Origin of the sequence: Paenibacillus sp. VTT E-133291, assembly GCF_002264395.1 — a bacterium.
Taxonomy (GTDB): domain Bacteria; phylum Bacillota; class Bacilli; order Paenibacillales; family Paenibacillaceae; genus Paenibacillus_AQ; species Paenibacillus_AQ nitricinens.
The window spans coordinates 1-52,606 of record NZ_NFVA01000048.1 but is presented as its reverse complement, the minus strand read 5'-3'; the positions used below and the strand labels follow the sequence as shown (position 1 = coordinate 52,606).

52 protein-coding genes are annotated in these 52,606 nt (G+C 42.6%); 41 read left to right on the top strand and 11 right to left on the bottom strand.

The window, feature by feature from the left end:
• The 6 genes from CA598_RS32730 to CA598_RS18810 form a co-directional block, all read left to right on the top strand.
• Positions 1-188: hypothetical protein (locus tag CA598_RS32730; RefSeq protein ID WP_218832611.1), on the top strand; the 188-nt coding region annotated here is incomplete at its 5' end.
• Between the two features lie 388 nt (positions 189-576).
• The gene (locus CA598_RS18830) at positions 577-1,221 is read left to right on the top strand and encodes a hypothetical protein (RefSeq protein WP_094872982.1); all 645 of its coding nucleotides are present in this window, start codon (positions 577-579) and stop codon (positions 1,219-1,221) included.
• A gap of 208 nt (positions 1,222-1,429) precedes the next feature.
• The gene (locus CA598_RS18825; protein WP_094877462.1) at positions 1,430-1,633 is read left to right on the top strand and encodes a DUF5316 family protein; all 204 of its coding nucleotides are present in this window, start codon (positions 1,430-1,432) and stop codon (positions 1,631-1,633) included.
• Positions 1,634-1,899: 266 nt separating this feature from the next.
• Complete coding sequence (locus CA598_RS18820; protein WP_094877461.1) at positions 1,900-2,523, top strand: DUF4352 domain-containing protein; 624 nt, start codon at positions 1,900-1,902, stop codon at positions 2,521-2,523.
• Positions 2,524-2,653: 130 nt separating this feature from the next.
• Positions 2,654-3,154: a cupin domain-containing protein gene (locus CA598_RS18815; RefSeq protein ID WP_179283707.1), complete on the top strand. Its 501-nt coding sequence runs from the start codon at positions 2,654-2,656 to the stop codon at positions 3,152-3,154.
• On the top strand, positions 3,151-3,933 hold the full coding sequence (locus CA598_RS18810; RefSeq protein WP_373455837.1) for an MBL fold metallo-hydrolase: 783 nt from the start codon (positions 3,151-3,153) through the stop codon (positions 3,931-3,933). Before CA598_RS18815 ends, CA598_RS18810 begins: the two co-directional genes overlap by 4 nt.
• Positions 3,934-4,057: 124 nt before the next feature.
• On the opposite strand, the gene CA598_RS18805 is transcribed toward CA598_RS18810, so the two are convergent.
• The 4 genes from CA598_RS18805 to lexA all read right to left on the bottom strand — a co-directional run bounded on the left by CA598_RS18805 (position 4,058) and on the right by lexA (position 6,534).
• Complete coding sequence (locus CA598_RS18805; protein WP_094872974.1) at positions 4,058-4,636, bottom strand: hypothetical protein; 579 nt, start codon at positions 4,634-4,636, stop codon at positions 4,058-4,060.
• Positions 4,637-4,870: 234 nt separating this feature from the next.
• On the bottom strand, positions 4,871-5,251 hold the full coding sequence (locus CA598_RS18800) for a hypothetical protein (RefSeq protein WP_094872972.1): 381 nt from the start codon (positions 5,249-5,251) through the stop codon (positions 4,871-4,873).
• 147 nt (positions 5,252-5,398) lie between these two features.
• Positions 5,399-5,737, bottom strand: a complete 339-nt coding sequence (locus tag CA598_RS18795; protein ID WP_094872971.1) for a L,D-transpeptidase — start codon at positions 5,735-5,737, stop codon at positions 5,399-5,401.
• Between the two features lie 170 nt (positions 5,738-5,907).
• A complete protein-coding gene (lexA, locus tag CA598_RS18790) occupies positions 5,908-6,534 on the bottom strand; it encodes a transcriptional repressor LexA (RefSeq protein WP_042188849.1) in 627 nt (208 codons plus the stop codon).
• 295 nt (positions 6,535-6,829) lie between these two features.
• Here lexA and CA598_RS18785 point away from each other — a divergent pair, with 295 nt between their 5' ends.
• From CA598_RS18785 to CA598_RS18700, 18 genes are all read left to right on the top strand, one after another.
• Positions 6,830-7,243, top strand: a complete 414-nt coding sequence (locus CA598_RS18785) for a LysM peptidoglycan-binding domain-containing protein (protein ID WP_179281700.1) — start codon at positions 6,830-6,832, stop codon at positions 7,241-7,243.
• A 109-nt stretch (positions 7,244-7,352) separates the two neighbouring features.
• The gene (locus CA598_RS18780) at positions 7,353-7,562 is read left to right on the top strand and encodes a DUF896 domain-containing protein (RefSeq protein ID WP_042128334.1); all 210 of its coding nucleotides are present in this window, start codon (positions 7,353-7,355) and stop codon (positions 7,560-7,562) included.
• A 49-nt stretch (positions 7,563-7,611) separates the two neighbouring features.
• The gene (locus tag CA598_RS18775; RefSeq protein ID WP_094872968.1) at positions 7,612-8,139 is read left to right on the top strand and encodes a hypothetical protein; all 528 of its coding nucleotides are present in this window, start codon (positions 7,612-7,614) and stop codon (positions 8,137-8,139) included.
• Positions 8,140-8,172: 33 nt separating this feature from the next.
• On the top strand, positions 8,173-8,958 hold the full coding sequence (locus tag CA598_RS18770) for an HAD family hydrolase (protein ID WP_094872967.1): 786 nt from the start codon (positions 8,173-8,175) through the stop codon (positions 8,956-8,958).
• A gap of 259 nt (positions 8,959-9,217) precedes the next feature.
• Positions 9,218-9,643 carry a FixH family protein gene (locus tag CA598_RS18765; RefSeq protein WP_094877458.1) on the top strand — a complete coding sequence of 142 codons (426 nt, stop codon included), beginning with the start codon at positions 9,218-9,220 and terminating at the stop codon, positions 9,641-9,643.
• Between the two features lie 174 nt (positions 9,644-9,817).
• On the top strand, positions 9,818-13,195 hold the full coding sequence (metH, locus tag CA598_RS18760) for a methionine synthase (protein ID WP_373455838.1): 3,378 nt from the start codon (positions 9,818-9,820) through the stop codon (positions 13,193-13,195).
• A 144-nt stretch (positions 13,196-13,339) separates the two neighbouring features.
• A complete protein-coding gene (rnz, locus tag CA598_RS18755) occupies positions 13,340-14,287 on the top strand; it encodes a ribonuclease Z (RefSeq protein ID WP_094872961.1) in 948 nt (315 codons plus the stop codon).
• 284 nt (positions 14,288-14,571) lie between these two features.
• On the top strand, positions 14,572-15,360 hold the full coding sequence (locus tag CA598_RS18750; RefSeq protein WP_094877456.1) for an HAD-IIA family hydrolase: 789 nt from the start codon (positions 14,572-14,574) through the stop codon (positions 15,358-15,360).
• Positions 15,361-15,406: 46 nt separating this feature from the next.
• Positions 15,407-16,222 (top strand): Fpg/Nei family DNA glycosylase, encoded by an 816-nt coding sequence (locus tag CA598_RS18745; protein ID WP_094877455.1) that lies wholly within the window; start codon positions 15,407-15,409, stop codon positions 16,220-16,222.
• The gene (locus CA598_RS18740; protein ID WP_094877454.1) at positions 16,212-17,069 is read left to right on the top strand and encodes a deoxyribonuclease IV; all 858 of its coding nucleotides are present in this window, start codon (positions 16,212-16,214) and stop codon (positions 17,067-17,069) included. The genes CA598_RS18745 and CA598_RS18740 overlap by 11 nt, the downstream gene beginning before the upstream one ends.
• Before the next feature lie 2 nt (positions 17,070-17,071).
• Positions 17,072-17,416, top strand: a complete 345-nt coding sequence (locus CA598_RS18735) for a cyclic-phosphate processing receiver domain-containing protein (protein ID WP_094872953.1) — start codon at positions 17,072-17,074, stop codon at positions 17,414-17,416.
• Positions 17,413-17,736: a thioredoxin family protein gene (locus CA598_RS18730; RefSeq protein WP_094872951.1), complete on the top strand. Its 324-nt coding sequence runs from the start codon at positions 17,413-17,415 to the stop codon at positions 17,734-17,736. Before CA598_RS18735 ends, CA598_RS18730 begins: the two co-directional genes overlap by 4 nt.
• On the top strand, positions 17,736-18,518 hold the full coding sequence (locus CA598_RS18725; RefSeq protein WP_094877453.1) for an ABC transporter ATP-binding protein: 783 nt from the start codon (positions 17,736-17,738) through the stop codon (positions 18,516-18,518). The genes CA598_RS18730 and CA598_RS18725 overlap by 1 nt, the downstream gene beginning before the upstream one ends.
• Positions 18,515-19,582 carry an SAM-dependent methyltransferase gene (locus CA598_RS18720; protein ID WP_094877452.1) on the top strand — a complete coding sequence of 356 codons (1,068 nt, stop codon included), beginning with the start codon at positions 18,515-18,517 and terminating at the stop codon, positions 19,580-19,582. Before CA598_RS18725 ends, CA598_RS18720 begins: the two co-directional genes overlap by 4 nt.
• Positions 19,583-19,700: 118 nt before the next feature.
• Entirely contained in the window at positions 19,701-21,203 is a 1,503-nt protein-coding gene (locus CA598_RS18715; RefSeq protein ID WP_179283706.1) for a serine/threonine protein kinase, read from the top strand.
• A gap of 145 nt (positions 21,204-21,348) precedes the next feature.
• Positions 21,349-22,902 carry an ABC-F family ATP-binding cassette domain-containing protein gene (locus CA598_RS18710; RefSeq protein ID WP_042188823.1) on the top strand — a complete coding sequence of 518 codons (1,554 nt, stop codon included), beginning with the start codon at positions 21,349-21,351 and terminating at the stop codon, positions 22,900-22,902.
• 72 nt (positions 22,903-22,974) lie between these two features.
• A complete protein-coding gene (locus tag CA598_RS18705) occupies positions 22,975-24,015 on the top strand; it encodes a ThiF family adenylyltransferase (RefSeq protein WP_094877450.1) in 1,041 nt (346 codons plus the stop codon).
• 115 nt (positions 24,016-24,130) lie between these two features.
• Positions 24,131-24,853, top strand: a complete 723-nt coding sequence (locus CA598_RS18700; protein WP_179283705.1) for a response regulator transcription factor — start codon at positions 24,131-24,133, stop codon at positions 24,851-24,853.
• A 45-nt stretch (positions 24,854-24,898) separates the two neighbouring features.
• On the opposite strand, the gene CA598_RS18695 is transcribed toward CA598_RS18700, so the two are convergent.
• Complete coding sequence (locus CA598_RS18695; RefSeq protein WP_094872940.1) at positions 24,899-25,399, bottom strand: C40 family peptidase; 501 nt, start codon at positions 25,397-25,399, stop codon at positions 24,899-24,901.
• 326 nt (positions 25,400-25,725) lie between these two features.
• Positions 25,726-26,367: a thiamine diphosphokinase gene (locus CA598_RS18690; RefSeq protein ID WP_094877448.1), complete on the bottom strand. Its 642-nt coding sequence runs from the start codon at positions 26,365-26,367 to the stop codon at positions 25,726-25,728.
• Positions 26,368-26,529: 162 nt separating this feature from the next.
• Between CA598_RS18690 and CA598_RS18685 the strand changes: the two genes are divergently transcribed.
• The gene (locus CA598_RS18685) at positions 26,530-26,994 is read left to right on the top strand and encodes a low molecular weight protein-tyrosine-phosphatase (protein ID WP_094877464.1); all 465 of its coding nucleotides are present in this window, start codon (positions 26,530-26,532) and stop codon (positions 26,992-26,994) included.
• Positions 26,995-27,130: 136 nt separating this feature from the next.
• On the opposite strand, the gene CA598_RS18680 is transcribed toward CA598_RS18685, so the two are convergent.
• Positions 27,131-27,862, bottom strand: a complete 732-nt coding sequence (locus CA598_RS18680; protein ID WP_094872936.1) for an alpha/beta hydrolase — start codon at positions 27,860-27,862, stop codon at positions 27,131-27,133.
• A gap of 265 nt (positions 27,863-28,127) precedes the next feature.
• Here CA598_RS18680 and pdhA point away from each other — a divergent pair, with 265 nt between their 5' ends.
• The 9 genes from pdhA to CA598_RS18635 all read left to right on the top strand — a co-directional run bounded on the left by pdhA (position 28,128) and on the right by CA598_RS18635 (position 39,891).
• Positions 28,128-29,195 carry a pyruvate dehydrogenase (acetyl-transferring) E1 component subunit alpha gene (gene pdhA, locus CA598_RS18675; protein ID WP_042188812.1) on the top strand — a complete coding sequence of 356 codons (1,068 nt, stop codon included), beginning with the start codon at positions 28,128-28,130 and terminating at the stop codon, positions 29,193-29,195.
• A 15-nt stretch (positions 29,196-29,210) separates the two neighbouring features.
• Positions 29,211-30,188, top strand: a complete 978-nt coding sequence (locus tag CA598_RS18670) for an alpha-ketoacid dehydrogenase subunit beta (RefSeq protein WP_094872934.1) — start codon at positions 29,211-29,213, stop codon at positions 30,186-30,188.
• Positions 30,189-30,291: 103 nt separating this feature from the next.
• The gene (locus CA598_RS18665) at positions 30,292-31,938 is read left to right on the top strand and encodes a 2-oxo acid dehydrogenase subunit E2 (RefSeq protein ID WP_094872932.1); all 1,647 of its coding nucleotides are present in this window, start codon (positions 30,292-30,294) and stop codon (positions 31,936-31,938) included.
• A gap of 2 nt (positions 31,939-31,940) precedes the next feature.
• Positions 31,941-33,353 carry a dihydrolipoyl dehydrogenase gene (gene lpdA / locus CA598_RS18660; RefSeq protein WP_042188806.1) on the top strand — a complete coding sequence of 471 codons (1,413 nt, stop codon included), beginning with the start codon at positions 31,941-31,943 and terminating at the stop codon, positions 33,351-33,353.
• A gap of 178 nt (positions 33,354-33,531) precedes the next feature.
• A complete protein-coding gene (locus CA598_RS18655) occupies positions 33,532-34,506 on the top strand; it encodes a S66 family peptidase (protein ID WP_094877447.1) in 975 nt (324 codons plus the stop codon).
• Between the two features lie 107 nt (positions 34,507-34,613).
• Positions 34,614-35,594 (top strand): thymidylate synthase, encoded by a 981-nt coding sequence (locus CA598_RS18650; protein WP_094877446.1) that lies wholly within the window; start codon positions 34,614-34,616, stop codon positions 35,592-35,594.
• A 53-nt stretch (positions 35,595-35,647) separates the two neighbouring features.
• Complete coding sequence (locus tag CA598_RS18645; RefSeq protein ID WP_094877445.1) at positions 35,648-36,139, top strand: dihydrofolate reductase; 492 nt, start codon at positions 35,648-35,650, stop codon at positions 36,137-36,139.
• Positions 36,140-36,369: 230 nt separating this feature from the next.
• Positions 36,370-37,857, top strand: coding sequence for a glutamate synthase subunit beta (locus CA598_RS18640; RefSeq protein WP_094872922.1), 1,488 nt, complete (start codon positions 36,370-36,372; stop codon positions 37,855-37,857).
• Positions 37,858-38,178: 321 nt separating this feature from the next.
• Positions 38,179-39,891 carry a proline--tRNA ligase gene (locus tag CA598_RS18635; RefSeq protein WP_094877444.1) on the top strand — a complete coding sequence of 571 codons (1,713 nt, stop codon included), beginning with the start codon at positions 38,179-38,181 and terminating at the stop codon, positions 39,889-39,891.
• A 10-nt stretch (positions 39,892-39,901) separates the two neighbouring features.
• On the opposite strand, the gene CA598_RS18630 is transcribed toward CA598_RS18635, so the two are convergent.
• Positions 39,902-40,765 (bottom strand): pentapeptide repeat-containing protein, encoded by an 864-nt coding sequence (locus CA598_RS18630; RefSeq protein WP_256990548.1) that lies wholly within the window; start codon positions 40,763-40,765, stop codon positions 39,902-39,904.
• A gap of 186 nt (positions 40,766-40,951) precedes the next feature.
• On the opposite strand from CA598_RS18630, the gene CA598_RS18625 reads away from it, so the two are divergent.
• Entirely contained in the window at positions 40,952-43,207 is a 2,256-nt protein-coding gene (locus CA598_RS18625; protein WP_094877443.1) for a type IA DNA topoisomerase, read from the top strand.
• An 89-nt stretch (positions 43,208-43,296) separates the two neighbouring features.
• Here the strand turns inward: CA598_RS18625 and CA598_RS18620 are convergent, their stop codons facing one another.
• From CA598_RS18620 to CA598_RS18610, 3 genes are all read right to left on the bottom strand, one after another.
• On the bottom strand, positions 43,297-44,022 hold the full coding sequence (locus CA598_RS18620) for a DsbA family protein (RefSeq protein WP_094877442.1): 726 nt from the start codon (positions 44,020-44,022) through the stop codon (positions 43,297-43,299).
• 103 nt (positions 44,023-44,125) lie between these two features.
• Positions 44,126-44,872, bottom strand: a complete 747-nt coding sequence (locus CA598_RS18615) for an HAD family hydrolase (RefSeq protein WP_094872914.1) — start codon at positions 44,870-44,872, stop codon at positions 44,126-44,128.
• A 36-nt stretch (positions 44,873-44,908) separates the two neighbouring features.
• Positions 44,909-45,826, bottom strand: coding sequence for an ArsR/SmtB family transcription factor (locus CA598_RS18610; RefSeq protein WP_094877441.1), 918 nt, complete (start codon positions 45,824-45,826; stop codon positions 44,909-44,911).
• A gap of 162 nt (positions 45,827-45,988) precedes the next feature.
• On the opposite strand from CA598_RS18610, the gene CA598_RS18605 reads away from it, so the two are divergent.
• The 6 genes from CA598_RS18605 (at position 45,989) to CA598_RS18580 (ending at position 52,492) form a co-directional block, all read left to right on the top strand.
• Positions 45,989-47,143: an MFS transporter gene (locus tag CA598_RS18605; RefSeq protein ID WP_094872984.1), complete on the top strand. Its 1,155-nt coding sequence runs from the start codon at positions 45,989-45,991 to the stop codon at positions 47,141-47,143.
• A 90-nt stretch (positions 47,144-47,233) separates the two neighbouring features.
• Positions 47,234-47,959 (top strand): phosphonate ABC transporter ATP-binding protein, encoded by a 726-nt coding sequence (locus tag CA598_RS18600; RefSeq protein ID WP_060623387.1) that lies wholly within the window; start codon positions 47,234-47,236, stop codon positions 47,957-47,959.
• A 28-nt stretch (positions 47,960-47,987) separates the two neighbouring features.
• Positions 47,988-49,277 carry a hypothetical protein gene (locus tag CA598_RS18595; RefSeq protein ID WP_256989962.1) on the top strand — a complete coding sequence of 430 codons (1,290 nt, stop codon included), beginning with the start codon at positions 47,988-47,990 and terminating at the stop codon, positions 49,275-49,277.
• Entirely contained in the window at positions 49,270-49,968 is a 699-nt protein-coding gene (locus CA598_RS18590) for a response regulator transcription factor (RefSeq protein ID WP_042128265.1), read from the top strand. The genes CA598_RS18595 and CA598_RS18590 overlap by 8 nt, the downstream gene beginning before the upstream one ends.
• Complete coding sequence (locus tag CA598_RS18585) at positions 49,965-51,422, top strand: sensor histidine kinase (RefSeq protein ID WP_094877440.1); 1,458 nt, start codon at positions 49,965-49,967, stop codon at positions 51,420-51,422. Before CA598_RS18590 ends, CA598_RS18585 begins: the two co-directional genes overlap by 4 nt.
• A gap of 11 nt (positions 51,423-51,433) precedes the next feature.
• Complete coding sequence (locus tag CA598_RS18580) at positions 51,434-52,492, top strand: GNAT family N-acetyltransferase (RefSeq protein ID WP_179283704.1); 1,059 nt, start codon at positions 51,434-51,436, stop codon at positions 52,490-52,492.
• Positions 52,493-52,606: the final 114 nt, after the last annotated feature.

Sequence of the window (52,606 nt, the reverse complement as noted above, 5' to 3'; positions counted from 1 at the left end):
GTAGGTCTCAAATTAGTGGGGACTTTTTCAATGGCCTCCCTTTGGCGTTGAGGTTTTTTTCTGTGGGGGATTTAGTTATGATGTCCATAGAACTTCGCAAATGTTTATGCTATGAGCAGGCAAAAGGCCACCTTTACAAGTTTAATGATGGTAAGCAGCAAGGGGTTAACGCTAATGCCAAACGCTGAATATACAATGGTAGTATATAGTTTTCCTAGTCATGCTTCATTGCTCCTTTTAAATATACCTCTGTTATAATCGAAGTAAAAGACGCTTGGGATTCTCATTTTCCCTTCGTTCAAAACCCTTTGTTGGGTTTGATTTTCGGGTTCAGTTAGATGAACACGAGGACGATGTTTATAATGGCTGTGAATAAATTGATGATGACGGACACAGCTTTAATCGTACCCTGCCTTTCCTCACGGCGTCTTTCTCTTCTTTTTTATAATTACAATATTTGGTTTAGGATTGCAAATCAAATATCGTCCGGATTACAGTTATTGTTAGGAAATGTTTAGATTACAGATGATATAGTAAATACCGCAACCGATGTGGATATATAAGGGGAATTCATTAATGTGGAAACCTAAGATTCAGCAAATATTTAAGTACGTATTTATTATAATATGTATTGTAGCCTTTGGAATTTTCATCTACCCTGGAATATATAAGTATGATAAACTCGATCAAAAATTTCCGGTATTGATCAATCGAATAACAGGGGAAACAAAGATACTTTTTAGCGACTCTTGGTCCACTGTTGGCAATATAGATGCAAAATTAAGTGAGTTTGAAAGCTATAAGAATGAAATATTAGAAGCGATAAATTCACAGAATGAACAAATCAAAGAAAGTGTTATAGAAAGTGTACAGGCAGAATTAGATCATGGGAGAAAGCAGTTGATTACTGAAACTGCAAGCGAACCAAATCCAACATATGAAGATGGAACATCAGTGTTTGATGCAGTAAGGAATAGAGACAGAGGGACAGAATCTGCATCAGAATTCATAGCCAGTAGTAAGGAAGCATCAATTAGCTCAATTGGAATCACAAAGTTTGGACTCGGTGATACTAAAGAAACAGTTAAAAAGTCTATGGGAACACCAAGCTCTATAATTAATGATGGAGACACATGGTTTTTTGGTTCATCTATTGTTAATTTTGACAACGGAATCGTAATAGGATGGGTCGATCCTCTTAATGCCTTAAGTCTAGAATAGATCCTATCACCATACTCAATCGGGTATGGTCTTTTGTTGCGCACCAATACGAAACGGGTCAGGGATGAGTATGTGAGTCGGGTTCATGCCATCGAATGGAAAAGGAGAATACCCATACATCATTTTAACTTTTCCGATTAGTAGTGGAGAATAATGTTAGAATATCTTATATATAGATATACAATACTTTCCTGGGAGGAGCACTAATATGCGCATATTCATATATATAGGACTGGCTTTTTTTGTGATCTCTGGTATATGTGTTGGAGGATTTACGACAGGTACTCAGCAAAGAGGGAATTTTTATTCCGAATCCAAAGAAGACCGTAAAATTAAAAACAAAGTAGCGAATTGGTCTGCTTTAGGAGGGATTCTCTCCTTGGTTATAGCTGGACTCTTATATTTCTTGTGATCTTTACCTCACTCAAGTTCAAGCGTGATGAAGAGTGCAATACATGACTTTTTACAAGAACCTTTAGACCCTTGATGTCTTTGTCGTTGAGGTATTTTATATTTATAGTTCTAGTAAAATGGAATTTAATATAACAGTCACAATTATTCTTATCATCTGACATTATTTTATATTTTTCTTGCAAAGGTATATCTTTCATAGGATAATATGGGTATATTTTCCTAGCAAAAGTTGGAAATGGATATTATCTGAGAGGAAGTAGAATATTGAAAACAAAGAAACCTTTTTTTAAAAAATGGTGGTTTTGGCTTATTATTGTTTTTGTTGTAATAGGGGTGATTGGATCACAGGGGAATGATAGTGAACCTACAGTATCAAAATCAGAACCAGCAGTGGCAAAGGTAGATGATACTGCAGCAACAGAGAAACCGGTCGAAACGGAAAAGCCTACCAGCAAGCCTACTGAAGAGCCAAAAGAAACGATGATAACTGAAGTTGGACAAACCATCACAACTAAGAATTTTAAGCTTACAGTTGAATCTCTTGATAAGCCTAAGGGAAACGATTATGTAAAACCATCAGAGGGTAATGAGTTTGTAGAAATCGGAATTATACTTGAGAATATTTCCAGTAAAGATTATATGGTAAGCTCCATGCTAATGTTCAATGCGTATCAAGACAGCTTCTCCATAAATGAAGATCTCATGGCTCATACTTTGGATAGTCAAATAGGAACAATGGACGGCGCTTTAGCTGCGGGAAAGAAAATTCGTGGCAAACTAGCTTACCAGCTTCCTAAGGATTGGAAAGAACTTGAAATCAATACTGATTTTACAGTTTTAAGTTTTAGTTCAGATGGAGAAATCAAAATCGTTCTTCAAAATAAATAGGATATCTCACATAAGAGTCTCGCCAAAGCTGGCGGGGCTTTTTCATTGTTAAACCTAATAATCATTATTTACATAAAGTACCAAACCGATTATATTGAAAGAACGGCATAAAGGATGAGGGGTGTTATATTTGGCGAAGATTTTTAATGAAAATACAGTATCGTTTAAGCAAAAGTTATCACCGATCCCTGAGTTTGCTTGGCATACGAGTGATAGGTTAGCTGAGATCGCTAATTCTAAACATCTTGTCTTCGACATAAGATCGCTTGATCCAGATAAGTATTCCTTTCCTTATCATTTTCATAGAAACGCTGAAGAAATATTTGTGATTTTGACGGGAAAAGCGATGTTAAGAACTCCCGAGGGTTTTACTGAGGTTTCTGAAGGTGATGTGCTATTTTTTGAAATGGGACCTGAAGGAGCGCATCAACTTTATAATCATACGGATGCACCTTGCAAGTATCTTGATCTCCGAACGAACCAGGGCATAGATGTTTGCGAATATCCGGACTCAGGTAAAATCAACATTCTCCCCTATCAAGAAATTTATCAGGCAGATCAACAAGCAGACTATTATAAAGGTGAAGAGCAGGTAAGGGAGAAATGGAACGGAATGGAGGATCATACTTGATTCAAGATCGATGGTTCACAGTCACGAAAATTGATCCACTTACTTATGCAATCAGTGAATATGGACATTGGGAAAAGGTACACTCTTTTTTGCTGTTAGGGGAAGGGAAAGCGGTGTTGATTGATACGGGATTAGGCATCGATAATATAAAAAGAATAACGGATCAGTTAACGGAGTTACCTATCGCTGTCATCACTACGCATGTGCATGCAGACCATATAGGCAGTCATGGACAATTTGAGACGATCTATGTTCATAAAGAGGATGAGGATTGGCTAATTAATGGAATACGAGGTTTGTCCCTTGCCCAGATCAGAAAAGATATGAGCCGAGATATTACTCTACCTGTTCCTGAGACGTTTGATCCTAATACGTATACGCCTTTTCAAGGGAAACCAACTGCTCTATTGCGAGAGGGAGATGTGCTTGATTTAGGCGGGCGTAGATTAGAAATTTACCACACACCGGGTCATTCACCAGGTCATATTAGCATCTTTGATCATGCCAACAGGTATCTGTTTACAGGAGATTTGTTGTATGATATTACGCCAATTTATGCTTTTTATCCCTCTACTAGCCCGGCAGATTTAGTGGCTTCTTTAGAAAAGATTGCACAAATTCCAAATGTATCTCAAGTATTCGGTTCTCATAATACGTTGGGTCTAGATCCAGTTATTTTGCAAGAGGTTATGAAGGCAGTTCGTGAATTACGTGAACGAGATCTTGTCGCTCATGGTACGGGTATTCATCAATTTAACGGATTTAGTGTGCAGTTTTAAAATAAATGTTGGCTGAAACAAAAACGGCCCTCCCAAAAGGACCGTTTTTTGTCATTCCTTAAGATTTTCAAAATTTCTAATTTGGAAAAGTAAAGTGAAGTAATAAGGGGCGAAAGAGGTGTGTTTATTCGGATACGATCGACCTAAAGAACGCATGCAATTGCTGTACCTGGGAGTAAGCTTCTTTGTACTGATTGTCGGATTGTTGAATGGGCAATAAACCTGGCAAGAAGGAAATGCTATACATAGGTATTTCATTGCTATTCATGTATATTTTAAGCGTAAGTTCCTCGATAACATCAGCCTCTTCGTCAGCGCTATTAAGCACATTAATATCCGCACTTGAAGCAGTTGTTTTACTATTTTGTTGTCTTTTAGATACCTTTGAAAGGGTTAGTGCGTTAACGACAATCTCTGAACCCAATACATTTTCGAAGGAGTATAGCTTTGCTATAGCCTTTTTTCTTGTTTTCGGATCGCTGGTGCCTATAGCTATTTTTTTATAAGATTCGTTAAGCGCGATCAAGTGAGATTGATTGGGGGGAATGAATGTTTTGGTGAATATGATGTTAAAAGAGGAGATTGCGTTTAAGAGCTTAGACAGTTCAGAAGAAGTAGATAGTTTTTTCAATTCTAGAATACCGGCACTTAGCATTAAGACTACCCCTAAAATGCCAAACATGTACATCAAAAAAATCAGCATCTAACCACACCTCCAATGATCTCAGTAGAGCAAGGTTTATTGCTTATTGAAAGATATGCTTGAATCCTCTCTACTAGTATCTGTTATAATCGAAAATCGTGGGAATTTAGGAAACGACTACTGATTAGAAAAAGAGAAAGCACCCAGAGTTCTGCCGATTTTGCAAGCTAAATGCAAAATTGGGGCAACTGCTGAGTGCTTTGTTGAGAGCTTTTTAAAATAAATATGTCAAAATCATAAGAAATTGAAGGCTGTGATTTGATCGGTATAAACAATTAGCTGTTTGTATTCGATCGGAGATTCATAGCTAGCATAGGGTCTAACAGAAACATCATTAAGGACTACAAAGTTATAACTGAAATTTTTATCGGGATGTTCCGCACCTAAATAAGATATGTATTCATCTACAATGACATCATCCATTAGAGATTTTAAGTCAAAAACATCCTCTTTATTGGAGGTAGAAGGGGAGATGGTCCCTTGAATACTGCCAAATGAGGTGAGTAGATTTACTTTTTTTCCACTAGCTTGATCGTTATTTAACAATAAGCCAGAGAGTTTAACAAGTGCATCGACTTTAAAATCGACGAGGGTTCTAATTTTTGAGTTGTTCAAAACGAAACACTTCCTTTCAATTTGAAATCCTGTTAACATTATTCGACATATAACCACATAATTCCTATTAGGTCATCAAAAATACATAAATACAAACACGCCCCCTCCGTTAAGCAAGGAGTGAGGCGTGTTTATCTATGGATAGATTTAATTTCTGATCGTTACTAGTGTTCCAATTGGAACAATCGCAGCTAGTGCTAACACATCCTCATTGTACATACGAATACAACCATGGGATACTTCGTGCCCTATGGATGAGGGATCATTATTTCCATGTATCCCATAGTGAGGCTTAGATAGTCCCATCCAAAAGACCCCAAATGGACCGCCTGGATCGGGTTGTTTATTAATGATTGTGAATTCACCGAGTGGTGATTGAGTTAACATTTTACCGATTCCGACTGGGAAGCCCCTGATCACAATGTCGTTATCAAGAAGATAAAGCATACGCTGCGTCAGATCAACTATAATCCGGTAATTTGGCATTGTGCACACTCCTTTCTAATTAAGATATGAGCAGGATGCCTAAACGGTTATTCTTAAAAATGGTCATTTTAGCCTACGGGAACATATGTTCCAGATGGGGTTAAGCTAAATGCATAGAAAAAAAGGCTGCTCCGCATTCGCGGAACAGCCTTTTTGGTAGGAGTGCATACTTAGTGGATATCTCGAAATAATCCAATAACTCTGCCGAGAATGGTCACGCGATTAAGGCGAAGAGGCTCGTACGCCGGATTCTCCGGCTGAAGACGTATATGATCACGTTCTTTATAAAAAGTCTTAACGGTTGCTTCATCTTCTTCGGTCATAGCTACAACGATATCTCCGTTATCAGCCGTTTGTTGTTGACGAACAATAACATAGTCACCATTCATAATCCCAGCTTCGACCATACTGTCACCTTGAACCGATAACATAAATACTTTGTTATCTCCAACATAGTGTGTTGGAAGGGGAAAGTAGTCTTCAATATTCTCAGTAGCAGTGATAGGAACCCCGGCGGTAACCTTACCTACGACAGGAATTCGAGCGACGGTTTGTGCGAAATGGTGCACATTCTCAGAATCCTCTTGGCCAAGCAATTCTATTGCACGAGGCTTCGTTGGATCTCGACGGATAAGTCCCTTCTTCTCTAGCCGATCCAAATGACCGTGAACTGTGGAGCTGGAAGCAAGACCAACAGCTTCTCCAATCTCCCGGACGGAAGGAGGATAACCCTTGCTGCGGACTTCGCTACGTATAAATTCCAGGATCGCCAGCTGGCGACTTGAAATCTTTGACATTGGAATCAACCCCATATAGTAATGTTTGGGAAAATTATAACATAGAACTACCGTTCGCACAAACATAAGTTCTAACTATTATAAATATTAATTCGATAGAGTTAATAAATGGTAGTCTTGTATTGATTACATTTCCTTCATCTAAATGGTAAGAGCAGGTTCTTAGATGAATAATATGGTAAATATTGACCTCTGAAAAAAAGAGAACAATTGTTCTAAAATAGTATTGAACAAAACACATGTTCGTGTTATTATGATTTTGGAAGTGAGAACAAGTGTTTGGAGGATGATATTCATGTTAAAATACAGTACATACCGTAGCATCTACGATAAAGCCCCAGTGGTTGAATCTTTAGGACATAATCCTATTACCCGTTATTCAGCTCAGATTAAAGAAATCACAGAGTTTTTGCTTGAAGGCTTGATGCGTTTGTTCCGTAGAGATTTTGTTATTAAGCTGACATTGATCATTGTGCTCGTACTATCAGGACTTACAGTAGTGGGTAATGTATTTGCAGGATCTACTACTTTAATGAAGGATGAGAAGCGCGTAGTGGTTGAACGTGGAGATACACTTTGGAGTATTGCTCTTGAGAATAAACCTTCTGATATGAAGACGGCTGTATATATAGAAGGAATTAAAAAATCCAATGGCATAAAAGGTAGTCAGATTAATGCTGGAGATATTCTCTCTTTACCTATTTATTAATATTCTAAGAACATATTAAGAGGACATGAAGAGCTTGCAGGGAGTAAACCTTGACAAGCTCTTTTTCTCATGGCAGAGTTAGAATTAATTTATAAGGGGAGGGAAAGTTTTGAATATTGATGAGTTGGTCGCGCGTATTAACGAATTGGCACGCAAACAGAAGAGCGTAGGCCTTAATCAAGAGGAAACGGCAGAACGCGCCAAGCTTCGGGAAATTTATTTGGGGAATATCCGCAATAACTTTCGAGCACAATTGAATACGATTGAATTGGTTGATAATGATGAGCATGAACAAGGTAACAAGGGGCTTAAGCATTAACACCCTGTTCCTTTTCATAGATATTTCTGGATGACTAGGGGGAACGCATATGGCCCGTTCTTGGGAAAGAATGGTTCAACGCAACACGCAGCAAATCAACAAGCAAAGAAAGAAACAGGGGAAGGAAACGATTTACGCATCTAAATCTAAATCTCCTGGGAAGAACACCGAAACCTTTAAAGGCCGTAACATTGCATTTCCAGTAGTGTTATTAGTGCTAGGTACTATGTTTTGGATGATTGGTTCAGTGGACCAAGCCAAAGGTAATGGTATGCTTATGAACTGGTTAGGAGTCGTTTTGTACTACTTACTAGCAGCACTTCTGTTCTTCCGACGTCCGTACTTGAAGGTAGAGAATGCTAGACTATCTACTATAAAATTCAATCGCGAACGCTATCTGCCAGCTTCTGATATTGAGAAAATCATCCTCTCGCGTGGAGCAGTTGTCATTAAGCATAAAGGCAAACGCACGAAATGGATTTTTACCAGACTTATGAATCGTTATGATACAACTGCGATGGGGACTAGACTGGAAGCATTCGCAAAAGCTCATCAAATTGAAGTAATTCACGAATAGAAATTAACCAGCCATGGGAGAGGGAGACCTGTAATGCCAATTTCCGCCGTACTATTTGACCTTGATGATACACTGCTCTGGGATGATCGGAGCGTCAATGAAGCATTTCGTTCTGCATGTGAAGCCGCTGGGGATACGATTGATCCACAAGAGCTGGAAATTGCGGTGCGTAAAGAAGCCATAGGACTTTATGAATCCTACGAAACGAACCCGTTTACAAAAATGATTGGGATTAATCCGTTTGAGGCACTTTGGGGGAACTTTACTGCAGGTGAACAGCCTGAATTTCGTCAATTGGAGCAGCTTGCACCGGGATATCGTAAAGAGGCATGGCGTCGTGGTCTTGCAGCACTTGGTGTAGAGGACGAAGCTCTTGCTGGGACATTAGCAGCCAAATTCGCAGCAGAGCGTAGAAATCGGCCTTACATTTATGATGAAACGATTCAGGTGCTTGAAGAGCTGCAGGGAAAAGTGAAGCTATTGCTTCTGACCAATGGTTGCCCTGCATTGCAACAAGAAAAACTGGATGGTGTACCCGAAATCGTTCCTTTCTTTGATCACATCGTGATTTCTGGAAGCTTCGGCAAAGGAAAGCCGGATAAGGAAATTTTTCTGCATGCCCTAGAGCTTTTGGATATTTCACCTGAGCAAGGCGTTATGGTCGGAGATAAGCTTACAACGGATATTCGTGGTGGGTTGGCAACAGGTTTGACTACGGTTTGGATTAATAGAAAAGGCAAACAGCCAGATCCGGAAATTCAGCCGGATTATGAAATCAAACATCTTGGAGAGCTTCTATCATTAGTCCAATCTTTATAAAATTGAGCTGAGGCTTTCATTCATTTAAGCTTTAAGAAGGCAGTGAGTTCCTAGTTACTAGGAGACTTGCTGTCTTTTTTATATCTACATCATTTTTAGTATGATAGATGAGATTTACTAGTATATGATCTAGGTCACAAGAGTTTAGCTGAATTGATGCGAAATACTGAAAAACCAATAATAATGTGTATAATAGATGGAGAATGTATAACATGAATTGGTAGATTCTTAGTATTCAAATCGACTGGGAGGAATCTAAATGAAGATTTCAAGAACAATAGTTCCTTTATTATTAGGCGCAACACTTTTAGTATTGGGAGGATGTTCATCAGACCAATCTAAACATTCTGGCGTACATAATATGAACATGGACATGTCTATGGAGCCTATTAAGGTTGAGTTACATTGGAGTCCTGAAGAGGTTGTTGTAAATCAGAAGGTGACCTTTGAGGCGGTGGTGACGCAAGACAACAAGGCAGTGGATGATGCGAAAGAGGTTCTGTTCGAAATTGTGAGCAAAGATGATAGTGAACAGAAAATTGAATTTAAAGGGAAGCTAGTCGGTGATGGAATCTATCAAGCAGAAGGAACACTTGCGAAAGAAGGACAATATATTGTTACATCACACGTAACTGCAAGAACTCAGCATTCTATGCCTAATAAAGAACTCTCTGTGAAACCATAATTAAAAGAATAGCATTTCCTGTAATTACAGATAATGCAGAGTGGAAAGGAAGGCTTTTCGAAATTCCTTTATTCTGCTAAACTTACTCTAATGTTTTACTGGGGGGACTTTACGTTGGCTAAATATACACTTGAGGAAAGCTTACAACAAAGAATATTAATTCTAGATGGTGCCATGGGCACAATGATCCAACAGGTGCCTTTGACAGGTGAGGATTTTGGTGGGGAAGAATTGGACGGTTGTAATGAAATGCTAGTATTAACCCGTCCAGAAGTCATTCAGACGATTCATGAGCAGTATCTTGAAGCAGGTGCTGATCTCATTGAAACGAACACATTTGGTGCAACGTCTGTTGTACTTGCTGAATATGATATTCCACAGCGGGCTCGTGAAATTAATCTGGTTGCAGCAAAGCTAGCCCGCAATGCCGTTGATAAATATGATTCACCAGATCGTCCCCGCTATGTCGTAGGTGCGATGGGTCCTACAACAAAGACACTCTCTGTTACAGGGGGCGTCACTTTCCAAGAGCTCGTTGATAGCTACGAGGAACAGGCAGTGGCATTGATTGATGGTCTTGTAGATGCATTATTGCTTGAGACCTCTCAGGATACGCTGAACGTGAAAGCTGGAAGTATAGGTATTCGAAATGCATTTGAGAAGACGGGTATCAAATTGCCAGTGATGATCTCGGGAACAATAGAGCCGATGGGCACCACACTTGCCGGTCAGAACATTGAAGCATTCTATATTTCTTTAGAACATCTGAAGCCTATCTCTATAGGTCTGAACTGTGCGACGGGTCCAGAGTTCATGCGTGATCATATTCGTTCACTTTCTGCAATCTCTTCTGCAGCTGTGAGTTGTTATCCGAACGCTGGACTGCCAGACGAGAATGGGCATTATCATGAATCTCCTGATTCGCTTGCGCGTAAAATTGCTGCGTTTGCAGAAAAGGGATGGCTTAACATTGCTGGGGGTTGCTGCGGAACGACACCGGAACATATCCGTGCTATGTCTGAGGCGCTTTCACAATTCCCTCCACGTCCGCTTGCAGGAAATCATCCACCGGCACTTTCAGGGATTGAACCTATTTATATTGAGAACGACAACCGTCCATACATGGTAGGCGAACGTACGAATGTATTAGGGTCACGCAAGTTTAAACGTCTTATCGTCGAAGGTAAATATGAGGAAGCCTCAGAAATTGCCCGTGCACAGGTGAAGAGCGGTGCGCAAGTGATCGACGTCTGCGTGCAAGATCCGGACCGTGATGAGACTGAAGATATTAAGTTGTTTCTAGAATTGGTTGTAAAAAAGGTTAAAGTTCCTTTGATGATTGATACTACCGACCCTAATGTTATTGATCTGGCATTACAGTACTGTCAAGGTAAGGCGATAATTAACTCTATTAACCTTGAAGATGGTGAAGAAAAATTCGAGCTGGTCACTCCTTTGATTCACAAGTATGGCGCAGCTATTGTTGTGGGTACGATTGATGAGACTGGACAAGCGATCAAGGCTACAGATAAATTGGAAGTTGCTAGACGTTCTTATGACTTACTGGTGAATAAGTACGGTTTAGCGGCAGAAGATATTATATTTGATACGCTTGTGTTCCCTGTAGGCACCGGGGATGAACAATATATCGGCTCGGCCAAAGAAACAATAGATGGCATTCGTTTGATCAAAGAAGCACTTCCAGGTGTTCATACGATCTTGGGGATTAGTAACGTTTCCTTTGGATTACCGGAAGCAGGACGTGAAGTGCTGAACTCAGTATTCCTTTATGAGTGCACGAAGGCTGGCTTGGACTATGCGATCGTAAATACCGAGAAGGTAGAACGTTATGCTTCTATTCCTGCTGAAGACCGTCGTCTTGCTGAGGAGTTAATTTATAATACGAATGACGACACGCTTGCTGCTTTTGTTGCCGCCTTCCGTGGGAAGAAGATTGAGAAAAAAGAAAAGATTTCTAACCTCTCCCTAGAAGAGCGCCTGGCTTCTTACGTGGTTGAAGGCACGAAAGAAGGGCTCATTCCGGATCTGAATGAGGCGCTTACCAAATCAGGACCTTTGGAGATTATCAATGGTCCGTTAATGGCAGGGATGTCAGAGGTTGGACGATTGTTTAATAACAATGAATTGATCGTTGCCGAAGTGCTGCAAAGCGCTGAAGTAATGAAGGCTTCTGTTGGTCATTTGGAGCAGTTTATGAAGAAGGATGAAACATCGGTAAAAGGTAAAATCATGCTGGCAACCGTAAAAGGTGACGTACATGATATTGGTAAGAATTTGGTGGAGATCATCTTATCGAATAATGGTTATCAGATCATTAATTTGGGTATAAAAGTACCACCTGAGACCATTATCGAAGCGTTTCGTCGAGAAAAAGCTGATGCGATCGGATTGTCTGGACTGCTCGTAAAATCGGCACAGCAAATGGTGCTGACTGCACAAGACTTACGGACGGCAGGGATTGATGTGCCGATTATGGTGGGCGGTGCTGCTCTGACTCGTAAGTTCACCAAAACACGGATACGCCCTGAGTATGATGGTTTAGTACTGTATGCTAAGGATGCTATGGATGGACTTGATATTGCTAATCGGCTGATGAACCCAGTTGAACGGGAGAAAATTGCCGAGGAAATTCGCGTGGAAGCTGAAGCGGCTGTTGCGGTAGCTCCAAAGCAAGAGCTTCCTAAGCTAACAAGAGCAGTACGCTCCAAAATTTCTCCAGATGCTCCTGTATTTGTTCCACCGGATTTAGAACGTCATGTCATTCGTAATTATCCATTAGGGCATATTATCCCTTATGTGAACATGCAAATGCTGCTGGGTCATCATCTGGGACTACGTGGTTCTGTAGAAGCTCAGTTAGCTGCTGGTGATCAACGGACTGTTGAGTTAAAAGGGACTGTGGATGACATTCTACATCAAGCGATGCTGGAAGGTACGATTACTCCTCATGCGATGTATCAATTCTTCCCGGCACAATCCAGTGGTAACGATATTATCGTGTATAATCCACAGAATACAGCCGAGATTCTGCATACCTTTACTTTCCCAAGACAAGGTGTAGAACCTTATCTCTGTCTAGCAGACTTTTTGAAGTCGGTCGACAGTGGAATTATGGATTATGTTGGTTTCTTAGTAGTAACTGCGGGACACGGTGTTCGTGAACTCTCAACAGCCCTTAAGGACAATGGAGATTATTTACGCTCACATGCCTTACAATCTGTAGCGCTAGAGATCGCAGAAGGATTAGCGGAGCGTGTTCATCACATGATGCGGGATACATGGGGTTTCCCAGATCCTGCCGATATGACCATGAAACAAAGACATGGAGCAAGATATCAAGGGATTCGTGTATCCTTTGGTTATCCGGCATGCCCAGATCTGGAAGATCAGGGACCACTATTTAAGCTACTATCCCCGGAGGATATCGGTGTCCATCTTACAGAAGGCTTTATGATGGAGCCTGAGGCATCCGTTTCGGCGATGGTTTTCGCTCATCCAGAGGCGCAGTATTTTAATGTAGAGAAGCTGTAATTCTTTCATTTATACACCTGGTCTGTAGGGGGATTGTATCCCTATCAGCGGAACCTCCCGTAACTGGGGGGTTTTTTGCTGGAAGAAGGACGTTTAGAATAGATAAGAGATTGTTCAGCCAATAAGAGGAAGGGAGGAACAAGGATGGAATTATATTTTTTGGGTACGAATGCAGGGGTACCAACGATACAACGCAATGTAACGTCGATTGCATTAAGACTTCTGGAAGAACGCCGTAGCATTTGGATGTTCGATTGCGGGGAAGGGACTCAGCATCAGGTTCTTCGCTCACCGATTCGCCTAGGGAAGCTGGAAAAGCTATTTATTACACACTTACACGGAGATCATCTATTTGGTCTTCCAGGTTTATTATCTAGTCGTGGTTATCAGGGAGGGACTTCGCCTTTAACGGTTTATGGTCCACCTGGATTGAAGGCATACTTAGATATATCCTTAGCTGTGAGCCAATCCCGAATTCCATACAAGATTGAGATTGTCGAGCATACAGGAGGAACGGTATTTGAGGATGATGGTTTTAAAGTGGAGGCAGCATTATTAGAGCATCGTATTGATAGCTATGGTTACCGGATAACGGAAAAGGATAGTCCCGGGAGCCTCAATACGGAATTACTAAAGAGTTATGGCTTAAAACCTGGACCGTTATATGGAAAATTAAAAAAAGGTGAAGATGTTATAACGGATGAAGGTGTTCGTATCTGCGCTGCTGATGTTGTTAGAGAACCTAAAAGAGGGCGTATTGTTACGATCTTGGGAGACACAAGACCTTGTTCAGGAGCTTTAGAACTCTCACTTCATGCAGACCTTATCGTTCATGAAGCTACCTTTGCTCATGATCTGGCAGAAATGGCTTATCAATATCATCACAGCACAGCTCGTCAGGCTGCAGAGCTAGCAAAGGAAGCCGAAGCAGGACAACTATTGTTGACTCATTTCAGCTCTCGTTACAGTTCGTCTGAAGAGTTGATTCCTTTACTGGAAGAAGCTGAGCTCATTTTTCCTGAGACATTGTTAGCTGAGGAATTCAGCACATATCCAATTTATCGAGGTCAAAACGGGCAATTGGGGAAATGATTATTTTCCGGGAAAGCGCAGGAAATGACAGTGCTATGCTAAAAAATGCTGGATGAGTCTCTCGTTCGATTTCATTCGACGAAGTGTGTTAGATTTAAAGTAATCACAGGGTGAAAGCAGTACGAATGGCTGGAAATCTTGCCGAAAACCAAGGGGCAATATCATCAAGGAAAAAGTATTACTAACTATTCTAAATCCAAGCTGAGCCTAGTCTTAGAGTTTATTAATACAATTATTTATTCATTACATTAATTAAATTTCTTATGGAAATAGAGGGATTTATAATGGAACAGATTAAAGGATTATTGATTGATCTAGATGGTACGTTATATCATGGGCATAAAATGATTCCTGGTGCAGATTTACTGATTAAAGGTCTGCGTGAAGCGGGCATTCCATTTCTATTTGTTACCAACAATTCATCGCGTACAGCAGCTAATGTGGCTGCACATTTATGTGGAATGGGAATCGATGCGAAAGCTGAGGAGGTATGTACCTCATCAATGGCGGCCGCACGTTACATAGCTGAGGAATCACCTGGGGCTGCAGTGGCGATACTTGGAGAAGAGGGTTTGCATGTGGCTTGTACCGAAGCTGGGCTCCGCATCGTCAAAGACTCACCCGATTATGTACTGCAAGGCATCGATCGATCGTTCACTTATACTTCGCTATCGCAAGCTTCTCGCTGGATTATGGGAGGTGCTAAGTTTGTACTCACCAATCCAGACTTAATGCTCCCTTCAGATGATGGGGTGATGCCAGGTGCAGGTACGATCGGAGCAGCCATCGAGGCTGCTAGTGGTGTGAGTCCCGTAGTGATTGGTAAGCCGGAATCTCATTTAATCAAGTTTGCAACAGATCTTCTAAATATTGAGCCTGAACATGCTGTGGTAGTTGGTGATAATATGCGTACAGATATAGCTGCTGGTGTAAATGCGGGCTGTCGTACAGTTCTTGTATTTACTGGATTGACTAACGCAGAGAATCTTGAACACTATAAAAACATTACAGGGATCTCACCAGATGAAATTTGTGCCGATTTAACTGAACTTAAAACGTTTCTCGGTGTATAATAGCTAGGATCTTATTACTTCACCAACCTAGAGGGGACGATGAGCTATGCCGGAACTGCCGGAAATGGAGAATTACAAAAAGCTGCTAAGTCAGCATATTATAAATGTGCCAATTTCTGATGTAATCGTGAACAGAGAGAAATCAATTAATATTGAGACAGAAGCTTTTAAAAATGCATTAATCGGTGCCCGTGTTGTTTTTGTTGAGCGGCGTGCCAAGTATATTTTGTTTCATCTTCATGATGGACGAAGACTACTTTTACATTTGATGTTAGGTGGACTCCTTTTTTATGGATCAGAGGAAGAACGGCCGGATCGAAACACACAAGTCGAAATCGTATTTGGAGATCAAATTCTTTACTTCATAGGACTTCGATTAGGGTATCTGCATTTGGTGTCCGTTAAGGAAAGTGAAGCTACAATGGGTAAATTGGGGCCTGAATTGCTGGATCGTAGAATGACGCTAGAACGGTTTACAGGATTATTAAAGGGACGGCGGGGTGCGCTCAAAAGCCTGTTAGTAAATCAGCATGTGATGGCTGGAGTCGGGAATTGCTATGCCGATGAGATTGCTTTTGAAGCTAGGCTGTTGCCTTCTACACTAGTTCAGAATTTAACGTCTGACTCCATAACCCGTCTATATGAGAGCATCCAAAAAGTACTAACTGAGGCCACGGAAATTGGTGGGTACATGGAAATGCCGTTTATGACTGGGGATACGGTTACAGGTTCATATAATAATCAATGTAAAGTGTATGATCGTGAAGGCGAGCCTTGCCTTCGTGACGGGGGAACAATTATCAAAACAGAGCTTTCTGGACGCAAAGTGTTTTATTGCCCAGACTGTCAGCATGACCAATAGTCTTCAAATAGGGGCTCATGTTAGCATTCGCGGTGGATATGGGAGAGCTGCCCGATTCGCTTGGGAGAGCGGTGCAACATGTTTTCAATATTTTCCTAAAAACCCGCGCAGTTTAAAACTTAAACAGTTGGATGTTCGAGATACGAGGGATTGTTTGCTCTTTTGTCAAGAAAAAGGGATCTCCTCGATTGCTCACACACCTTATGGGATTAACATGGCGGCTGGGATAGATGATGTTACTCCACGAAAGGTTTATGTAGCCTCTCTCTTAAATGATCTGGAGATTGCAGAAGCTTGTGGTTCATTAGGCATCGTTGTTCATTTTGGACATTTTGGTGGAATGGAGCCGTTACAAGGCTATCAAAATATTATACAATGTATGAATGAGGTGCTTCAGTCCTGGGATGGTCGTACTAAGCTGCTTATAGAGAATCAAGCCGGCAACCATGGAAATGAAGGGATTACACTTGAAGAACTTGTGAAAGTTCGAGAGCTTAGCCAATTTCCGGAGAAAATAGGATTTTGTTTGGACACCTGTCACGCTTACGCAGCTGGTATCTGGAACCCTGAGCGAACGGAAGACTTCCTTGAACGAGGAGAGAGACTTGGATTTTGGCCACATCTTGTTGCTGTCCATTTAAATGATTCTAAGTTTCCTTTCGACTCAAGACGCGACAGGCACGCTGGAATCGGACAAGGACATATTGGAGAGCAGGGGCTAAAAAGCTTAATGTCCTCCGGGCTTTTACGAAGCTCAGCTGTTGTCATGGAAACGGAGAAGGGTACGGATGGCAGTCACCGAAAAGAAATTGCTACAGTGCGTGGTTGGTTTGAAGCGGAGGCGTAATTGTGATTCATATCTTTATGGATGATCTTCGAAAAGTACCTAAAGGGTTCGCTCTGGCTCGTTCGACGGAAGAATGTCTTCTAATGTTGCGTGAGTGCGAGGTAGATGTTTTATCACTGGATTACGATATGGGGCCGGATGATTATTCGGGTGGAGAAGTTGCCAGACGGATCGTATTGGAAGGATTGTTCCCCCGAGAAATCTATTTGCACACTTCCAGTCTTTGGGGGCGAAAAGAAATGTATGAGATCTTATATACTGCTAAACCTGAGGGGATGCTTTTGGTAAATGGTCCCCTGAGTTCTGATAAGCTTCACGATATCGCCGGGGAGACGGACTTGAAATGAAGGCAATGAATGAAGTGGAATTACTGGAGGCGCTCGAGAGTTCAGGCGAACCGCTTATAATATTTTTACACACTCCACTGTGCGGTACTTGTAAGGCAGCTGAACGGATGTTAGAGGTGGCGGCTCATCTATTGCCTGCTGAACTTCAAATGGTTGCAGGCAACGTGAACATGCTGCCGAATTTAGTACAACAATATCGTATTACGAGCGTTCCTGCACTACTTGTAGCTTCTGCAGAACGGGAAAATGATCCGAATGTTTATTATTCCATGGTTTCAGTTGAGCGAGTACTGGAATACATAAGGAGTGTTATATCATAATCATTTCATTACAACATTTATCTCTCCGCAGGGAAGAAAGCTTAATCTTGGACGATGTGTCGCTAGAAGTTAGAGAAGGTGAGAACTGGGTCATTTTGGGACGGAATGGCTCCGGTAAAACCACAATTTTAGAGATGATGACTGGTTATTTGTTTCCTAGCAAAGGGACTGTAGAAGTGCTGGGTAATAAATATGGGCAATGTGATATACGCGAGGTTCGTAAAGAAATTGGCTATATCGGGCCTTCCTTGATGGAAAAGATGTCATTAAATGATCCGGTGTGGGAGGTCGTAGCAACAGGTGCTTACGCTTATTTGCGTTTCTACGAAACAATCCCTACCGAAGTAAAAGAGAAAGCAATCCGCATGCTGGAAGATATGAATCTAGGCAATATGGCATTTCATCCTTTTGGGACCTTGTCACAGGGGGAACGTAAAAAAGCTATGCTGGCAAGATGTCTTATGGCTGACCCTAAGCTATTAATTATGGACGAGCCATGTGCTGGCCTTGATCTATATGAAAGGGAAAAAATGCTGGCTGAAATAGATAAGCTGAGACAGCGTAATGTTTCTGTAGTGTACGTAACTCACCATGTGGAAGAAATTGTCCCGCTTTTCACGCATGTTGCATTAATTCGTGAGGGTAAGCTAGCTGGATCTGGACCGAAAGAAGAAGTATTAACGAATGAAATGATCTTGGCCACTTATGATATTCCTGTTGATGTTGAATGGGATAGCGGTCGTCCCTGGATTAAAATTAGACCTGGAGGCAAAACGATTTGAACGATTTAAGACAAGATACCGAAGAGCAGAACATTGCTCCGGAAGAAGAAGTATATTCCCGATATATTTGTACAGCTAATCACGGATTTGCGCCTTATGCGCAAGAAGAGCTTCGCCGTTTATTCGGTGCTGTGAAGAGTACCTTGTTACTTCCAAGCGAAATCTTTCTGGCTACATTGCAATGTGAACCAGAGGAAGTAACGCGCCTACTCACACAGAATCTTCCCATTTTCCTGCGTCATATACAGCCTGTTCAGTTTCAGGATGAAGGAACCATGGAAGCTCTAGAGCGTTTGGCGGTGTATTTAAGTCGCCACACTGAGCTTGAGGGTGCAAAGGTATCCCTGAACGTTCGTAAAGGTGATCCTTCCTTCTGGCAGGACAGTCCGGGAGAACTTCGTGAATGGCTCCAAGAGCAACTGCAGAGCTTAGGCGCAGAATTTACTGTGCAAGATCCAGCCTGGGTTATTTCAGTCTACGCAGACGGGAATGCCTTATATGCAGGTGTGTCCAGACCAGAAGCTAATTTATCTAGCTGGAATGGCGGTGCCATCCGTTTCCGTAAGGAAGATGGACAAATCTCACGTGCCAAGTTCAAACTAATGGAAGCCGAGAAGGAGTTTGATATTCCTTTTTACAGCTTCCGTAATGCGTTAGATATTGGTGCTTCTCCAGGTGGGTGGACTTCTTTCTTACTGGAACGTGGAATGAAGGTTACGGCGGTTGACCCTGCGTTAATGCATGAGTCCCTTCGTAATTATCCGGGCTTGAAAATCCTTCGTAAAAACGCAGGAGAAGTAAAATTCCGGGACAATGAATTTGATCTGCTCGTGTGCGATATGAGCTGGAGTCCTAAGCTGATGGCGAAGCTAGTAACCGGGTTACTCCACAGTCTGTCACCGGGTGGGACAGCCATTGTGACCGTAAAACTGATGCATAAGAAACCACTTGCGATGATCAAAGAAATTATTGCGATGTTTGAAGGGGAGCGCATGCAGATTCAGCGTGCAAAGCAGCTATTCCATAATCGTGATGAAATTACACTTTATATGGTTAAGTACTAAATCAAACATATTCTAAATACTAAGGGAAAGCATCCCGTTTTTAACGTTTCCGTATTTTGTGGTAAGAACGTTAATGGCGGAAGCTTTCTCTTTTTTTTTGCGAAAAGGGGGAGTTAGATTGTATTTTGAGACGAAGCTTAAGATTGGACAGGTTATTGATGACAGATACAGAATTACGGGCCTGATTGGTTCAGGTGGGATGAGTATTGTTTATCTTGCAGATGATTTGCGTCTAAAGGGTAAACGATGGGCTGTAAAAGAAAGCTTATGCTTAGATGCGCTGCATTCTGACATCCAAGCGGAAGCCGATATGTTAATTACATTAGCCCACCCGCGATTGCCGCGTATTGTCGATTTCTATCTTCCGGATCGAGAAGGGTATTCCTATTTAATTATGGACTATATTGAAGGTGTGAGCTTGAGTCAGCTAATGAAGGATAATCCCGGACCTTTGCCAGGTGACTTCATCATTCAGGCGGCTAAGCAGCTTTTAGAAGTTCTTCAATATCTGCATGGTCATCAACCACCGATTATCTATCGTGATCTAAAGCCTTCAAATATCATGTTGACACTGCAAAAAGAACTGATGTTAATTGACTTTGGGATCGCACGAAGCTACAAACACGGTATCTCTGAAGATACGGTTAAGCTGGGTACGGTTGGCTTCGCTGCACCTGAGCAATATGGAGGTGGACAGAGTCAGCCAGTATCTGATTTATATGGACTTGGAGCATTAATTCTCTATATGGCAACTGGAGGGCAATGTAGCCACTGGGAGTACGGAATGGAAGATCGGTTATATAACCATATGCCAGTTGGGATAATACCAATCGTAAGACGTTTGCTGCGGCATCATCCGGAGGAACGGTATCAGAATGCAGAAACAGTTCTAGAGGCGTTAGTTAAAGTGGAATCCGAAAGGGAGAGAGGAAGTGTTTTAGCAGTCTCACTACCGCTACCGCTTGAAAAGCGAAAATCGTTTGTCATTGCTTTACTCGGCGTAGCTTCAGGTCTTGGAACAACACATACTTCTTTTGCGCTGAGTAGCTTTCTTGCACAGAAGGGGGCAACGGCTTGGGTTGATTGTTCACCCAATTCATCGGTTTATGACCGCATTCGCAACCTATTGTACACACAGATTACTCCTGTCCCATCTAAGGAGGAACAAGCTGCTTTTTCATGGAAAGGGGTGCATTATTGGAAACGTCCTATTCACGGAAAAATGGCTGATTTGCTGAGAGGGGATTATCAATTTGTAGTGTTGGATATTGGCGTTGGGGAATATGAAGGGGCGCTTGCTGAGTTCAAATATAGCGATATGCCGATTCTAATTACTTCTGGTGCAGATTGGCGACTCGAAGATTTACTTCTGTGGATTAGGCGTAAGGGTTTACAGCCTGAGACGAATTGGAGGGTAGGGTTACCGCTAGCTGAACACTCGTCTGCACAACTGCTACAAGCGGCTATAGGTACAGATAAGGTTTTTGCACTACCTTTTCAGCAAGATCCATTCAAGCCTAAGGGGAAATTGATAGAAGTGATCAATGGAATGTTTGAGGAAGTATTAGATTTACCAAGTAAGGGGAAAGGCCGAAGTTTTTTTAAAAGAAAGGCTGAATGAAGCGGTTCTCTATGCTTCCTCTTTTCACTCAACTAACTTTTAGTTCAGTGTTGCATTAAAGTGTGTTAAAATATATATTTATACGTGTTTTGAAAAATATAAGAAAGTATAAGTTTAAGTATAGACAGGAGCTTGCGGAGAATTTATGAGTTTACTTAGTGTAGAAGACGTTTCCCATAATTTTGGGGATCGGACGTTGTTTAAAAATGTTTCTTTCCGGTTGTTACCGGGTGAGCATGTGGGAATCGTAGGAGCAAATGGCGTAGGGAAATCGACGCTTATGAATATTTTGACAGGAAAACTGTTGAAGGATAGTGGAAAAGTAGAGTGGACGCCTCGCGTCCGTTATGGTTACTTGGATCAGCATACGATCTTAACGCCAGGGAAAACCATCCGTGATGTATTGAAGGACGCTTTCTTGCCGCTTTTAGAGCTGGAACAGGAAATGCTAACTATAACTGAAAAGATGGGCGACGCTTCTCCTGAAGAGTTAGAGATGTTACTTGAGCAAATGGGAGACATTCAGGAACAGCTGGACATCGGAGATTTTTATCTTATTGATGTAAAAGTGGAGGAAATGGCGAATGGCCTCGGCCTATCCGTTATTGGACTTGACCGTGATGTTGCTTCACTAAGTGGGGGTCAGCGCACAAAAGTTCTGCTCGCGAAGCTTCTGCTTGAGAAGCCGAATGTACTATTGCTGGATGAGCCTACTAACTATTTGGATGTTGAGCATATCGACTGGTTAACAAACTATTTGAAGCAATATCCATATGCGTTTATATTGATTTCTCATGATACGGAATTCATGAATAAAGTCGTAAATGTGGTCTATCACCTTGAGTTCGGTAAACTTACTCGTTACACTGCAAACTACGAGAAATTCCTGAATATGGCCGAGATGAATAAAATCCAACACATTGATGCTTATGAGAAACAACAGGATTTTATTAAGAAACAAGAGGATTTCATTCAGCGTAACAAAGCTCGTGCCTCCACATCTGGACGGGCGAAAAGCCGTGAGAAACAACTAGATCGTATGGATCGAATTGATCGTCCAGAAGAAGCTGCTAAGCCTACCTTTAAGTTTAAAGAGAGTCGTGCCAGCGGTAAAACAGTCTTCGAAGGCATTGATTTCGAGATCGGATATGATCGTCCGTTGTTACCTATGCTGAATATGACCATTGAGCGTGGAGAGAAGATCGCTATAACTGGTTGCAATGGTGTCGGTAAATCGACGCTCCTGAAGACTATTCTTGGCGTGATTCCTACGTATAGCGGTAAAACGTATCTAGGAGATTATCTGAACTCCGCGTATTTCCAACAAGAAGTGAAAGCAGCTAATCTTACACCTATTGAGGATGTCTGGAATGAATTTTCTAGTCTAACCCAGAATGAAGTGCGTGGACATCTAGCTCGCTGTGGTCTGAAAAATGAGCATATTACCCGACCGCTTAGCATGCTGAGTGGTGGTGAACAAGCTAAGGTCCGTCTTTGTAAACTGTTGATGCGTGAGAGCAACTGGGTTCTGTTCGATGAACCTACCAATCACCTTGATGTTATTGCCAAAGCTGAGCTGAAGCGGGCATTACAAGAATATAAAGGCACAGTTCTGCTCGTCTCCCATGAACCTGATTTCTATGAAGATTGGGTTACGAAAATTTGGGATGTTGAACAGTGGTCAGCAGTACAAGTATAGAATCATCATACTCCCGGGGAATAGCAGACGATCTGCTGTTCTCCGGTTTTTGGATATGGGGAGGGGGATCGAATGATCCATAATGATGGGCGTGAAGAACGTTATTCGCGGCAGGTCCGCTTTGCCCCATTTGGCGTAGAAGGACAAGAAGAGCTCGCGCAGTCTAGTGTATTAGTCGTTGGTGCAGGTGCGCTTGGTACGGGAATTGCAGAGACGTTGGTACGCTGCGGGGTCGGTAAAATTATTTTAGCTGACCGTGATTATGTAGAGTGGAGTAACCTTCAGAGGCAGCAGCTCTATACTGAGGCAGATGCCCAAGAACGTATACCTAAGGCTGCTGCTGCGCAGAGCAGACTTCAACAGATTAATTCTGAGGTCGTTATTGATGCTCACGTTATAGATGTTCGTGCCGAAGAGCTGGAAGGGCTCATTTCAGGGGTAGATCTGATCATGGATGGTACAGATAATTTTGATACTCGGCTCATTATTAATGATATGGCGCTTAAGCACGGTATTCCTTGGATCTATGGTGCATGTGTAGGCAGTTATGGAATAACATATACGATTTTGCCTGGGGAAACTCCATGTCTTCATTGTCTTCTAGGCACAGTCCCACTAGGAGGTGATACCTGTGATACGGCAGGTATACTACCGCAGGCAGTCCAACTAGTTACGGCAAATGCAACGGCAGAGGCGTTGAAAATACTAGGTAAGCGTAAAGCTCAATTAAGAAACAAACTGTTAACGTTTGATGTGTGGCGGAATGAATACCATGAAATTGGAGTAAAAGCTGCCAAAAAGAAAAACTGCCCTTCTTGTGGGAGTCATCCGATCTATCCCTATCTAATGGCAGCGAATACCGGACGAGGCGATGTTCTATGTGGGAGGGATACAGTGCAAATTCGCCCTGCGCGACCACAGAAGCTTAATTTGCAGGAAACTGCGGATCGGTTGTCTCGTTTAGGAAGCGGAATCGTGGACAGCAACGCTTATCTGGTTTCTTTTATAGAAGGACCTTATCGGTTAGTTATTTTTGCTGATGGTAGAGCGTTGATTCATGGGACAAAAGATATTGCTGCTGCTCGAAGCTTTTATCATCGATATTTTGGATAAAGAAGCTGTAAATAGGTGTTGAGGCCATTTCTCAGGAATGGTCTTTTTGTTTTCCGGGAATTCTATATGTACCGCTGTGATGCTGGTGCAAGTCATATGGATATGGGGGGACTTTGTGATTGAACAAATAATATGGTATATGGCTGATAGCAGTAGTAGAGAAGAAGATCGAGCCGTTATAGAAAGTGTGCTACAAGATATTGGACTTGAAGCAACAAAAAGCGAAGACCCCGAGGATCTCCGCTTATCCATATCAAAAGTAGAACCGGTACTGCTGCTTGCTGAGTTATGCGAGGTGGGGACTTGGGAAGGCTGGGACATAATTTCCGCTATAAGAGCTGAGGGGATGATACTACCGGTAATGGTGATTTCCGGTGAACAATCTGAATCGGGAACTGGGGCAGTTTCGGCGTTCTCAGCCGGGGGTAATGAATATATGACAAAGCCTTTACATACCGGTGAATTCAAACACAGAATTCTAAATTTGTTAACCCTTACTGGACGGCGTCGAAATTTAAACCAAATACTGAGAGTCGATGGTTTAATGCTCGATCCCAGCCGCAGGTTTGTAAGTCGCGACGGGATCGAGTTAAAAATGACACCCAAAGAATTTGATCTATTGTATTATCTCGCTGCGAACCAAGGAATGATATGCTCCCGCATCGAGATACTTAAGGAAGTATGGGGTTACCAATTTCACGCAGATACCAATGTTGTAGATGTTTACATTAGACATATCCGTTTGAAAATGGATAAAGGACACCGGAACAAGTTAATTCACACTGTTCGCGGAACAGGATATGTAATGAGGGCGCCCGAAGGCGGCACCACATCCTGAGACTAGTTCTCTCTTATAGTTATGACTCTACCACAGAGCGATTGTTTACAGTACGCGGCGAGCCTTTAAATATGTTTTTTTCCAATTACCGGAGTTAAGATCGGAAATCGTAACACCTGGTTTACCGTAAGTGTGCAGAATTTTGCCATTGCCTGCATAAACAGCAACGTGAGTTACATTTTTACCGTTTGCTCTGCTACCGCTGGAGAAAAATACTAGATCACCTACACGAAGATCAGCTTTTGATACAGCTGTGCCTACTTTGGATTGATCTACGGATGTACGAGGCAATGTTACATTATATTGTTTAAAGATGTATTTTGTAAAAGAAGAGCAATCAAAAACTTTAGTAGTAGAAGTGGATGCACCGAACTTGTAAGGCACGCCCATATATTTCTTCCCTAAATTCACTACACTTTGACCTTTAGACACGGTAGCTGCTTCAACTTTCGTTGCGCCTACGCCTGTTGCCATCATTGTACCTAAGCCCATTGTAGTAACCATTCCTATAACAATCGCTTTTTTAATCCATTGTTGTTTATTCATGTTGTAGTACCTCCAAGGTGTTAGTCTTTGTTGTTGAATTTGTTTGTCTTGCTTGCCTGATTCGTAGTATAGCAGGTTATCTATTACATAAAAATTGGTAGAGGTGCAATAAAGTGAGGCTGGGCATGGGTTGTAAGCGTTTTATTAAAAATTCATTAAAAGTTACAAAAAATTAATAATTTGATATATTGGGATCATAAAAAAGCCGAAAAACCCTTGGTACTAAAGAGTTTTCACGGCTTTTTCGAATTTGAGATAAAAGTTACAATGATGTTTCTAAACTATAAAAAAGTAGCATTTTTACGTTAATTATGTTCCCTATGTATCTAGTCTTTACTCTGAATGATCAGCAGCAATCCACTTCGAATGTTAACCGTTCCTGAGGACGAAATCAGTTTGTTACTCACACCAAGTGATTGTCCAAGCTTCAGGGTAGCGTCAGTTAATGGATATTGAAACCCTTCTAAGGTAATACCTGATACTTCTGGGGTTAAAGGCAATAAAGAAACGTACGTGTAGCCTAAATCGTTGATCACTACCTTGGAACCTGTAAGGGTTATATAGTTATGAGTGTCCATGACGTAGCAGTTGATTTGACGTTGCAGAGCTCTTGTCATCATTTGAATGCTAGCCAGGGAATGGTCAATACGAGTACCGGTAACACCTAATAGTAGAATCGACTCCGGTTGCAGATCCATCGCAATATCGAGCGCCATCTCACTATCTGTCAAATCCTTGTTCACGGCATCACAGGTAATGGTCTTCTTACTTTTATTTTCAATATTTTGAAGTGCCTCAGGTGAAACAGAATCAAAATCACCTACTGCTATATCTGGTGTATATCCGTGCGAAATGAGAAACAATGCTCCTTCATCCGCACCGATAATAAAATCATCTTCATCTAATAGATCGAAATAATCAGGAGATAATGCTCCACCGGCAAAAATAACGACTCGTTTGGATGACATAACATCCATTCCTCCTCTTAAACCTCTTGTTGAGTATCCTGTCCAGTATAATGCAGATCGAAAGGTTGCACAATTGACCTCGAGAACGCTAAAATGATAGTGTGCGATCTTTTGAGTATAAATTCACATATAATTAGGTTTAACAACTGGGAGGTGAACGAAATCGTAAGCGTACTGTTTGTATGTCTGGGTAATATTTGTCGGTCACCAATGGCAGAGGCTGTTCTGCGGCATAAGATTAATGAACGAGAACTATCTGATAAGATTCTTGTAGACTCAGCGGGAACTGGAGATTGGCATATTGGCAAGGAACCACATGAAGGAACAAGACATATTCTTGATCAGCACAGCATCAGCTATGAGAATATGATGGCGCGTCTAGTTAGCAGCGAAGACTTCCAAAAGTTTGATTACATCGTCTGCATGGACAAGTCTAATGGAGAGAATGTTCGAAAGGTTTCAGGCGGGGAAGACGCCAAACTAATGTTCTTCATGGATTTATTGCCTGAGGAGGAACTGCGCGAAGTGCCCGATCCTTACTATACAGGTAATTTTGAGCAGGTATATGACTTGATTAACGCGGGCTGTGACATCTTGCTGGAAAGAATGATAAGAGAAAAGCTGTAACCTCTTTGGATTACAGCTCTCTTTGTATGTTTTATATTGTAAATCGAGTAAAGTTGCTGGATTATACTGTAAGCGCCATCAAGTAATCTACATACTGTTCTTTAGATGTTCACTATTTACAACTATCAATAGGTCTTTATGTGTTTAAAAAATAGAGTAGAGATTCTGGGAGTTCTTTCTGCCAGAAGCCCCAGAGATGGCGTCCGTCTTTCTCTCGGTAGGATACGGTTGCTCCACGTGATTCAAGCAATGTTTTTGTTTCTCGATTCATCTGAACAAAATCATAAATACCAGTATCCGTTTTGTAGTCGGTCTCCTGCAGACCAACGACCATATTAATGTTGAGCCAGGATAGATCCTCTTCCTCAGCCAGCATGTCGCGGGATTCAGGATAGAATGCACCTGAAAGGCTGATGATACGGGTAAAGATCGCTGGATAAGCAAGGGCAAGATGGAGTGATACACTGCCCCCAAGGGAGTCGCCAGCTAAGATACGTTCGTCCGGCGTACGGCGTACAGGATATTTTTGTTCAATGAAGGGAATAATCTCTTCGGAAAAGCAAGATAAGTACTGTTTGAATCGGTTGCCAAAAGGAGCATATTCTTGGGTTCGCACCGCGACGTCTACTTCGACACCAACAATGATGAAGGGCTCCACGTCTTCTTCTATTATAAGACGTCCAGCAAGTGTAGCAATGCGGCCAAAGTTAAAGAATTCTTCTCCGTCTTGGCAGTACACCACTGGGTAGCTTAAAACTTCGTTGTAGCCGGGAGGGAGGTAGATGCGTAACTTGCGTTCCTCCTGCAGATGTTCACTCCAAAGCGTTTCTTTTACAATTGTGCGTTTCAGAAAAACAGAATCGCTCATAGTTGCCACGTCACCTTTCTTGTCGAATTTTGCAATACACACGGATTTGCTCTAAAATGAATAGCTGAGTAACTGTGTGATTAATCATTTACTTGTTCCAAAAGCTTTAAACTGTTATATAAAAATAAATCACCTGTTATACATACAAAATTTAAAGGAATATAAATTTTATAAGTATTTCTTTGACGAAAGTAACCAAACAGGTGTATAATAATATTATAACAGAGGCAGCTGATATTCAAATTTTTTTATTGAGGTGAAGATAATGAGTAAAGTTCCTTATGAAGTGTATACAGAGGACGTCGAGGCTCTAACGGTACTTTCCCCGGATGGAGAAATTATCAACAAGGATAAAATGCCTGATTTAACCGACGATCAACTGAAAGAAATTATGTATCGTATGGTATTTACCCGTACTTGGGATGATCGTGCAGTAAATCTTGGCCGTCAAGGCCGTCTTGGTTTCTACGCACCGGTATCCGGTCAAGAAGCTACTATGATTGGTAGCGAGTACGCTTTGGAGAAAGAAGACTTCTTATGCCCAGGCTACCGTGATATTCCGCAGCTAGTATGGCACGGACTTCCATTGTACCAAGCATTCTTATATTCCCGTGGACACCAGCATGGTGGAGCGATTCCTGATGGCGTTAATGTATTGATGCCACAAATCATCATCGGCGCGCAAATCCTGCACGCTACAGGAATTGCAATGGGCTTTAAATTGAAAAAACAAAAGAGTGTTGCAATTACTTACACTGGTGATGGCGGTTCTTCAGAAGGCGACTTCTATGAAGGCTTGAACTTTGCTGGTCGCTTTAAACTGCCTGTTATCTTCTTTGTTCAAAACAATGGTTATGCGATTACGACTCCGTTCGCAAAACAAACAGCTTCCAAGTCGATCGCTCACAAAGCGGTTGCAGCTGGTATTCCAGGAATTAAAGTTGACGGCATGGACATCTTTGCAGTAATCAGTGCTGTTCGTGACGCTGCTGAGCGTGCACGTAATGGCGAAGGTGCTACATTGATCGAAGCTGTAACTTACCGTTTCCGTCCACACTCCCTTTCTGACGATGCAAGTAAATATCGTTCGAAAGAAGAAGAGGGACAATGGAGTGAAAAGGATCCAATCAACCGTCTTGCCAAGTATTTGGAGAAGAAAGGTCTTTGGACTGAAGAAGATACGCTGCGCGTGAAAGATGAAGCGAAAGCTACAGTTAACGAGCAGATCAAAAAAGCTGAACAAACCGAAAAAATGACAATACCTGGCTTGATCGACAGCATGTTCGAAGTAACACCTAAACATCTGGAAGAGCAAAAAGCCGATTTTGAATAAGGGGGATATCAGGCAATGGCACAAATGAATATGAAAGAAGCGATTCGCGACGCGATGCGCGTTGAACTGAATCGTGACCCTAACGTTCTTATCTTCGGAGAGGATGTTGGTAATGTAGGTGGCGTTTTCCGTGTAACAGAAGGTCTGCAAAAAGAATTTGGCGAAGATCGTATTTTTGATACTCCACTAGCTGAGTCCGCTATCGGTGGTCTGGCATTTGGTCTTGGTGTACAAGGCTTCCGCCCGATTGCTGAAATTCAATTCGTAGGTTTTATCTTTGAAGCACTGGATCAGATCGTTGTTCAAGCGGCACGTCTGCGCTGGCGTTCTGGCGGTAAATATAATGCTCCAATCGTATTCCGTACTCCTTTTGGTGGCGGGGTTAAAGCTGCTGAGCTTCACACAGATTCACTTGAAGGTTTGATTGCGCAAAGCCCGGGTATTAAAGTAGTAATTCCTTCAAACCCATATGATGCTAAGGGACTTCTAATCGCGTCTATCCGCGACAATGACCCTGTATTCTTCATGGAGCATTTGAACCTTTACCATGCTTTCCGTGCTGAAGTACCAGAAGGTGAATACACTGTTGAACTTGGCAAAGCAAACGTAGTGCGTGAAGGTACAGACGTATCGATCATTACTTACGGGCTGATGGTACATACAGCTACCAAAGCAGCCGAGCAACTCGAAAAAGAAGGCGTTAACGTTGAAATTATCGACCTTCGTACTGTAAGTCCAATCGACATCGACACTATCGTAGCGTCTGTGAAGAAGACTAATCGTGCAATCGTAGTACAAGAAGCTCAAAAGAGCTCCGGTGTGGCTGCTGAAGTTATTGCACAAATCAACGAAAAAGCTCTGCTGCACTTGGAAGCACCGGTTCTGCGTATCGCAGGTCCTGACACCGTGTATCCATTCGCACAAATTGAAGATACATGGCTTCCAAACCCTGCGCGTATTATTGCAGGCGTGAAGAAAGTTTTGGATTTCTAAAATATTTCCTATAAGAAACGGTTGTCATCCTTTAGGGATGACAACGTCGTTTCTTCTTCTCTAATCATAAGGTCAGTCCCAATTTCACAAGGAGGTTTTCAAAGTGGCAAAGTTTGAATACCGATTCCCTGAACTAGGTGAAGGTTTGCATGAAGGTGAAATCATCAAAATGCATATCAAAGCCGGTGACAAGGTAACGGATGATGATATCGTAATGGAAGTTCAAAATGACAAGGCGGTAGTTGAGGTACCTTGTCCAGTGAACGGTACTGTGTTGGAAGTTTTGACTAAAGATGGTCAAGTATGCCGTGTTGGCGAAGTTGTAGCGATTATCGAAGCTGAGGGCGACGTTCCTGAGCAAGAAGGTCATGCTGCTGAAGAAGCTCCGGCTCCAACTCCAGCTGCTGCTCCTGCATCTTCGAATGCTAAATCAGCAAATTTTGAGTATCGTTTCCCAGAACTAGGTGAAGGTCTGCATGAAGGTGAAATCATCAAAATGCATATCAAAGCCGGTGACAAAGTAACCGATGATGATATCATCATGGAAGTTCAAAATGACAAGGCTGTTGTTGAAGTTCCTTGTCCAGTGAATGGTACTGTGTTGGAAGTTCTGACTAAAGATGGTCAAGTATGCCGCGTTGGCGATGTTGTAGCTATCATTGCAGCAGAAGGTGACGTTCCTGAACAAGCAGGTCATGCCTCTGCTGAAGCCGATGCAGCACAAGGAAGTGCAAATACTACTTCTTCCCCTGCAGCAACTAGCCCATCTGATGCTAAACAAGGCGGGTCTGCAAGTGTAACACCAGCTCCTGACCGCGATGTATTGGCTACACCAAGCGTTCGCAAATTTGCTCGTGAGCAAAAAGTCGATATTTCCAAAGTGAACGGAACTGGAAAAGGCGGCAAAATCACACGTGAAGATGTAGAAGCATTCTTGAAGGGTGGTTCAGCACCTGCTGCAGCACCTGCAGCAGCGGCTACTGAAGCTCCTAAGGCTGCTAAGACCGAAGCTAAAGCAACATCTGCAGCAGCAAGCGGTAATGTAAGTCTTGAAGAAGAACGTGTACCATACAAAGGCATTCGTAAAGCGATCGCTAACGCAATGGTTAAATCTGCTTACACTGCACCACACGTTACCATTATGGACGAAGTAGATGTTACTGAACTGGTAGCATTCCGTACACGTATGAAACCTATCGCTGAGAAAAAAGGCGTTAAGGTTACTTACCTTCCGTTCATTGTTAAAGCTTTGGTTGCGGCTTCCCGTCAATTCCCAGCGCTCAACGCTATGATTGATGAAGAAGCAGGCGAAATCGTCTACAAGAAATACTACAATATCGGTATCGCTACTGATACACCTAACGGTCTGATCGTTCCAGTTATCAAAGACGCTGATCGTAAGAGCATTTGGATGATCGCTAGCAGCATCACTGACCTTGCTGTTCGTGGTCGTGACGGTAAATTGTCTGCTAACGAAATGAAGGGTAGCACGATCTCCATCAGTAACATTGGTTCTGCTGGCGGCATGTTCTTTACTCCAATCATTAACTTCCCTGAAGTGGCTATCCTCGGAACTGGCCGTATCAGTGAAAAAGCAGTTGTGAAAAATGGTGAAATCGTAGTTGCTCCTGTAATGGCGTTGTCACTCAGCTTTGACCACCGTATTATCGATGGTGCGACTGCTCAAAACTTTATGAACTACATTAAATCGCTGCTCAATAATCCTGAGCTGCTGGTTATGGAGGTATAATTATGGTAGTAGGAGACGCTTCTCTAGATATTGACACATTGGTCATTGGTGCAGGTCCTGGTGGGTATGTAGCGGCAATTCGTGCCGCTCAGCTCGGCCAAAAAGTCCTCATCGTGGATAAATCGGAACTCGGCGGTGTATGTTTGAACCGCGGATGTATTCCTTCTAAAGCACTGATTGCAGCAGCACATCAGTTCGAATCTGCTAAGCATGGTGAAGTTTTCGGTGTTACAGCTGAGAACGTTAAAGTGGATTTTGCCAAAACTCAAGAGTTCAAAAACGGCGTAGTTAAGAAAATGACTAGCGGCGTGACTAGCTTGATGAAGGGTAACAAAATTGAAGTATTTAACGGCGAATGCATGTTTATCAGCGACACAGAAGCACGTGTGTTCAATGATCATGAATCCCCACGTTATCGCTTCAAACACTGTATCATTGCTACAGGTTCCCGTCCGATTGAATTGAAACCTTTCCCATTCGGTGGACGCATTTTGTCTTCGACTGAAGCTCTGGAACTTCCAGAAATTCCGAAGAGCATGATCGTAATCGGTGGTGGATACATCGGCGCTGAACTTGGCCAAATGTACTCCAAATTCGGTACTAAAGTAACCATCATTGAAGGTTTGGATACTGTACTTCCAGGCTTCGATAAAGATATGACTCGTTTGGTTGCGAAGAACATGGCTAAAACTGGCATCGAAATCGTAACTAACGCTAAAGCTGAAAGTGCTGTACAGAACGACAAGGAAGTTACTGTGAAGTATTCTGTTGGTGGCGAATCCAAAGAAGTAACTGCGGATTACTTGCTTGTTACTGTAGGCCGTCGTCCTAACACTGACGGTGAACTTGGACTAGACCTGATTGGTCTTGAGCTCGACGAGCGTGGATTGATCAAAGTCGATCACCAAGGTCGCACTAGCATTCCTAACATTTTCGCTATCGGCGACGTTGTTCCAGGTCTGGCGTTGGCTCACAAAGCTTCTTATGAAGGTAAGATTGCCGCAGAAGCGATTGCAGGACTTACATCTGTTGTTGACTACAAAGTCATCCCAGCAGTTGTGTTTACAGATCCTGAGTGCTCAAGCGTTGGTTTGACTGAGAAAGAAGCGAAAGACAAAGGCTACAAAGTGAAAGCTGGTAAGTTCCCATTTGCAGGGAATGGCCGTGCCGTATCTTTGAACAGCCCAGAAGGTTTCATCAAAATTGTTGCTAACTCCGAGAACAATCTTGTGCTTGGTGCACAAATCGTTGGTATCGAAGCTTCTAACTTGATCGCTGAACTTGGTTTGGCTATCGAAATGGGCGCAACACTTGAAGATATCGCTTTGACTATTCATGCGCATCCAACCCTTGGCGAAATCGTCATGGAAGCTGCTGAATTGGTTGAAGGTCACCCTATTCACGTAATGAAATAATTTCTTTACCCAATTGCTCTAGCAGGCACTGAAAGGCGGAACGCATTTGCGTTTCGCCTTTTTGAGTTTTCCACTTTTTTTGAAAATAGATATAATGGAAGGAGATGAAACAAATTGATCGAATACTCTATAAAATCATTCATCCGTATTTTAAAAACTTATATAGGGAGGACAAATGATGAAACCCAATAAGTTAAAGCCTGGTGATGAGTTGCGGATCATCTCACCTGCCAGAAGTCTGTCATTAATCGCTGCTGAACAAAGGAAAATTGCCAAAGAACAGCTGCGAAAATTAGGTTTTCGGATATCATTTTCCGTAAATTCCTTTGAGAAGGATGATTTTGTCTCCTCATCGATCGATTCTAGAATAGAGGATTTGCACGAAGCTTTTTTAGATCCGAATGTTAAAGGGATTCTTACGACCATTGGAGGCTTTAATAGCAATCAGCTGCTACGTTATATCGACTATTCCCTCATTGCTGAGCATCCTAAACGATTATGCGGGTATTCGGATATTACGGCTTTAAGTAATGCGATCTATGCTAAAACAGGATTAGTTACATATTCCGGACCACATTTTTCTAGCTTCGCAATGCTTCACGACAATGAATATACAACCGAATATTTCCGTAAGCTGATGATGGACAACAAAGAAATAGTGGTGAGGCCTTCGAAGCATTGGAGTGATGATGAGTGGTATCTGGATCAGGAGAACCGTGTATTTATCAGAAATGAGGGCCCATTCATTATCAATGATGGGGAAGCAAAGGGGACAATTATCGGTGGGAACCTTTGTACATTAAATCTTTTGCAGGGAACGGAGTATATGCCAAGTTTAAAAAATTCGATATTATTTGTAGAGGATGATTATGAATCATCGCCTGCAACGTTTGATAGGGATTTACAATCGCTGATTCATCAACCGGATTTTCAGCATGTTAAAGGATTGGTTATTGGAAGATTCCAACAAGGATCACGCATGACTAAAGAACTGCTGATCAAAATCATAACTTCGAAAGAAGAGCTATCAGACATTCCTGTCATTGCAGACGTGGACTTTGGACATACATCCCCGATGATTACTTTCCCTGTAGGTGGACAAGCCTCACTTCGTGCTTATGGGGTTAGAGTAGAGTTAAGGATATCGGAGTAGTGAACTCCCCAGATTATTAAATAAATTTAAAAAATATCTTACCTTCTACAAAAATCGGATTTTTCAGATATAATATATGAGGTGAAATATTACGGAGGTGCAGTAAATTGAATAATGAGTTAGAACAAACCTATTTGAATTTTTTACAATATATTTTAGATCATGGTGTAAAAAAAGAAGATCGTACCGGAACAGGTACAATTAGTGTATTTGGTTATCAAATGCGATTTGATTTATCCAAAGGCTTCCCATTATTTACAACAAAACGGACACCGTTCCGTTTAATCGCAAGTGAATTATTATGGTTTATTAAAGGCGACACAAACATCCGTTATTTATTGAAAAATAATAATCATATTTGGGATGAATGGGCTTTCAAAAGATGGGTTGAATCAGACGAATATGCAGGTCCAGATATGACGGATTTCGGGAATCGTTGTTTAATTGATGAAGAATTCAATCAAGTTTATCAAGCAGAGATGAAAGCATTTTGTGATCGTGTCTTAGAAGATGATGCGTTCGCAGCGAAGCATGGTGACCTAGGGAATGTTTATGGTAAGCAGTGGCGAAATTGGACATCTTCTACGGGTGAATCCATTGACCAATTACAAGATGTAATTCATCAGATCCGAACAAATCCTGATTCTCGTCGTTTAATTGTAAGCGCATGGAACCCGGAAGATGTTATAAATGCTGGGGCAAAAGGAAGTAAAGCAGCGTTACCCCCTTGCCACGTTATGTTCCAGTTCTATGTTGCCAATGGTAAATTAAGTTGTCACTTGCTGCAGCGCAGCGCTGATTCTTTTCTTGGCGCTAACTTCAATATCCCGTCTTACTCATTACTTACACATTTAATAGCACATGAATGTGGTCTAGAAGTAGGTGAGTTTGTATATAGCATTAGTGATGCACATATCTATTCAAACCATGTTGATCAAGTAAAAGAGCAATTATCAAGAGACTTAAGACCATTGCCTACATTGGTCATTCATTCAAATCAGAAATCACTTTTTGATATCGAGCTGGAAGACCTTATCATTGAAGGGTACAACCCGCATCCTTCGATAAAAGCGCCGATCGCTGTGTAAATGAATTGTTATCAAGATTTTTTGATCTTAATAAGTAGGAAGGAGCGTGTTTCATGAGTATTAGCTTAATATGGGCAATGGGCACCAATCATGTTATTGGAAAAGATAACGATATGCCTTGGCATTTACCGCTGGATTTCGCTTATTTCAAAGCGGAAACACTGGGGAAGAGAATGCTTATGGGCCGCAAAACGTGGGATTCACTCGGAGGGAAGCCTCTAAAGGGCAGAACAAGCTTAATTATGACTAGAGATACTGGTTATTCTCCTGAAGGTGCAGAGGTTGTACACACGCTTGAGGAAGCTCTCAGCGAGGGTAGAAAAGGCGATGAGCTGATGGTGATCGGCGGTGCGGAAATTTATAAGCTGATGTTGCCATATGCTGACAAGCTGATGTTAACACAAATTGAACAGGATTTTGAAGGAAATACCCGGTTTCCTGATATTGACTGGAGTGTGTGGAAAGAGGTTTCCAATAAGAAGGGAATTCGTGATGAAAAGAATCCGTATGATTACCGTTTTCTTGTTTATGAACGTACGGAATAGCAATAAAACGTTTTCTCTGACATAACATGTGAAATAGTACAAAAAATCAGTAGATTAATCCATTACTGTGCAAAAGTAATGAGTGCTACTATAATTAAAATTAGAAATGATAATCTACAGGTATAGAATGTGCAGGTACTTCATTGCGCTGCTCACAACCATACGAAGCCGCAATATGCTACAATGTACTATACTTCAACACGAAGAGAACGGATGGGGGAAACGTAAACATGTCTACACCTACAGGTTTTATGGAGTATAAACGGCAGCTCCCAGGTGATCGGGATCCTGAACAGCGGGTAAAAGACTGGGAGGAGTTCCACCATCATTTATCCGAGGACGAGCTTCAGACACAAGGAGCGCGCTGCATGGATTGCGGAACGCCTTATTGTCATACAGGAATTGATATGGCTGGTGGAACCTCGGGTTGTCCAGTTCACAATCTAATTCCCGAGTGGAATAATTTGGTGTACCGCGGACTCTGGAAAGAAGCACTGGAACGTCTGCATAAGACGAATAATTTCCCTGAGTTTACTGGAAGCATTTGTCCTGCCCCTTGCGAAGGCTCTTGCACAGTGGGTCTAATTGGACAGCCGGTGACCATTAAGACCATTGAGCTAGCTATTATTGATAAGGGCTTTGAAGAAGGCTGGGTTGTACCTAATCCTCCAGAGAAACGTACAGGCAAAAAGATTGCAATCGTAGGCTCTGGACCTGCTGGACTAGCAGCAGCAGCTCAACTAAATAAGGCTGGACATACTGTAACTGTATTTGAACGCAGTGACCGCATTGGCGGACTGCTGACATATGGCATTCCCACTATGAAACTCGATAAGAGAGTTGTACAACGTCGTGTAGATTTATTAGCTGCAGAGGGCATTAATTTTGTGGTGAATACAGAGATTGGTAAGGATATTCCTGCTCAACAGCTAGTGGATGAGTATGATGCGGTTGTTCTGTGTGGTGGGGCTACAAAGGCACGTCGGTTTAACGTTGAAGGCAGTGAGCTTAAGGGTGTTATGTACGCCATGGATTATTTAAATGGTACAATTAAGAGCTATCTAAATTCCAATCTTGAAGACGGCAACTATGTATCTGCAGAAGGTAAAGACGTGATCGTCTTGGGTGGCGGTGATACTGGTTCTGACTGTGTTGCTACAGCACTTCGTCATGGCTGCAGCAGCATCACTCAATTTGGTACACATGAAAAAGCACCTCTTCAGCGTGATCCGATTGCTAATCCATGGCCTCAATTCCCGAATGTATACAGCCTGGATTACGCGCAAGAAGAAGCTAAAGCCATTTTTGGAGATGATCCGCGTGAATTTTCTATCATGACTACTAAATTTGTTGGGGATGAAGAGGGCAACTTGAAAGAGCTTCACACCGTACAGATCCGCCGGATCGTAGATGAGACAGGTCGTAAGATCTATCAACCTGTTCCAGGCACTGAAGCTGTATATCCTGCTCAACTCGCTCTGATTGCCATTGGTTTTGATGGTCCTGAACAAGATATTATTCAACAGCTTGATCTTGAAACAGATCGTCGTTCCAATGTGAAAGCACGTTATGGTAAATTCAATACGAACATAGATAAAGTATTTGCTGCTGGCGATATGCGCCGTGGTCAAAGCTTGGTCGTTTGGGCCATCAATGAAGGACGCGAAGCTGCGCGTGAAGTGGATAAATACTTGATGGGTTCAACTGTTCTTGTTTAGAAATTAGGATTTAATACAATATTTAAATGATAAAAGCATTGACCAAGGATCTACGATTCAAAAAGCGTTAGAACAGAGAGGGAACCCACCGGGTGAAAGGTTCCTCGAACACGTGTGAATGGTATCCTGCCTTGGTAGCTGTAGCGGTAGTATTTTCTTACCCGCTGCCGGAATCGACCGTTATCCGATTTGAGAATTGCCATATTCAAAAGAATTGTATGTTGAGCTGGCAGTTGAATAAGGGTGGTATCACGACACATTCGTCCCTGACGAATGTGTCTTTTTGCATTTAAAGAGATAATTTATGGGGAGGGTATTAAGATGCGACAGAGCAATTTATTATTAACAACACTGCGTGAGGTGCCTTCGGAGGCGGAGACCATTAGTCATCAGTTACTGCTGCGTGCAGGATATATCCGCCAATTAGCTGCTGGAGTGTATACCTATTTACCACTTGGTCGGCGGGTTCTGCGGAAGATAGAAGCGATTGTAAGGGAAGAGATGGATCATTCCGGAACCCAGGAGATTTTAATGCCATCCATGCAGCCTGCAGAACTTTGGAAGGAATCAGAACGTTATGATGTTTATGGGAAGGAATTGATGACTTTTAAGGATCGCCATGAGCGGGAATTCATTCTCGGTCCAACGCATGAAGAAGTAGTAACCTCACTTGTGCGGAATGAGATTAGCTCCTATCGTAAGCTTCCTGTTACCGTTTATCAAATTCAGACTAAGTTTCGAGATGAACGGCGACCACGTTCTGGATTGCTAAGAGGAAGAGAGTTCTTGATGAAGGATGCGTACTCTTTTGACATCAGCACAGAAGGACTCGATAAATCATACCTCCAAATGTTCGATGCATATCACCGATTATTTACTCGCTGTGGACTGAAGTTTAGAGCAGTTCTTGCAGATTCTGGTGCGATTGGCGGAGAAGGGGGCAGCCATGAATTTATGGCACTGGCTAATATCGGGGAGGATACGATTGCAGTATGTTCCTCTTGCGATTATGCGGCCAATCTGGAGCAGGCAGAAGCCGTACAGCCTATAAAGAAAGCATTAAACTTTGAATTACCCGAAATAGAGAAATTCCACACCCCAGATATCCGCACTATAAATCAATTAGAGCAGGAGCTGGAGATCCAGCCCGAGCAGATTATGAAAACATTGATCTATGAAGGAAACGGACAATTCTTTGCTGTAGTGGTTCGAGGAGATCATGAAGTCAATGAGATAAAAGTAAGTAAATATATCGGTGCGGCGGAGATTGCACTTGCTGACTATGATGCTGTGAAATCCTTAACGGGAGTAGAGAGTGGGTTTGTAGGGCCTGTGGGACTGCAAATAACTGTACTCGTTGATGCAGTAGTAACAGAAATGATTCAAGGGACGACGGGGGCGGGAGAAAAAGATTACCATTTCCGAAATGTTGTACCTGGAAGAGATTTTGGGCTTGAACATGTGGGGGATTTTCGTAATGTAGCAGAAGGAGAAGCTTGTCCACACTGCGAGAATGGTGTTCTGCATTTCCAACAAGGAATAGAAGTTGGGCATGTATTTAAACTAGGAACCAGATACAGTGAGAAGCTTAGAGCTACCTATTTAGACCGTTCTGGCAAGAGTCAGCCTATGATCATGGGGTGTTATGGAATTGGGATCTCACGGCTATTGTCCGCGATAGTAGAACAGAATCATGATGATCAAGGAATAATGTGGCCAGTTGCATTAGCACCTTATCAGGTTCATATTTTGATGATATCCATAAAGGACTTGGAGCAACTGGCAGTTGCAGAGGAGCTGTATTTTCAGCTTACTAAACTCGGTATTGAGACGCTGCTGGATGATAGGGATGAACGTGCTGGCGTTAAATTTAAGGATTCAAGCTTGATTGGTATACCCGTAACGCTAGTAGTCGGTAAAGAAGCTGCACAAGGTAGGGTGGAGTATCTAGAAAGAGCCTCTGCGGGTAAAGAGGTCTTAGAAATGATCGAAGCCCTTTCTCGTATCCAAGAATTCTTTTCGCAGCAGGTATAATTTCTACAACTCATATCGAAAGCCAATGTTCAGGGCGGGTGAGTGCTGGCGGTAATTTAGTGAGATCATCGCCTTTCGCCGCATTAATCTGCCCCTGAGTTAGAAAAATACTCTCTGATAGATCTGCGCCCCTAAGGTCAGTGTCACGGAAATCTGCACCAATAAGATCTGCATCTCTAAGATCCGCGCCTTTAAGGTCAGCGGCAATCAAATAGGCTCCCCTCAGGTTGGCGCCCCTGAGATCTGCATTTTTAAGATTTGCGCCGACAAGGTCAGCGCCACGGCTGAAAGTTCTCGATGCTTTTTTTAGTTTACGACGAGCCTCAGTACGGACTAGTTCACTGACTTGCAGCAGCAACAGATTAATCTTTGCTCGATGAGCGTCAACATTCACCTTCTGTAGAGAATCAGGGTTAAGTGAAGTTAGTTGTTCCGTCTCATCGAGTGCTGTTTGCAGCTCAACATGTATTGAATGGGTTATAACTAAGTTCAATGATTCATTTAAGTACCATAGCAATTCGTGCAAATGCCACATGGCCGGAAATACCTCGAACATTTGCTTCGCAGTTTTTGGATTCTTCCGCCAGTCCTCACCAGTATAAGTGACCTGAGAGAGCTTTTGCCCAGCCCCAAAACAGTCATATACAGTACAACCACGAAATCCAAGCGCTCTTAAATCTGTATGTACACCACAGCGAAAGTCCGATTGTAGGTTTTGGCACGGCTGGCCAGCTGCTTTATCCATAGCAAAATCCACTGAAGCTGAAAAAGGTAGTGCGGAACAGCACAAACCGAAGCAGCGCTCACATTCTGCTTTCAGATAGTGACCGTCTCTGTCCGTATAAGGTTCTGTAAATTTGTTGTTTTCAGACACGTTTTGATTCCTCCGATATATAAAACTCGTTTACCAAACTATTCTAATTCATAGAAAAGACTAAGGGAAGTCTGAATTTTTCCAATGCCTACTAACCAATCCATTAAAAAAAACCGAGGTTAATGTTATAATAGAATACTGGACGCATTTTGGACTTAAGAACGAAAAGGTAAGGAGCGATTGTTTTTGAAGACACTCATTATTGCGGAGAAACCGGATATGGGGCGGAATATCGCCGCCGCAATAGAACCAAAGGCCAAAAATTACCGTTCCTATCTTGAAGGGGAGCAGTACATTATTACATGGGCTATAGGGCATTTAATCGGGTTGGCCGAGCCGGATGCTTATGATGTTAAATACAAAAAGTGGAACATTAATGATCTGCCCATTATTCCAGACCAGTTCAAACTGGTTCCTAATGCGCGGACAATCGACCAGCTCAAGGTCATTGGAGATCTTGCGAAACGTAGTGATCTTCTAGTGAATTCATGCGATGCCGGGCGAGAAGGGCAGCATATCTTTTCACTCATTCAACGGCATTTGAAGCTGGAGCATCCTGTGAAGCGGCTATGGATCTCAGATTTGACGCCAGAAACCATTCGCAAAGGATTTCAGGAGCTGAAGGATGGATCGGAGTACGAGAATTTAACCAAAGCTGCAAAGGCACGCAGTGAAGCCGATTGGCTCATTGGAATGAATGGATCACGTGCCTTTACTACAAAACATAATGTGCTGCTGTCCGTGGGCAGAGTTCAAACTCCCGTGCTCGCGTTGATTTACGACCGTCAGAAGACCATTGAGGCGTTCTCTTCCCTTAAGTTTTTTGAGGTGGAAGGACATTTTACTCAGAATGAAATGACCTATAAAGGCATGTGGCAGGGAGATCGGCTGACCGACGGGGATAAGGCGGAGGCGCTGGCTGCTAAGGTCAAAGGAAAACCGGGCCGGATTGAGTCTTACGAGGTTAAGGAAACGAAAGAGTATCCCAATAAGCTGTACGATTTAACGCTGCTGCAGCGGGAGGCGAATGGAAAGTACGCTTTTTCCGCGAAAAAGACGCTCGATATCGCTCAAGCGTTATATGAAAAGCATAAGGTGATCTCTTACCCGCGGACGAACTCCAACTATGTTACCGAACAGAATATTCCTGAGATGCATAAGACGTTATCTGCGCTGCAAGGGACGGCTTATGATGAATGGGTGAAGGGTGCGAACCGTAATCTGGTTCATAAAGGGAATAAATTCATCTGCAACCCCTCGAAGGTTGAGGATCACCACGCGATTTTACCTACATATCGTAAAGCATCAGGACTTAGTGCAGATGAGGGAAAGCTGTATGATCTGATTGTTCGGCGCTTTTTGTCTCAGTTCTATCCGGCAGCGGAGTATAAAGTGCATACGGTGATGACCGAGGTTGAAGAGGAAAAGTTCAAAACTACAGTTAAGGAATTATTAAGCCTCGGCTGGAAGGTCATTTACGCGGACCAGAAGAAGGATAAAGCGAAGTCTTCCAAGGGTAAGAACAAGGATGAGGAAGAGGACGAAGAGATCGAAGTGAATGAACCATTTTCTATTGCTCCGGCTGAAGAAGTGGTTTGTAGTGAAGCTATTGTTAAAGAGAAAGATACCCAGCCACCGAAGCATTACACAGAGGGTACGCTGCTTCGAGCGATGGAAAGTGCCGGAAAGCAGATTGAGGATGAAGAGCTTCGCGATGCTATGAAGGATTCAGGGCTTGGAACTCCGGCTACTCGCGCAGCAACGATAGAACGGCTGAAGAATGTCGGATACATCGAAATGCAGGGCAAAAAAATTGCCATTACACAAAAAGGACGAACAGCCATTGAGCTGATTCGTGGAGCGGGTATTGAGCTGTTGACTTCACCGGAAATGACTGGACAATGGGAACGTCGTTTGAACGAAATATCGAGAGGAACGGCTTCGGACGGGCAGTTTATGGAGAATGTAAAAAGATTCGCCTGCATGATTGTAGATAAAGTACGAGTACAATCTCGGGCGTGCAAAACCTCATTTGAAGGGGAGACGCCTTCTGTCAATACAAGTGCTAAAGGGCGTAGTGCTGGAAATACATCTCGTAAAACCACCGACAAACCTGCAGCACCGCGAAAGCGTAAGGCAAGTAGTGAAGAGGAATCCGCCAATTCAGGTCCTAAGGTCATCGGAAGCTGTCCGCGTCCCGGCTGTGGTGGAATGATTTTTATGGGTAAAAAAGGCTACGGCTGCTCTCATTACAAGGAAGGCTGCAAATTCGTGATCTGGAAAGAGAATCATGGTCGTACACTCACGGATGCGCAAGTGAAGGCGTTGGTTGAGAAAGGTCGGACAGGCAAGCTAAAGCTTACCAGCGAAGACGGTACACCTCTGGAAGGCAAGCTAGTGCTTCAAAATATGGATACGGGCCAATTAGCAATAGAATCATAGCCGATCGGAACGAATGTGTGTACGGTAAAAAGGTGTCTCTAGCCATGATGGATACATGGCAGAGACACCTTTTTAATAACGCTTTATAATTATTCAGCGGATTTAGCCAGCTGCGCTTCAATCGCTGCAGTTAACCCTTCATAGGAGGAGTCAGGAAGCAAGGCACCGTTTACCATGAATTTAGGTGTTCCGTTGACGCCGTATGATCCCGCGATCTTGAAATCTTCTTTGACGTCGAACATGTAGGTGTGATTCTTGAGATCGGTCTCGAATTGTGTGTAATCAATACCTTCGATGTTATTTTTGACGAAATTTAGAATGAACTTCTGTGTGGCCCATATTTTGCTCTCATCACCTTGATTGGCGTAGAGCTTATGAAGATATTCCCAGAACTTCTCGTTGCTTTGCTTATAAATGGCTTCGCCTGCACTTGCAGCAAGATAGGAATCTCGATCCAAAAAGGCAAAGTTCATGAAGAAGAGCTCAACTTTACCGGTATCCACGTAGTCCTTAACAAATGTATCCAGATATTTCTCAGTCCAATTTTTGCAGGCAGGACATTTGAAATCTGCGAATTCGATGACTTTGATTTTGGCATCAGGGCTTCCAAGATGAGGTTGCTTTTCATATTTCAGCCCATCAACAACAATGCTCCCCTTCACATCGGTGTAGTTAGGTAGTCCCTCTGTACTGTCCGTCTTGTCATTTAGAATGAAGACAATAACAGCAATAAGGATTACAACAATTACGCCTAAGAGTATGGGAAGCATTGTTTTGTTAGTTCGAGAATGGTTGGACTTCACTTTCTTATTCATATCTCATCTCCTACCTCCTATGGGAATGGTACAAAAATAGTATAATCATCCCAAAGGAAGAGAAGATATGTCATTTGTAACAATGTCTGAGGTTACGTTACACCTAGAGTTTCTGCAGAGTAGCAGTACGAATAACAGGAGGAACCTCATGGATGGAGGAAATCGTCTTCACAGCTTGCTGCATCTCTTGCTCTAGTTCTATAAGATTGTAACTCCATTCATTCTGCTGTTTCAGATAGATACTGTTAATGCCTGCGGTTACTGCCGGAAGTACATCTGTGCGTAGCGAGTTACCAATCATCCAAGTACGTTTACGGTCAAAGCCTTGTGTAGTCAAAATATTCTCAAGCGCCTCAACATTTTTATGTTGACGAATATAGATCCGGTCATCAAAGTAAGCATCCAGCTTCATTTGTTCAATTTTACGTTGTTGGATCGTATCGTCTCCACCTGTATACAGGAATAAATGGTGACCATCCTGCTTCAGAGTATCCAGCGTTTCAACCATACCAGGGTAAGCTTCGATTTCTTGATCATAGACGCTTAATCCAAGCTTGTGTAACTGTTGCTCTTGAAAACGGTCCGTCGGACGATTATATTTGGCACAGAAATAGCGGTAGGTAGCGATTAGGGATTTAGGGAAATTATCGCTGGCCAGACCACTTGTGTTGACCGTGTGCACGTCAATTTCTATTTGTTTGTTACGTAATTCACTGGTGCTTGGGCCAAATTCATTAAACCAATCGGTCATCAGCTCAAAATATTGCCCTAAAATCAGATCGAAATATTTGTTGCAGTGGACCAGTGTATCATCTAGATCAAAAATCACCTGTTGTGTCGTGTATTTCATATCTCTCACTCCTTGGATCTGTATCTGTATCGTGTTCTATAGGTAAATATAAGACTCTAGAAACATTTGAAGCTCTGATGCGCCGTCAGGGCGAATACTGAAACGTTCATCTTGTTCACCCCTAAGATGGATGCGGAGGAGGCCGGCTACTCGTAGAATCATAAGGTGATGCATCAGCATTTCTCTGGATTGATTAAGATCAGATTGCATCTCCCACAACGACTTGGGTTCATGCGCGACATAGCGTAGCAATCGAAGTCTGGTGGGGTCGGAAAGTGCCTTGGTCATGCGCAAAAGCACCATGGGTGGTTCATTTTCGTCTTCTAAAGGTACATCTACAGGATACTGTACGATTACCATGGTTTTGTAGAAGCAGTAGGTGTTAATCGGACGATTATGAACAGTTGGTAGTAATACAATTGTTTTAAGATCCGTGATCTCCTCGAAAACTACACCGCCAGATGCGTATTCAATTAGAGAAATGGGGTCCATTTTGCTTTCAAGCATTTTTTTCTCAGAAGCATCTTCAATTAATAGCGGTAATATTTTGTGCTCCACATGGCGGAAGTATTGCTCGTACCAGAGACGCAAGAGTGGACTATAGCTGCTCCGGATCCGAAAAGCATCTTCAATCGTAAACTCCTGAATGAGCGGAGCGATCTGCTGATAACATTCTTCTATGGAGGCTGAATCCAGATCATCTAAGAAATGCTGAACTGACGTTGCGGGTCCTCGAATGTATACCCAGGCATATAGCACATCATAATCCGTAAAAGGCCACTCGGCGGCCTGCATTAAAGCTGTTACCTTATGAGAAGAAATGCGATCTTCCACATCAATTATCCAGTGGGGACCAATGTCCAAATTGGAGATCCATTTTCTAGTTACATATAACATAAAACTGTCCAGCAGTTCATAAACCGGCGATACGTCGATCTTTAATTCGTACTCCATGTCTCATGCACCCCCAGGAAATCCGTAACATCTTCATATTATCTCTTGTTTTGAAGAGGGTTGTCCACTATAATGTTCGGTGTTTGCCAATTGGCGTTAGAACAAATTAGCGTTATTAATCATAGGGGGATATCATCTGTGTCAGACCGGCCAAGATTATCTATTCGAAGTAACAGCAAAATGAATTTCATGATTCTTATTACCGCTACTATAGCGGCTGGACTCAGCCAAGGAATGCTGCTTCCCGTATTATCCATTCTATTGGAGCAGAAAGGAGTTTCCTCTTCGCTTAACGGACTAAATGCAGCTGCTTTATACATAGGATCATTCGGAATGACCTTGATTGCTGAAAGAGTTCTCGGAGCGATTGGATTCAAAAAACTGATTGCTGGCGGGATAAGCTTAGTCTTAGTAAGCTTGCTCTTATTCCCCTTTTTTCCTGGAATCAAAATATGGTTTGTGTTACGTCTACTTGTTGGTGTTGGTGATGCAGCTATCAATTATGCCGCCCAGCTGTGGGTGCTGCTAATGACGCCTGCCGAGCATCGTGGACGAAATCTTTCCCTGTATGGGATGTCCTATGGTCTGGGGTTTAGCTTGGGGCCACTTGGAATCAGTCTGCTGCGCTTTGGTCAGGCAACACCTTTTATTGTTCTAGCTTTTCTTTTTTTGCTGGTCCTAATACTTGCCATTACAATGCTTCCAGATTCACGACCAGATAAAGTTGATAGTGGAGAAAGTCAGGTACGCCGGTTTGGACGTTGTTACAGTTTAGCATGGTTCGCTTTAATTCCTGCACTCCTTTACGGTTTCATGGAAGCAAGCTTAAACAGTAATTTTCCAGTGTATGGCCTCCGGATCGGATACAGCACGGATCAAATTGCAGCCTTATTGCCTTTTGCGGGCATAGGGGGACTGTTGTTACAATTCCCGTTAGGACTGTGGAGTGACCGATTTGGTCGGAAGAAGGTGTTGATTCTTACTGGGATTGGAGGCGGAATTGCCTTCGCATTATTGCCATTAGCAGGTGACCATTTCAAAGTGACGATGGTGCTGTTGATGATTGCAGGTGGACTTGTAGGTTCCTTTTTCTCGTTAGGGCTTAGTCTGGCTGCGGATATTTTACCACGACATTTACTGCCTGCTGCAAATGTGGTTGCTTCTTTTCATTTTAGTATAGGCAGTATTATAGGTCCAGGTATCGGCGGTTTGCTCATGCAAGTCGGCTGGGGCGGGGGGATTTTCGGCTTAATGGGCGCTTTATATATCGCCTTCGGATTGTTGGGGTTATTTTTCTCGCCACGGCAAAAAATTTGAGGTAAGATAAGAACGAGTGCTCGCATGGAAATTCATCTGGCTTTCAGAGTACACTATAGATTATAGATAAAGACAGGGAGAGGCTGAACTATGATCACAGTTGAACACTTAGCAAAGGCAGTTGGGGAAGATAAGAACCCAGTTCTACAGGATATAGGGTTTCAATTAGAACCGGGTGAGTTCGTAGCAATACTTGGAGCTAGCGGTAGCGGTAAGACCACTTTACTGCGCTGTTTAGCGCTGCGTGAGAAGTGGGATAGAGGGAATTTTAGAGTGGACGGTACAGATATAATGGCGAGTGCCTTTACAGGTAAAAGAAAAATCCGCCGCGAATGGGCATACCTGGAGCAGAATGCAGAGCTCAATCCTAACCGTACTGCGTTGAAAAATGTACTGATCGGCCAGTCAGCGCAAACGCCGTTATGGCGAATGGTCACTGGGATGGTGCGTTCAGATGATTATATGGGTGCAATGGATGAATTGGATGCCCTTGGACTCCTGGATAAGGCGAAGATGAAGACAAGTCAACTCAGCGGCGGAGAAAGGCAGCGTGTAGCGATTGCTAGAGCGTTGACTCACGGTGCCAAAGTGATTTTAGCGGATGAACCGGTTACGGGATTAGATCCTAAATCTGCGGAGAGTGTCTTGGAAACATTGCGGAAGCTCTGTAAAGAAACCGGGCTTACGGTTGTAACGGTGTTACCGATTGAATTAGCGGAACGTTTTGCTACACGTCTATGGGTACTAGAAGATGGCAGAATTAAGCATGATATAAAGGGGCGCAGATTAACGTTCCAAGAGCGTGCAAATCTTTAAATATAGGACACGGATAAGGAAAAGAGTGATGAAGTTGAATATGAGAAGTCTTAGGTGCTTTGTAGCCGCAACGCTGACGTTATCCGTACTGTCGGGTTGTACTTTCATCAGTGATCCTGTTTCTAAGATGAAATCCCCACAATTGTCTGCTGACAAAGCAACGCTTATGGCTGCTATTAATTCACTTAAGCCAGCAGGTTCCACGTTGATTCGTCCGACCAATGACGATGATAGTACCATCTTTACTGAGGATCTCAATAAGGATGGAGTTATGGAGACGCTAGTGTTCTATAAGACGCCTGGAGAAGCCGTAATAATTCACGGGATGATACTGGAGAAACAGGGCGACACTTGGGTCAAAAAACTTGTATTCGATGGCGACGGATCTGTACTGGAGTCGGTTGATTTGAAGGATATGACGGGTGATGGGAAGCTTGAAATTGTTACCGGCTATTCACAAGGTGAAGAAAAAGGTCTTGTCGTTTATAGCTATTCCAGCGGATCATTAGAAGAAGTACTTTCACATCCTTATACAAAATATATGATTGAGGATATTAATGGGGATGGAATTGAAGACATCACCGTTGTTTACTTTAAAAGAAATGAATTTGCAACCATTTCGGTCTATCAATACAATGATGGCTTTAAGGTGCTCGATAAGCTTGAGAATATCGACCCTTATTTTAATAATTATTACAATATCGTTGCAGGAAAAATCTCAGAGGATAAAGAAGGAATCGTATTGGATGCTGCGGTGGATTCCCAATCTGCGTATACCTCAATTGTCGTTATGGAGAATAACAAGCTGCGCGTCGTATTACCAGGCGATGCGCGAACTTTTAAAGATCGTCGGATTGCAAGCGAAGATATTGATCATGATGGCATTATTGAAATTGGATTGCTTGAGGCACCTAAAGGATGGGAGTATTTCGATCCAGCTGAAACTCCATACTTTACCACTTATTATAAATGGGATGGAAAGGAAGGTCTGACCTTTGCAACCCAGCTATATCATGATCCATCGGATCGATTCAATATTAATTTTTCACCGGAATGGCATGGGAAGGTGACAGTGGATACGAAATCGGTTCTGGATGAGAACCTTAAGTTCATCATGTCAGATACCGGTGAGACGGTTGCTGAGGTTTCCTTCTTCTCTCCTTCAGAATGGGATCGCGTAAAGAATGACGGTTGGGATCTGCTTGCACGTGATGCAGACAAGGTCATCGCCTACCGCGGTAAGTTAGAACAAAGTACAAGAAAAGAAGGAAGTAATAAAATTGCTTCTCCTATAGAAAGGAAGGGAATAGATGAGTAAAGTACTGATACTGGAAGATGAGGAGTCCATTCGTAGTTTTATTGTCATTAACTTGAAGCGTAATGGGTTTGAAGTGATAGAGGCTGCGGACGGGCATGAAGCCCTTCACAAGTTAACCACGATCCCTGATATTGATATTGCTCTATTGGATGTAATGGTTCCGGGTATTGATGGATTTGAAGTATGTAGGCGGGTAAGAGAAACCAATGAACGTTTGGGGATTATTTTTCTGACAGCCAAGGTTCAAGAGCAAGATAAGGTATATGCATTATCTGTAGGAGCAGATGACCATGTTAGCAAGCCATTCAGCCCGACAGAACTGATTGCTCGAATTCAATCATTGCTGCGCCGAGTAAACGTTCATCGTGAACAGTCAGCGAAAGTTTCTTTCGTTTCAGGACCATTTACCTTGGATCTTATTTCCAAACATTTTAAACGTGATAATGAAGCGATTGAACTGACACCCACGGAGTTTTCATTGATCCAATTCTTTCTCGAAAAAGAAAATACGCCGCTCAGCCGCGATCTTCTGCTGGATCATGTGTGGGGCAAGGAGTATATGGGAGATCCAAAGATTGTGGATGTGAATATTCGTCGTCTGCGTCAAAAGATAGAGAATAATCCGTCAGAGCCAGAATTTTTGCAAACGGTATGGGGACACGGATATAGATGGAAAGGCCAAGTACAATGATTAAGAAGGGGATGCGCAGACAAATTGTTCTACACTACATTCTTGTAGTTTTTTTGGCGCTTCTCCTAGTAGAAGTTATCTTCCTGCTTGCCATCAGAACGTATTATTATGACAGTGTATATAGCAAGATGAAAAATCATATTACCACTGCAGAGTCGTTTTTTCATAAATACGAGCTAGAGGGCGATAACAACTCGACCCAGCTGCAAAAGCTGCTGGAAAGATTTGAGTTGAACAATACTGAGCTAGAAGTATTAACCTTGACTGGGGATATGATCACCAGTTCGACTGGTTTTCAGCCAGACCGTACGATTACAACTAGTGATGTCCCTGAAGCAGTGGGCGGGAGTATTGGGCGCTGGGTAGGGCGCCAGAGCGGTACTAACGAGAGTGTTATGGCTGTGTCTAAAACGGTGCAAATTCACGGACGTGATACGTATATTCTAAGATATCTTACTTCACTCGAAGGTATTAACAACGACTTGCTTAATCTTACATTACTGTCCATTGGTATAGGTGCGGCTGTTATGGCTGTTGTTATCGTGTTCAGCATCGGGCTTGCCAATTCAATTGTAAAGCCGCTCAATAACATTACGGCGGTTTCAGCCCAGATGGCTAAGGGTAGATTTAATGTGCGGATTAAGGGGAATTACAAATTTGAGATTGGTGACTTGGCTTCCACGCTGAATTATATGGCTCAGGAAATTGTGCGCAGCAATCAGATTAAAGATGATTTCATCTCGTCCATTTCACATGAGCTTCGGACGCCCCTTACTAGTATTAAGGGTTGGAGTGAAACCTTGGTCTCTGGTGGCTATGATCCGGAGGAGACGAAGCTTGGAGTCAGCATCATTTCCAAAGAAAGCGAACGCTTGATTGGTCTGGTAGAGGAGATTTTAGACTTTTCAAAGCTGCAGCAGAACCAGATGAAGCTGTCCATTGGGATTGTTGATGTGAAAGTGTTACTTCAGGAGACCATACTAAATATATGGGCCAAGGCAGAGAAGAAACGGATTCACTTGCTTCTTGAATGTGAGGAAGGGATCTTTGTTAAAGGGGATGCCAACCGTCTAAAACAAGTATTCTTAAATCTGGTAGACAATGCTGTGAAGTTTTCCCATGAGGACTCCAGTATAGAATTGTCTGCGAAGAGACTTTCCAATACAGAGACTGCTATCATAGTTCGTGATAGCGGCATTGGGATTAGTGAAGCACATATCTCCAGGGTTAAAGACCGTTTCTTTCAAGTGGATGCGTTGAACGGAGGAACGGGCTTAGGTCTAGCCATCTCACAACAAATCGTGGAACTTCACCACGGGAAGCTCGAAATGGAAAGTGAGCTAGGTAGTGGAACTGAAGTTACCGTAATCTTGCCTCTTACTGAGAAGCTGCCTGAAGTCAATTCAGATCATGTAGCACAAATTACAGCTACCTTACCTGAATCAGATGTCTAGGAGGTATGGAAATGGAAGTATGGGGGAATTCGATTCGGATCGTTCGTGGAGAGCCTGATCGGACAGGTGATATCTTGAGGCTGCTGCAGGAAGCAGCAAATTGGATGGAGCGAAATGGGATAAAGCAATGGACCCCCGGCCAATTTAACGAGGAGGATATTACAGGTTATTTCGCCGATAGGCATGTATATCTTGCGATTGACGGTGAATTAGTAGTTGGAATGTTCACGTTACAATTCAGTGATCCTCAATACTGGGGAAGCAAAAACGATGAGTCTTATGCATATTTGCATAGATTAGCTGTAGCGGGATCACACCGCAGTCAGGGACTTGGTCAGCATATGCTTAAATATGCTGTGGTGCGAGCCAAGGAGCTTGGATACAGAGGACTCAGATTTGATACCGTCGCACATAACATTAAACTTAATCGTTATTATCAGAGCATGGGTTTTCATTACATGGGTACTAACGATATGGGAAATGGTCGTTTAGTGAACCTGTATGAGCATTTTGAGGAACAACCTGATGCCGATCGTCTGATTCTTAGATTTATTTCTGAATCGGACTTTGAGCACTTGAAACGATGGAGTGTTTCACCTGAGTATCTGAAGCAATGGGCTGGACCTTCGCTAACTTTTCCACTTGACGATGACCAGCTTACTAAGTATTTAGATGGAGCTAATCATCCAGCGAATTCTGATCGCCTTATCTTCTGTGCGGTGCACGAAGCTACTCAGCAGGTCGTGGGACACATCAGCTTTTCAGGCATAGACCGGTCCAATCGATCTGCAAGTATTGGCAGAGTAGTAGTAGATACTGATTATCAGGGAAGAGGCTTTGGAACAAGGATGATGAATGAAATGCTCCGAATCGGATTTGAGGGCTTGGGTATGCATCGTCTTTCCCTGGGGGCTTACGCTTTCAACACCGTTGCCCTGAAAACCTATGAGGCACTGGGCTTTAAGCGGGAGGGTGTAGTGCGTGAATCGGCGCTGTTTGGAGAGCAATATGTAGATGGTGTGGAAATGAGCATTTTAGATCGAGAATGGTTAGCACTCCAAGAATCATAAAAATTAACTTCTAACAACCGAAGGGGCTGTTGCTCTGGTCATGATCGACCAGGACAACAGCCCCTTTTTATAAATATAATAATATATAAGTTTCACACTATACATTATCCTTAT

Bases quoted from the DNA above. Each gene is read 5' to 3' on its own strand.
- CA598_RS18740 (WP_094877454.1), top strand. From the start codon at position 16,212: ATGACCAATAGTCTTCAAATAGGGGCTCATGTTAGCATTCGCGGTGGA.
- CA598_RS18825 (WP_094877462.1), top strand. From the start codon at position 1,430: ATGCGCATATTCATATATATAGGACTGGCTTTTTTTGTGATCTCTGGT.
- CA598_RS18670 (WP_094872934.1), top strand. From the start codon at position 29,211: ATGGCACAAATGAATATGAAAGAAGCGATTCGCGACGCGATGCGCGTT.
- metH (WP_373455838.1), top strand. From the start codon at position 9,818: ATGGGCACAATGATCCAACAGGTGCCTTTGACAGGTGAGGATTTTGGT.
- CA598_RS18645 (WP_094877445.1), top strand. From the start codon at position 35,648: ATGAGTATTAGCTTAATATGGGCAATGGGCACCAATCATGTTATTGGA.
- pdhA (WP_042188812.1), top strand. From the start codon at position 28,128: ATGAGTAAAGTTCCTTATGAAGTGTATACAGAGGACGTCGAGGCTCTA.
- CA598_RS18695 (WP_094872940.1), bottom strand. From the start codon at position 25,399: ATGAATAAACAACAATGGATTAAAAAAGCGATTGTTATAGGAATGGTT.
- CA598_RS18615 (WP_094872914.1), bottom strand. From the start codon at position 44,872: ATGAAATACACGACACAACAGGTGATTTTTGATCTAGATGATACACTG.
- lexA (WP_042188849.1), bottom strand. From the start codon at position 6,534: ATGTCAAAGATTTCAAGTCGCCAGCTGGCGATCCTGGAATTTATACGT.
- CA598_RS18595 (WP_256989962.1), top strand. From the start codon at position 47,988: ATGAAGTTGAATATGAGAAGTCTTAGGTGCTTTGTAGCCGCAACGCTG.
- CA598_RS18805 (WP_094872974.1), bottom strand. From the start codon at position 4,636: ATGCTGATTTTTTTGATGTACATGTTTGGCATTTTAGGGGTAGTCTTA.
- CA598_RS18620 (WP_094877442.1), bottom strand. From the start codon at position 44,022: ATGAATAAGAAAGTGAAGTCCAACCATTCTCGAACTAACAAAACAATG.
- lpdA (WP_042188806.1), top strand. From the start codon at position 31,941: ATGGTAGTAGGAGACGCTTCTCTAGATATTGACACATTGGTCATTGGT.
- CA598_RS18730 (WP_094872951.1), top strand. From the start codon at position 17,413: ATGAAGGCAATGAATGAAGTGGAATTACTGGAGGCGCTCGAGAGTTCA.
- CA598_RS18785 (WP_179281700.1), top strand. From the start codon at position 6,830: ATGTTAAAATACAGTACATACCGTAGCATCTACGATAAAGCCCCAGTG.
- CA598_RS18580 (WP_179283704.1), top strand. From the start codon at position 51,434: ATGGAAGTATGGGGGAATTCGATTCGGATCGTTCGTGGAGAGCCTGAT.
- CA598_RS18750 (WP_094877456.1), top strand. From the start codon at position 14,572: ATGGAACAGATTAAAGGATTATTGATTGATCTAGATGGTACGTTATAT.
- CA598_RS18830 (WP_094872982.1), top strand. From the start codon at position 577: ATGTGGAAACCTAAGATTCAGCAAATATTTAAGTACGTATTTATTATA.
- CA598_RS18680 (WP_094872936.1), bottom strand. From the start codon at position 27,862: ATGAGCGATTCTGTTTTTCTGAAACGCACAATTGTAAAAGAAACGCTT.
- CA598_RS18640 (WP_094872922.1), top strand. From the start codon at position 36,370: ATGTCTACACCTACAGGTTTTATGGAGTATAAACGGCAGCTCCCAGGT.
- CA598_RS18765 (WP_094877458.1), top strand. From the start codon at position 9,218: ATGAAGATTTCAAGAACAATAGTTCCTTTATTATTAGGCGCAACACTT.
- rnz (WP_094872961.1), top strand. From the start codon at position 13,340: ATGGAATTATATTTTTTGGGTACGAATGCAGGGGTACCAACGATACAA.
- CA598_RS18705 (WP_094877450.1), top strand. From the start codon at position 22,975: ATGATCCATAATGATGGGCGTGAAGAACGTTATTCGCGGCAGGTCCGC.
- CA598_RS18610 (WP_094877441.1), bottom strand. From the start codon at position 45,826: ATGGAGTACGAATTAAAGATCGACGTATCGCCGGTTTATGAACTGCTG.
- CA598_RS18770 (WP_094872967.1), top strand. From the start codon at position 8,173: ATGCCAATTTCCGCCGTACTATTTGACCTTGATGATACACTGCTCTGG.
- CA598_RS18710 (WP_042188823.1), top strand. From the start codon at position 21,349: ATGAGTTTACTTAGTGTAGAAGACGTTTCCCATAATTTTGGGGATCGG.
- CA598_RS18690 (WP_094877448.1), bottom strand. From the start codon at position 26,367: ATGTCATCCAAACGAGTCGTTATTTTTGCCGGTGGAGCATTATCTCCT.
- CA598_RS18745 (WP_094877455.1), top strand. From the start codon at position 15,407: ATGCCGGAACTGCCGGAAATGGAGAATTACAAAAAGCTGCTAAGTCAG.
- CA598_RS18600 (WP_060623387.1), top strand. From the start codon at position 47,234: ATGATCACAGTTGAACACTTAGCAAAGGCAGTTGGGGAAGATAAGAAC.
- CA598_RS18655 (WP_094877447.1), top strand. From the start codon at position 33,532: ATGAAACCCAATAAGTTAAAGCCTGGTGATGAGTTGCGGATCATCTCA.
- CA598_RS18590 (WP_042128265.1), top strand. From the start codon at position 49,270: ATGAGTAAAGTACTGATACTGGAAGATGAGGAGTCCATTCGTAGTTTT.
- CA598_RS18585 (WP_094877440.1), top strand. From the start codon at position 49,965: ATGATTAAGAAGGGGATGCGCAGACAAATTGTTCTACACTACATTCTT.
- CA598_RS18635 (WP_094877444.1), top strand. From the start codon at position 38,179: ATGCGACAGAGCAATTTATTATTAACAACACTGCGTGAGGTGCCTTCG.
- CA598_RS18795 (WP_094872971.1), bottom strand. From the start codon at position 5,737: ATGCCAAATTACCGGATTATAGTTGATCTGACGCAGCGTATGCTTTAT.
- CA598_RS18775 (WP_094872968.1), top strand. From the start codon at position 7,612: ATGGCCCGTTCTTGGGAAAGAATGGTTCAACGCAACACGCAGCAAATC.